The organism is Labrys sp. F242 (genome assembly GCF_057813875.1).
The window spans coordinates 562,204-617,226 of the sequence record NZ_JBVASG010000001.1 but is presented as its reverse complement, the minus strand read 5'-3'; the positions used below and the strand labels follow the sequence as shown (position 1 = coordinate 617,226).

At 64.1% G+C, this 55,023-nt stretch carries 56 protein-coding genes and 1 pseudogene (2 of these 57 cut by a window edge); 29 read left to right on the top strand and 28 right to left on the bottom strand.

What is annotated here, in order from left to right; translation table 11 throughout:
• On the bottom strand, positions 1–613 hold the 5' portion of the coding sequence (gene phnF / locus ACZYTC_RS02925) for a phosphonate metabolism transcriptional regulator PhnF (RefSeq protein ID WP_488988857.1). The gene continues 215 nt to the left of window position 1, outside the view; the window shows 613 of its 828 coding nt (coding positions 1–613); it begins with the start codon at positions 611–613; the stop codon falls past the left edge of the window.
• A 147-nt stretch (positions 614–760) separates the two neighbouring features.
• On the opposite strand from phnF, the gene phnG reads away from it, so the two are divergent.
• From phnG to phnN, 9 genes are read left to right on the top strand one after another with little or no spacing between them, the layout of a single operon-like run.
• Positions 761–1,219 carry a phosphonate C-P lyase system protein PhnG gene (phnG, locus tag ACZYTC_RS02920; protein WP_488989972.1) on the top strand — a complete coding sequence of 153 codons (459 nt, stop codon included), beginning with the start codon at positions 761–763 and terminating at the stop codon, positions 1,217–1,219.
• Positions 1,219–1,857, top strand: a complete 639-nt coding sequence (phnH, locus tag ACZYTC_RS02915) for a phosphonate C-P lyase system protein PhnH (RefSeq protein WP_488988856.1) — start codon at positions 1,219–1,221, stop codon at positions 1,855–1,857. Before phnG ends, phnH begins: the two co-directional genes overlap by 1 nt.
• Positions 1,857–2,969, top strand: coding sequence for a carbon-phosphorus lyase complex subunit (locus ACZYTC_RS02910; RefSeq protein WP_488988855.1), 1,113 nt, complete (start codon positions 1,857–1,859; stop codon positions 2,967–2,969). Before phnH ends, ACZYTC_RS02910 begins: the two co-directional genes overlap by 1 nt.
• Positions 2,966–3,937 carry an alpha-D-ribose 1-methylphosphonate 5-phosphate C-P-lyase PhnJ gene (locus ACZYTC_RS02905; RefSeq protein WP_454815156.1) on the top strand — a complete coding sequence of 324 codons (972 nt, stop codon included), beginning with the start codon at positions 2,966–2,968 and terminating at the stop codon, positions 3,935–3,937. The genes ACZYTC_RS02910 and ACZYTC_RS02905 overlap by 4 nt, the downstream gene beginning before the upstream one ends.
• Positions 3,934–4,404: a GNAT family N-acetyltransferase gene (locus ACZYTC_RS02900; protein WP_488988854.1), complete on the top strand. Its 471-nt coding sequence runs from the start codon at positions 3,934–3,936 to the stop codon at positions 4,402–4,404. Before ACZYTC_RS02905 ends, ACZYTC_RS02900 begins: the two co-directional genes overlap by 4 nt.
• Positions 4,401–5,183, top strand: coding sequence for a phosphonate C-P lyase system protein PhnK (gene phnK, locus ACZYTC_RS02895; RefSeq protein WP_434957510.1), 783 nt, complete (start codon positions 4,401–4,403; stop codon positions 5,181–5,183). Before ACZYTC_RS02900 ends, phnK begins: the two co-directional genes overlap by 4 nt.
• On the top strand, positions 5,180–5,890 hold the full coding sequence (gene phnL, locus ACZYTC_RS02890; protein ID WP_488988853.1) for a phosphonate C-P lyase system protein PhnL: 711 nt from the start codon (positions 5,180–5,182) through the stop codon (positions 5,888–5,890). Before phnK ends, phnL begins: the two co-directional genes overlap by 4 nt.
• 15 nt (positions 5,891–5,905) lie before the next feature.
• On the top strand, positions 5,906–7,069 hold the full coding sequence (locus ACZYTC_RS02885; RefSeq protein WP_434957512.1) for an alpha-D-ribose 1-methylphosphonate 5-triphosphate diphosphatase: 1,164 nt from the start codon (positions 5,906–5,908) through the stop codon (positions 7,067–7,069).
• On the top strand, positions 7,066–7,671 hold the full coding sequence (gene phnN, locus ACZYTC_RS02880; protein WP_488988852.1) for a phosphonate metabolism protein/1,5-bisphosphokinase (PRPP-forming) PhnN: 606 nt from the start codon (positions 7,066–7,068) through the stop codon (positions 7,669–7,671). Before ACZYTC_RS02885 ends, phnN begins: the two co-directional genes overlap by 4 nt.
• A gap of 22 nt (positions 7,672–7,693) precedes the next feature.
• Here phnN and ACZYTC_RS02875 read toward each other — a convergent pair whose 3' ends face one another.
• The 7 genes and pseudogenes from ACZYTC_RS02875 to petA all read right to left on the bottom strand — a co-directional run bounded on the left by ACZYTC_RS02875 (position 7,694) and on the right by petA (position 15,373).
• The gene (locus tag ACZYTC_RS02875; RefSeq protein WP_434957514.1) at positions 7,694–8,734 is read right to left on the bottom strand and encodes a LacI family DNA-binding transcriptional regulator; all 1,041 of its coding nucleotides are present in this window, start codon (positions 8,732–8,734) and stop codon (positions 7,694–7,696) included.
• A 183-nt stretch (positions 8,735–8,917) separates the two neighbouring features.
• On the bottom strand, positions 8,918–10,015 hold the full coding sequence (ychF, locus tag ACZYTC_RS02870; protein WP_434957515.1) for a redox-regulated ATPase YchF: 1,098 nt from the start codon (positions 10,013–10,015) through the stop codon (positions 8,918–8,920).
• 202 nt (positions 10,016–10,217) lie between these two features.
• Positions 10,218–10,838, bottom strand: coding sequence for an aminoacyl-tRNA hydrolase (gene pth / locus ACZYTC_RS02865; protein WP_434957516.1), 621 nt, complete (start codon positions 10,836–10,838; stop codon positions 10,218–10,220).
• A 189-nt stretch (positions 10,839–11,027) separates the two neighbouring features.
• The gene (locus ACZYTC_RS02860; RefSeq protein WP_441770460.1) at positions 11,028–11,648 is read right to left on the bottom strand and encodes a 50S ribosomal protein L25/general stress protein Ctc; all 621 of its coding nucleotides are present in this window, start codon (positions 11,646–11,648) and stop codon (positions 11,028–11,030) included.
• A 273-nt stretch (positions 11,649–11,921) separates the two neighbouring features.
• On the bottom strand, positions 11,922–12,485 hold the full coding sequence (locus ACZYTC_RS02855) for an adenine phosphoribosyltransferase (RefSeq protein WP_434957518.1): 564 nt from the start codon (positions 12,483–12,485) through the stop codon (positions 11,922–11,924).
• Positions 12,486–12,656: 171 nt separating this feature from the next.
• Positions 12,657–14,807, bottom strand: a pseudogene (locus tag ACZYTC_RS02850) (cytochrome c1).
• A gap of 11 nt (positions 14,808–14,818) precedes the next feature.
• The gene (gene petA / locus ACZYTC_RS02845) at positions 14,819–15,373 is read right to left on the bottom strand and encodes a ubiquinol-cytochrome c reductase iron-sulfur subunit (RefSeq protein WP_434957519.1); all 555 of its coding nucleotides are present in this window, start codon (positions 15,371–15,373) and stop codon (positions 14,819–14,821) included.
• 310 nt (positions 15,374–15,683) lie between these two features.
• Here petA and ACZYTC_RS02840 point away from each other — a divergent pair, with 310 nt between their 5' ends.
• From ACZYTC_RS02840 to blaOXA, 3 genes are all read left to right on the top strand, one after another.
• Complete coding sequence (locus ACZYTC_RS02840) at positions 15,684–16,163, top strand: tRNA (cytidine(34)-2'-O)-methyltransferase (RefSeq protein ID WP_488988851.1); 480 nt, start codon at positions 15,684–15,686, stop codon at positions 16,161–16,163.
• Between the two features lie 76 nt (positions 16,164–16,239).
• Entirely contained in the window at positions 16,240–17,151 is a 912-nt protein-coding gene (gene hemF / locus ACZYTC_RS02835; RefSeq protein ID WP_488988850.1) for an oxygen-dependent coproporphyrinogen oxidase, read from the top strand.
• Positions 17,152–17,384: 233 nt separating this feature from the next.
• On the top strand, positions 17,385–18,227 hold the full coding sequence (gene blaOXA / locus ACZYTC_RS02830) for a class D beta-lactamase (RefSeq protein WP_434957522.1): 843 nt from the start codon (positions 17,385–17,387) through the stop codon (positions 18,225–18,227).
• Between the two features lie 31 nt (positions 18,228–18,258).
• Here the strand turns inward: blaOXA and serS are convergent, their stop codons facing one another.
• From serS to ACZYTC_RS02800, 6 genes are all read right to left on the bottom strand, one after another.
• On the bottom strand, positions 18,259–19,521 hold the full coding sequence (serS, locus tag ACZYTC_RS02825; RefSeq protein ID WP_488988849.1) for a serine--tRNA ligase: 1,263 nt from the start codon (positions 19,519–19,521) through the stop codon (positions 18,259–18,261).
• 239 nt (positions 19,522–19,760) lie between these two features.
• The gene (locus ACZYTC_RS02820) at positions 19,761–20,003 is read right to left on the bottom strand and encodes a hypothetical protein (protein WP_434957524.1); all 243 of its coding nucleotides are present in this window, start codon (positions 20,001–20,003) and stop codon (positions 19,761–19,763) included.
• A 148-nt stretch (positions 20,004–20,151) separates the two neighbouring features.
• A complete protein-coding gene (locus tag ACZYTC_RS02815) occupies positions 20,152–22,227 on the bottom strand; it encodes a hypothetical protein (RefSeq protein ID WP_488988848.1) in 2,076 nt (691 codons plus the stop codon).
• Positions 22,227–25,010 (bottom strand): DUF4159 domain-containing protein, encoded by a 2,784-nt coding sequence (locus ACZYTC_RS02810; RefSeq protein ID WP_434957526.1) that lies wholly within the window; start codon positions 25,008–25,010, stop codon positions 22,227–22,229. Before ACZYTC_RS02810 ends, ACZYTC_RS02815 begins: the two co-directional genes overlap by 1 nt.
• 25 nt (positions 25,011–25,035) lie before the next feature.
• A complete protein-coding gene (locus tag ACZYTC_RS02805) occupies positions 25,036–25,956 on the bottom strand; it encodes a DUF58 domain-containing protein (RefSeq protein ID WP_441770532.1) in 921 nt (306 codons plus the stop codon).
• Positions 25,957–25,964: 8 nt separating this feature from the next.
• Positions 25,965–26,963, bottom strand: a complete 999-nt coding sequence (locus ACZYTC_RS02800) for an AAA family ATPase (RefSeq protein ID WP_434957527.1) — start codon at positions 26,961–26,963, stop codon at positions 25,965–25,967.
• A 153-nt stretch (positions 26,964–27,116) separates the two neighbouring features.
• Between ACZYTC_RS02800 and ACZYTC_RS02795 the strand changes: the two genes are divergently transcribed.
• The 4 genes from ACZYTC_RS02795 to ACZYTC_RS02780 all read left to right on the top strand — a co-directional run bounded on the left by ACZYTC_RS02795 (position 27,117) and on the right by ACZYTC_RS02780 (position 30,039).
• On the top strand, positions 27,117–27,698 hold the full coding sequence (locus ACZYTC_RS02795) for a DUF1285 domain-containing protein (RefSeq protein WP_441770454.1): 582 nt from the start codon (positions 27,117–27,119) through the stop codon (positions 27,696–27,698).
• A gap of 61 nt (positions 27,699–27,759) precedes the next feature.
• Positions 27,760–28,425 carry a CoA pyrophosphatase gene (locus ACZYTC_RS02790; protein WP_434957529.1) on the top strand — a complete coding sequence of 222 codons (666 nt, stop codon included), beginning with the start codon at positions 27,760–27,762 and terminating at the stop codon, positions 28,423–28,425.
• Positions 28,426–28,446: 21 nt separating this feature from the next.
• Positions 28,447–28,707 (top strand): DUF6111 family protein, encoded by a 261-nt coding sequence (locus ACZYTC_RS02785; RefSeq protein ID WP_434957530.1) that lies wholly within the window; start codon positions 28,447–28,449, stop codon positions 28,705–28,707.
• A 114-nt stretch (positions 28,708–28,821) separates the two neighbouring features.
• Complete coding sequence (locus ACZYTC_RS02780) at positions 28,822–30,039, top strand: CCA tRNA nucleotidyltransferase (RefSeq protein ID WP_488988847.1); 1,218 nt, start codon at positions 28,822–28,824, stop codon at positions 30,037–30,039.
• Between the two features lie 32 nt (positions 30,040–30,071).
• Here the strand turns inward: ACZYTC_RS02780 and ACZYTC_RS02775 are convergent, their stop codons facing one another.
• Together ACZYTC_RS02775 and ACZYTC_RS02770 are read right to left on the bottom strand one after the other, a co-directional pair.
• The gene (locus tag ACZYTC_RS02775; RefSeq protein WP_434957532.1) at positions 30,072–30,569 is read right to left on the bottom strand and encodes a GNAT family N-acetyltransferase; all 498 of its coding nucleotides are present in this window, start codon (positions 30,567–30,569) and stop codon (positions 30,072–30,074) included.
• Between the two features lie 240 nt (positions 30,570–30,809).
• Positions 30,810–31,211: an NUDIX domain-containing protein gene (locus ACZYTC_RS02770; protein ID WP_441770451.1), complete on the bottom strand. Its 402-nt coding sequence runs from the start codon at positions 31,209–31,211 to the stop codon at positions 30,810–30,812.
• A gap of 660 nt (positions 31,212–31,871) precedes the next feature.
• Between ACZYTC_RS02770 and ACZYTC_RS02765 the strand changes: the two genes are divergently transcribed.
• Positions 31,872–32,777, top strand: a complete 906-nt coding sequence (locus ACZYTC_RS02765) for a metallophosphoesterase family protein (protein ID WP_434957534.1) — start codon at positions 31,872–31,874, stop codon at positions 32,775–32,777.
• A 92-nt stretch (positions 32,778–32,869) separates the two neighbouring features.
• Here ACZYTC_RS02765 and ACZYTC_RS02760 read toward each other — a convergent pair whose 3' ends face one another.
• On the bottom strand, positions 32,870–34,045 hold the full coding sequence (locus ACZYTC_RS02760; RefSeq protein ID WP_441770450.1) for a fumarylacetoacetate hydrolase family protein: 1,176 nt from the start codon (positions 34,043–34,045) through the stop codon (positions 32,870–32,872).
• A 369-nt stretch (positions 34,046–34,414) separates the two neighbouring features.
• Positions 34,415–35,104, bottom strand: a complete 690-nt coding sequence (locus ACZYTC_RS02755; RefSeq protein ID WP_488988846.1) for a nucleotidyltransferase family protein — start codon at positions 35,102–35,104, stop codon at positions 34,415–34,417.
• 80 nt (positions 35,105–35,184) lie between these two features.
• Here ACZYTC_RS02755 and ACZYTC_RS02750 point away from each other — a divergent pair, with 80 nt between their 5' ends.
• The gene (locus ACZYTC_RS02750) at positions 35,185–36,216 is read left to right on the top strand and encodes an extensin-like domain-containing protein (RefSeq protein ID WP_488988845.1); all 1,032 of its coding nucleotides are present in this window, start codon (positions 35,185–35,187) and stop codon (positions 36,214–36,216) included.
• Between the two features lie 7 nt (positions 36,217–36,223).
• Here the strand turns inward: ACZYTC_RS02750 and ACZYTC_RS02745 are convergent, their stop codons facing one another.
• Positions 36,224–37,009, bottom strand: a complete 786-nt coding sequence (locus tag ACZYTC_RS02745) for a FadR/GntR family transcriptional regulator (RefSeq protein WP_434957538.1) — start codon at positions 37,007–37,009, stop codon at positions 36,224–36,226.
• A gap of 251 nt (positions 37,010–37,260) precedes the next feature.
• On the opposite strand from ACZYTC_RS02745, the gene ACZYTC_RS02740 reads away from it, so the two are divergent.
• From ACZYTC_RS02740 to ACZYTC_RS02725, 4 genes are all read left to right on the top strand, one after another.
• Positions 37,261–38,553, top strand: a complete 1,293-nt coding sequence (locus ACZYTC_RS02740) for a hydroxyacid-oxoacid transhydrogenase (RefSeq protein ID WP_488988844.1) — start codon at positions 37,261–37,263, stop codon at positions 38,551–38,553.
• Between the two features lie 33 nt (positions 38,554–38,586).
• Positions 38,587–39,378 (top strand): AttM family quorum-quenching N-acyl homoserine lactonase, encoded by a 792-nt coding sequence (gene attM, locus ACZYTC_RS02735; RefSeq protein WP_434957540.1) that lies wholly within the window; start codon positions 38,587–38,589, stop codon positions 39,376–39,378.
• Between the two features lie 121 nt (positions 39,379–39,499).
• The gene (locus ACZYTC_RS02730; RefSeq protein ID WP_434957541.1) at positions 39,500–39,772 is read left to right on the top strand and encodes a hypothetical protein; all 273 of its coding nucleotides are present in this window, start codon (positions 39,500–39,502) and stop codon (positions 39,770–39,772) included.
• The gene (locus ACZYTC_RS02725) at positions 39,769–40,410 is read left to right on the top strand and encodes an HD domain-containing protein (RefSeq protein WP_441770447.1); all 642 of its coding nucleotides are present in this window, start codon (positions 39,769–39,771) and stop codon (positions 40,408–40,410) included. Before ACZYTC_RS02730 ends, ACZYTC_RS02725 begins: the two co-directional genes overlap by 4 nt.
• Here ACZYTC_RS02725 and ACZYTC_RS02720 read toward each other — a convergent pair.
• Positions 40,395–41,840 (bottom strand): aldehyde dehydrogenase family protein, encoded by a 1,446-nt coding sequence (locus ACZYTC_RS02720; RefSeq protein WP_488988843.1) that lies wholly within the window; start codon positions 41,838–41,840, stop codon positions 40,395–40,397. The genes ACZYTC_RS02725 and ACZYTC_RS02720 overlap by 16 nt on opposite strands.
• 104 nt (positions 41,841–41,944) lie before the next feature.
• On the bottom strand, positions 41,945–43,219 hold the full coding sequence (locus ACZYTC_RS02715; RefSeq protein ID WP_488988842.1) for an MFS transporter: 1,275 nt from the start codon (positions 43,217–43,219) through the stop codon (positions 41,945–41,947).
• Between the two features lie 77 nt (positions 43,220–43,296).
• Between ACZYTC_RS02715 and ACZYTC_RS02710 the strand changes: the two genes are divergently transcribed.
• Complete coding sequence (locus ACZYTC_RS02710) at positions 43,297–43,893, top strand: TetR/AcrR family transcriptional regulator (RefSeq protein ID WP_434957545.1); 597 nt, start codon at positions 43,297–43,299, stop codon at positions 43,891–43,893.
• Between the two features lie 12 nt (positions 43,894–43,905).
• Here ACZYTC_RS02710 and ACZYTC_RS02705 read toward each other — a convergent pair whose 3' ends face one another.
• A complete protein-coding gene (locus tag ACZYTC_RS02705; protein ID WP_434957546.1) occupies positions 43,906–44,865 on the bottom strand; it encodes a GlxA family transcriptional regulator in 960 nt (319 codons plus the stop codon).
• Between the two features lie 104 nt (positions 44,866–44,969).
• Here ACZYTC_RS02705 and ACZYTC_RS02700 point away from each other — a divergent pair, with 104 nt between their 5' ends.
• Entirely contained in the window at positions 44,970–45,518 is a 549-nt protein-coding gene (locus tag ACZYTC_RS02700; protein ID WP_488988841.1) for a cysteine hydrolase family protein, read from the top strand.
• A 236-nt stretch (positions 45,519–45,754) separates the two neighbouring features.
• Here the strand turns inward: ACZYTC_RS02700 and dhaK are convergent, their stop codons facing one another.
• The 6 genes from dhaK to dhaL all read right to left on the bottom strand — a co-directional run bounded on the left by dhaK (position 45,755) and on the right by dhaL (position 50,193).
• Entirely contained in the window at positions 45,755–46,744 is a 990-nt protein-coding gene (gene dhaK / locus ACZYTC_RS02695; RefSeq protein ID WP_488988840.1) for a dihydroxyacetone kinase subunit DhaK, read from the bottom strand.
• Positions 46,745–46,805: 61 nt separating this feature from the next.
• Positions 46,806–47,285, bottom strand: coding sequence for a hypothetical protein (locus tag ACZYTC_RS02690; RefSeq protein WP_441770442.1), 480 nt, complete (start codon positions 47,283–47,285; stop codon positions 46,806–46,808).
• On the bottom strand, positions 47,278–48,867 hold the full coding sequence (locus ACZYTC_RS02685; RefSeq protein ID WP_434957550.1) for a putative PEP-binding protein: 1,590 nt from the start codon (positions 48,865–48,867) through the stop codon (positions 47,278–47,280). Before ACZYTC_RS02685 ends, ACZYTC_RS02690 begins: the two co-directional genes overlap by 8 nt.
• Before the next feature lie 36 nt (positions 48,868–48,903).
• Positions 48,904–49,194 (bottom strand): HPr family phosphocarrier protein, encoded by a 291-nt coding sequence (locus ACZYTC_RS02680; protein ID WP_434957551.1) that lies wholly within the window; start codon positions 49,192–49,194, stop codon positions 48,904–48,906.
• Between the two features lie 7 nt (positions 49,195–49,201).
• Positions 49,202–49,585, bottom strand: coding sequence for a dihydroxyacetone kinase phosphoryl donor subunit DhaM (gene dhaM, locus ACZYTC_RS02675; protein WP_434957552.1), 384 nt, complete (start codon positions 49,583–49,585; stop codon positions 49,202–49,204).
• Positions 49,582–50,193 carry a dihydroxyacetone kinase subunit DhaL gene (gene dhaL, locus ACZYTC_RS02670; protein ID WP_488988839.1) on the bottom strand — a complete coding sequence of 204 codons (612 nt, stop codon included), beginning with the start codon at positions 50,191–50,193 and terminating at the stop codon, positions 49,582–49,584. The genes dhaM and dhaL overlap by 4 nt, the downstream gene beginning before the upstream one ends.
• 471 nt (positions 50,194–50,664) lie before the next feature.
• Between dhaL and ACZYTC_RS02665 the strand changes: the two genes are divergently transcribed.
• The 5 genes from ACZYTC_RS02665 to ACZYTC_RS02645 all read left to right on the top strand — a co-directional run.
• A complete protein-coding gene (locus ACZYTC_RS02665; RefSeq protein ID WP_434957554.1) occupies positions 50,665–51,420 on the top strand; it encodes an ABC transporter ATP-binding protein in 756 nt (251 codons plus the stop codon).
• A complete protein-coding gene (locus ACZYTC_RS02660) occupies positions 51,413–52,135 on the top strand; it encodes an ABC transporter ATP-binding protein (RefSeq protein WP_434957555.1) in 723 nt (240 codons plus the stop codon). Before ACZYTC_RS02665 ends, ACZYTC_RS02660 begins: the two co-directional genes overlap by 8 nt.
• Before the next feature lie 31 nt (positions 52,136–52,166).
• Complete coding sequence (locus tag ACZYTC_RS02655) at positions 52,167–53,384, top strand: ABC transporter substrate-binding protein (RefSeq protein WP_434957556.1); 1,218 nt, start codon at positions 52,167–52,169, stop codon at positions 53,382–53,384.
• Positions 53,385–53,477: 93 nt separating this feature from the next.
• A complete protein-coding gene (locus ACZYTC_RS02650) occupies positions 53,478–54,365 on the top strand; it encodes a branched-chain amino acid ABC transporter permease (RefSeq protein WP_441770440.1) in 888 nt (295 codons plus the stop codon).
• Positions 54,365–55,023, top strand: the 5' portion of a protein-coding gene (locus ACZYTC_RS02645; RefSeq protein WP_454816815.1) for a branched-chain amino acid ABC transporter permease. Its footprint extends 307 nt past the window's final position; only the first 659 of its 966 coding nucleotides appear in the window; its start codon is at positions 54,365–54,367; its stop codon lies beyond the right edge, outside the window. The genes ACZYTC_RS02650 and ACZYTC_RS02645 overlap by 1 nt, the downstream gene beginning before the upstream one ends.

Here is a 55,023-nt window from a genome sequence, read left to right as displayed (position 1 = left end):
CCGGTGTCACGGCCCCGAAGCGACGATAGGCATCGGCAAAGCCGGCAAAGCGCGGCAGAGGCAAGAAAGTGCTGCCGAACGCGATCGGCACGCCATCCGCCGAACGCAGGGTCAGCAGCCTGAGTACGAGACTGCCGGGCGCGATCGCCAGAAGGCTCGCGAGACGCGGATCGGCCTGGACTTCGCTGGCTTCCAACATCGTGCCCCCCGCTTCGCGCCCCTCCTGGGCCATGTTCTGGCTGAAACGGGTGCGCGCGCCGATCGGATAGGCGAGACGGGAAAGTTCGACGAAAGTGCCCCTGCCCTGCGCCGTGCGCACGAGGCCTTTACCGGCCAACTCGCTCAGAGCGCGGCGTACCGTATGCCGGTTGACGCCGAAACGGGTGGCCAGCACGGCCTCCGTCGGCAATTGAGCGCCGGGCGCCAGCATGCCGCCGACAATCTCGGCCTCGACGAGATCGGTAATCTTGCGCCAGGCAGCGATACCATCGCCACGAAAGACCGCACCATCCATGGCGATGCCATCGCCCGGCAAAACCGTGCCTTCAGCGGCAGCGCGATCGTCTGCTGCGCCCAGCGGCGAAAAATTCTGGGTCGGGACTGGTTTTGTCATGGAAGCGTTGCAAGGTTTCTCATATAGTTGTCTATATCACTAGACAACTTGCTTCGCCAGCCCTGTTTCGAGCCCAGCCTGTTGTGACCGCAAGGCAACCCCCATGGTTCCGTCATGAATGAATCCTCTCCAGATCGTCATCGCCAGATGGCAGCCAATCCGGCTGCCGGAGTGAAGGCGCGCCAAGCCATCATGCGTCTGTGCGCCCATGCTACCGGCCCCGAACTCGATCATGTTCTTTCGGCCCTGGCCCCGCTTCCGGCCCATGTGGCGCTGCGACCAGCCGCAACAGGCCTCGTCATGCTGCAGGGCAGGGTCGGCGGCGACGGTGGCGCCTTCAACCTGGGGGAAGCGAGCACCTCGCGTGCCACCGTCCGGCTGGAGAACGGGCCGATCGGCTTTGCCTATCATCTCGGCCGAGATCGCACCAAGGCCAGCGCCGCCGCCCTGATCGACGCACTCTGGCAAGACGAGCCCCACCGCGATGCCGTGGAGCGGGCGCTGCGTCCTGTCGCAGCCCGCCTCGCGGCCGATGCGGAGGTTTCAGCCCGCCAAACAGCGGCAACCAGGGTCAATTTCTTCACCATGGTACGAGGAGAGGACTGATGACCAACCTTGCACTGGACCTCGCGCCCGGCTTCGCCAATGCCGCGCTCGAATCCCAGGCGGTCTTCCGGGCCTGCATGAATGCGCTGGCCCGTCCCGCCCGTCCCCTGCCCCTCCGAACAAACCTCGCACCGCCGGCGCCGCTGACGCCGGAACTGGCCGCCCTTGCCCTTGCCTTGGCCGATCACGAGGCCCCTCTCTGGCTCGATGCAAGGCTGCAGGCACCGGCGGTGCGCGCCTTTCTCACCTTCCATACCGGAGCCCGCCTGACGGAGGATCCGCAGGAGGCGGCCTTCGCCCTGATCACAGACGTGGCTGCCTGTCCGGATCTTGCCCATTTCGCCCAGGGCAGCGATGAATATCCCGACCGCTCGACCACGCTGCTGATCGCTCTCGAGCGGCTCGAACCCGGCCACGATCTCGTCTTCACCGGCCCCGGCATCAAGGCCGAGAGCAGCCGGGAAGAAGCCGGCCTGGTGCTTGCTCCGCTCCCCTCCGGCCTGCCCCGGCAGCTTGCCGCCAATCACGCGGCCTTCCCGCGTGGCGTCGACCTCGTCTTCACGGCGCCGGGCAAGATCGCCGCCCTGCCGCGCTCGTCAAAAATTCTTGGAGCAGACAAGAAAGTTGGAGCAGCCTGATGTATGTCGCCGTCAAGGGTGGCGAGGAAGCCATCGACAATGCCCATAGCCTGCTCGCCCATGTCAGGCGCGGCGACAAGGCGGTGCCCGATCTTGCCACCGACCAGATCCGCGAACAGCTCACGCTGGGCGTCGACCGTGTGATGGCGGAGGGCTCGCTCTATGATCGCGACCTCGCGGCGCTGGCGATCAAGCAGGCCCGCGGCGACCTGGTCGAAGCGATCTTCCTGGTGCGCGCCTATCGCACCACCCTGCCGCGCTTTGGCGTGGGGGTGCCTGTGGACACGGACGAGATGGCCATCCGCCGCCGTATCTCGGCGACCTTCAAGGATCTGCCCGGCGGCCAGGTGCTCGGTCCGACCTTCGACTACACCCACCGCCTGCTCGACTTCATGCTGGCGGCCGGTGCAGAAATCGAACTGCCACAGGAGAAACCCGCCACGGACGAGAAGACGCCACGCGTCAGCGACCTGCTCGGGGGGGAAGGCTTGATCGAACGCAACGCCGATCCCGATCCCGAACGCCCGGTGGGCGACCTCACCCGCGAGCCCCTGTCCTTCCCGGCCGAGCGCGACCTCAGGCTGCAGGCGCTGGCCCGAGGCGACGAGGGCTTTCTCCTCGCGCTCGCCTATTCCAGCCAGCGCGGCTTTGGCCGCACCCATCCCTTTGTCGGTGAGATCCGTCTGGGAGAAGTGGAGGTGGAATTCGTGCCCGAGGAGCTCGGTTTTGCCGTGCCGATGGGGTCGATCACCGTCACCGAGTGCCAGATGGTCAATCAATTCGCTGGTTCTACCGAGGCCCCACCGCAATTCACGCGCGGCTATGGCCTGGTCTTCGGGCAGGCCGAGCGCAAGGCGATGTCCATGGCGATGGTCGACCGTTCGCTCCGGGCGCGCGAATTCGGCGAGGAGATGACTGCGCCCGCCCAGGACGAAGAATTCGTGATGTCCCATTGCGACAACGTGCAGGCGACCGGCTTCGTCGAGCATCTGAAACTGCCCCATTACGTCGACTTCCAGGCCGAACTCGACCTGGTCCGGCGCCTGCGGGCCGAACATGCCGAACGCCGCAAGGCGGCACTGGCCGAAGTCGGACAGGAGGACGCAGCATGATCGAGACTCAGGCCCTGCCCACCGGCAGCGAGCGCATTCCCGCGGAGGCCGGCTACAATTTCGCCTATCTGGACGAACAGACCAAGCGCATGATCCGCCGGGCGATCCTCAAGGCCATCGCCATTCCCGGCTATCAGGTGCCGTTCGCTTCGCGCGAGATGCCGATGCCCTATGGCTGGGGCACCGGCGGTGTGCAGGTGACGGCCGCCATCATCGGCCCTGACGACGTGCTGAAGGTGATCGACCAAGGCGCCGACGACACCACCAATGCCGTCTCGATCCGCCGCTTCTTCGCCAAGACGGCCGGCGTTGCCACCACCACCGCGACGCAAGACGCCACCATCATCCAGACACGCCACCGCGTGCCTGAGGCTCCGCTCAAGCCCGACCAGGTTCTGGTCTACCAGGTACCGATCCCCGAGCCGCTGCGCTTCCTGGAGCCGCGAGAGACCGAGACCCGCAAGCTGCACGCCCTCGCCGATTACGGCCTGATGCATGTGAAGCTCTACGAGGACATCGCCCGCCACGGCCATATCGCCACCACTTACGCCTATCCGGTGGAAGTCGCCGGGCGCTATGTCATGGACCCCTCGCCGACGCCAAAATTCGACAATCCCAAGATCGACGATTGCGAGGCACTGCAGCTCTTCGGCGCCGGGCGCGAGAAGCGCATCTATGCTGTGCCGCCGCATACTCGGGTGAGGAGCCTCGATTTCGAGGATCATCCTTTCAGCGTGCAGCGCTTCAAGCAGCCCTGCGCCCTCTGCGCCGCGCAAGGCGTCTATCTCGACGAGGTCGTCCTCGACGATCGCGGCGGCCGCATGTTCGTCTGCTCGGACACCGACCATTGCGAGACCAGGCGGGCAGAAGGACACAAGGGCGCCATGCTGGGCACGGCGCCCGAAACACTGAGCGGCCAGGGTGCGAATTCGCCCTTGCCGGCCGAAGCCGGGAAGACCGCACCATGAGCGCCATCCCTTCCTTATCCGTGCGCATCGGCGACAAGGCTGACCTGCCCGCCGTGCTCACCCTTTACGGACAGCCCGATTTCAACGGCGACAACGTCCTGACGCTCGAGGAGGCCGAGGACAAGCTCCAGCGCCTCGGCCTCTATCCCGATTACACGCTCCATGTCGTCGAACAGGACGGCAGGATCATCGGCACCTTCTGCCTGATGGCGGTCGACAACCTCGCCCGGCGCGGCACCCCTTTCGCCGTGATCGAGAACGTCGTGATCGCTTCCGACAAGCAAGGCGAAGGCATTGGCCGCCTCATGCTGCAGGCCGCCTTCCGCCTGGCGCAGGAGAAGGGCTGCTACAAGGCCATTCTCGCCTCCAGCCTGCACAATACCGGCGCCCATGCCTTTTACGATTCACTCGGCTTCGAGCGTCACGGCGTGTCCTTCCGCCTATCCTTGCCGGAGAAAGTCGCATGACCTTCAACGATTCCCCGCTGCTCCAGGCACGCGGGTTGACCAAGCATTATGGCACGCGCCTGGGCTGTGCCGACGTCTCCTTCGACCTCTATGAGGGCGAGGTTCTCGCCGTGGTGGGCGAATCCGGATCGGGCAAATCGACCCTGCTCGGTCTCCTGTCCAGTGAAGTCGAACCGACCGCCGGTTCTGTGCATTATCGCATGCGCGACGGCGCCGCTCGCGACCTCTTCTCGCTGAGCGAGGCGGAGCGTCGCTTCTTGCTGCGCACTGACTGGGGCTTCGTGCGCCAGGATGCCCGCGACGGGCTGCGGATGGGCGTCTCGGCCGGCGCAAATGTCGGCGAGCGCCTGATGGCCGTCGGCGCCCGGCATTATGGACGCATTCGGGAATCGGCACTGGATTGGCTCGGCCGGGTGGAGATCGAGGCCGACCGCATCGATGACACGCCGGCCAGTTTCTCCGGCGGCATGCGTCAGCGCCTGCAGATCGCCCGCAACCTCGTCACCCGCCCCCGCCTCGTCTTCATGGACGAGCCGACCTCCGGCCTCGACGTTTCGGTGCAGGCTCGCCTGCTCGACCTCCTGCGCGGCCTCGTCGCCGAAACAGGTATCGCGGTCATCATCGTCACGCACGACCTTGCTGTCGCACGGTTGTTATCGCATCGCATCATGGTGATGCGGCAGGGCCGGGTGATCGAGACGGGCTTGACCGACCAGGTCCTCGACGACCCGCACGAGGCCTACACCCAACTCCTGGTTTCTTCGGTGCTGGCAGCATGACCTCCCCCATCCTTACCCTCGAAGGCGTTTCCAAGAGCTTCACCCTGCATCTCCAGGGTGGCCAGAGCATCGGCGTGATGCAGGATGTCAGCTTCACCGTCGCCCCCGGTGAATGCGTCGTGCTGGGCGGTCCGTCCGGAGCCGGCAAATCCTCGATCCTCAAGATGATTTACGGCAACTACCGCTGCGATAGCGGATCGATCCTGCTGCGCGAAGGCGAAGACGCCGTGGATATCGCCACGGCCGAACCTCGGCGTATCCTTGCTTTGCGCCGACGCACCATGGGCTATGTCAGCCAGTTCCTGCGTGTCATCCCGCGTGTCTCGGCCCTCGCCATCGTCACCGAGGCGGCGCGGGAAACCGGCATGGCCGAGGACGCGGCCATTGGGCGCGCCCAGGACCTGCTCCACCGGCTCAACGTGCCGGAACGACTGTGGCGCCTGCCGCCTGCAACCTTCTCGGGCGGTGAGCAGCAGCGTGTCAACATTGCGCGCGGCCTCGCATCCGACCGGCCCCTCCTGCTCCTCGACGAACCAACCGCCTCGCTCGATGCGGCCAACCGGACCGTCGTCGTCGAGCTCATCACCGCCAAGAAACAAAATGGCGTCGCAATTGTCGGCATCTTTCATGATGAGGATGTGCGCGAGCGAGTCGCAGACCGCGTGGTCGACGTCACCCAGTTTTCCGCAACCTCACTTGCCGCCTGAACGGACATTTCAATCATGCCTGATCTTGAGCAATTTGTTCTCTCAAACGCCCGCCTCGTCCTGGCGGATCATGTGATCGACAAGGGCTGGATCGCGGTCGACAAGGGCCGCATCGTGGACATGGGCGAGGGAGAGGCGCCGGAAAAAGGCCTGGACATGGCGGGAGACCATATCCTGCCCGGGCTGGTGGAACTTCATACCGACCATCTGGAAGCTCATTACTCGCCGCGCCCCTCGGTGCGCTGGCATGCCCTCAGCGCCGTGATGGCCTATGACGCCCAGATCGCCGCCGCCGGCATCACCACCGTGTTCGATTCCATCCGCCTCGGCTCCGAGACGGAGGAGGGCACGATCTCCAAGGAGGGCACGGCCCTGGCCGGGGCCCTGGAAGAGGCACGCCAGCACGGCCATCTGCGCGTAGAGCATCGCACTCATATTCGCTGCGAGCTCGCCACGCACGATGTCCTCACCGCCTTCCAGGCATTCCGGGAACTCTACCCCGTTCATCTGGCCTCGTTGATGGATCATACGCCCGGCCAGCGCCAGTTTCGCGATCTCGAAACCTGGATGAGCTTCTACTTTCCACGCCGTGCGCGCGGGGAGACCGATGTCGAGAGCTATATCAAGGCCAAGCTCGACAGGCATGCCCGCTTTGCTGCGCACAGCCGCACCAATCTGGTGGCATTGGCGCGCGAACATGGCATCGTGCTCGCCAGCCACGACGATGCGAGCGCGACCCATGTGGACGAAGCCGTGGCCGATGGCGTGGCCATTGCCGAATTCCCGACCACGCTCGAGGCCGCCCTCGCCTCCCACGCCGCCGGTATCAGCGTGATGATGGGTGCGCCGAACGTCGTGCGCGGTGGCTCCCATTCCGGCAACATCGCGGCGGCGGACCTTGCCGGCCAGGGTGTGCTCGACATCCTCTCCTCCGACTATGTGCCCGCCAGCCTGCTCCTGGCTGCCTTCCAGCTGCCCGAGCGGGTGCCCGCGATCGATCTGCCGGCCGCCGTGCGCATGGTCAGCGATACGCCGGCCCGCGCCACGGGCCTCGACGATCGCGGTCGGTTGGAAAAAGGACGGCGGGCCGATCTGGTGCGCGTGACCCAGGTTGCCTCGGGCTCCAGCACCACGCCGATCATCCGCCGCGTCTGGAACGAGGGCAAGATCGCGGCATGACCGACGAACCCGCTTTGATCCAGCCCAAACCTCGGTTCGGCAAACTGATCGCCATCGTCGGACCGAGCGGCGCGGGCAAGGATACGCTGATCGATGCGGCCCGTGCCCATTTCGCCGGCCATTCCGGCCTGATCTTTCCGCGGCGCGTCATCACGCGGGAAAGCAATTCGGCGGAAGATCACGAGACCCTGACCGAGCAGCATTTTGCCGAGTTGGAGGCCGAGGGTGGTTTTTCGCTCTCTTGGCGCGCCCACGGCCTCAGCTACGCCCTGCCCCTCGAGGTGCGGCTGGCAACCGAAGAGGGCCGCCACGCCGTCTGCAATCTCTCCCGTTCCAGCCTGCCGGAGGCGCGCCAGCGCTTCGCCGGCCTCAGCGTGGTGCTGATCACCGCACCGGCCGAGATCATCGCCCAGCGTCTGGCTGCCCGCGGCCGCGAAAGCGAAGAGATGATCCGGGCGCGCCTGGCTCGCAAGATCGATCGCGAGGACACCCTCGCCCCCGATCTCATCATCAGCAATGACGGACCGGTGGAAGCGGCGATCGACAGGCTGATCGCCCATCTGCAGGCCGAACTTTCGGGGCAAGCTCAGGCGGTGGAGTAGGCTGGATCGGCCTATTGGGCGTTCAGGCTCGCGGGCCGGCAACCGATCCCCGCAAATCGAGCTGACAGGGCACTTCGACGGCCCGAGGCGCCTCGCCCGGTTCCGCCAGGCGCTGCATGAGCTGGGCCCAGGCAACTTCGGCGATCGCCTCCACCGGCTGTATCACCGCGGCGATCGGCGGGTGGGTCACCTGCATCCATTCGATGTCGTCGAAGCCCACAACCGACAGATCCCTGGGCATGACGAGGCCGCGTCGCTCCACTTCCCGCAGGGCCGCGAGCGTAGCAGGGCTATAGAGCGCGAAGACGGCCGTCGGCAGCTCTCCCCTGTCGAAACGTGCAGCCATGGCCTCCATGGCCGATGCGACATCGGGACCACACAGTAGAACTTCGACATTATCGGCGACGCCCGCCTGGTGTGCCGCTGCCATCGCGCCGTTGACGCGATCGCGCATATTGGTGAGGTCGAGAGAGGAGGGCCCGAGCAGGATGCGCCGGTGTCCCAGGGCCACGAGCTCGCGGATGACCGCAGCACTGGCCTCGATATTGTTGACGCTGACGCGATCGAATCCGGTCTCGTCCGGGACGCGATCGAGCAGGACCGTGGCGACCTTCTGATCGAGCAGCGAGCCTTCCGCCGCCGGGCGCCCATCCGTCGGCACGACGATCATGCCGGCGACGCGCCAGTCGAGCAGCGCCTCGGTCTGGGCGGCCTCCCGCTCGGCCTTCTCGGCGCTGGAAACGGTCACCAGACGATAGCCGCTGCCCTCCGCCAGACGCTCGAAATGGGCAACCATGGAACCGAAGAACGGATTGCGGAAGTCCGGGACGATCAGCCCGACGATCGAACGGCGCGACCGGCGCAGATTGGCAGCCAGCGGGTCCACCCGAAAGCCAAGTTCCCGAACGGCGGCATGAATACGCGCGACACTCTCGGCCTTCACTGCGCCGAGGCCGCGCAGCACTTTGGAAACGGTGGCAGGCGAGACATTCGCAAGCCGGGCAACATCATGAATAGTTGCCCGCTCACCCGGTATCTTGCGCGGCGGTTCGTTGGATTGCATGGCCCCCGCCCCTGTCACGAACGAACACTCACGCGATGATAACACAGATAAATCGATTTTCTTCTGTCAATTGGCTCCCTTCATTGAAGGCTGCCAATTGACGTATTGATATTAAATTACGCCGGATCGACCAGGTGTCAAAGGTCTTTCAAGATCTTCGAACCGAGCGCAATCCATTTGCGCTCAAGTCGCAAAGCGGAAATGCAGCACATCGCCGTCGACGACCACATAATCCTTGCCTTCCAGCCGGAACTTGCCGGCTTCCTTGGCGCCCGCCTCACCGTTGAGAGCGACATAGTCGGCATAGGCGATGGTTTCGGAACGGATGAAACCCTTCTCGAAATCGGAATGGATCACGCCGGCGGCTTGCGGGGCGCGCATGCCCTTGGTGATGGTCCAGGCCCGTGCCTCCTTCGGCCCCACCGTGAAATAGGTGACGAGGTCGAGCAGTTCATAGCCGGTGCGGATGACGCGGTTGAGACCCGGTTCGCTCAAGCCGATGGCGTCGAGATAATCCTTCTGCTCCTCGGGTGGCAGGATGGCGATCTCACTCTCGATCTTGGCTGATACCACCACAGCCTTGGCGCCTTCCTCGGCAGCACGCTCCTTCACCTTTTCAGACAGGCCATTGCCCTTGTCGGCAGAGGCCTCCTCGACATTGCAGACATAGAGGACCGGCTTGGCGGTAAGAAGCTGCAGCATGTCGAAGGCCCGGCGTTCCTCCGGCTTGACGTCGACCAGGCGAGCCGGCTTGCCCTCACGCAGCAACACCAGCGCCCGGTTGATCAGGTCGAGGCTTTCCTTGGCCTCCTTGTCGCCGCTGCGCGCCTTCTTCTCCAGCGCCACCATGCGACGCTCCAGGCTGTCGAGGTCGGCGATCATCAGTTCGGTCTCGATGGTCTCGATATCGGCCACCGGATCGATCTTGCCTTCGACATGGGTGACGTCGCCGTCCTCGAAGCAGCGCACCACGTGGGCGATGGCATCGCATTCGCGGATATTGCCGAGGAATTGGTTGCCCAGCCCTTCACCCTTGGAGGCGCCTCGCACCAGGCCGGCAATGTCCACGAAGGTCAGCCGAGTCGGAATGATGGTGCCGGACTTGGCAATGGCCGCGAGCTTTTCCAGGCGCTCGTCCGGCACCGCCACGTCACCGACATTGGGTTCGATGGTGCAGAAGGGATAGTTGGCCGCCTGTGCCGCCGCCGTCTGCGTCAGCGCGTTGAACAGGGTCGACTTGCCGACATTGGGCAGGCCGACAATTCCGCATTTGAAACCCATGGTGATCGCTCGTTCATCTTGTAGCCGGCGCGCTTTTGCCGCCGACGAAATCCGTTAAGGCGCTGGGTAGATAGGAAGCAGCGCAACGTCAATGGCTCGGCCGAGCCGGACGGCTCGTCCAGCCGATTCTTCAAGCCCCTGCGAGCCAATGCAGACCGCGTTTGATCTGCAAGACTTCAAACACTTGCCGGCTTCATCTGCTTCACCCCTTCGTGGATGATGCAGATGAAGCCGGTTTGGTCGCACCGTGTCCCCTTGCCTCCATGAACAGGTGGACCTTGTTCTGGAAGCTCGCCTCCTCCCCGCTCGCCAGCAGCGGTGCCGCGTCTGCGCAGGCGGAGCACAGATCCTCGACCCAGGGCCACTCCGCCTTGGCGAAGTCACTGAGCACGAAATGATGCACCAGCGCCTTGTCACCGGGATGACCGATGCCGAGCCGAGCGCGGCGATAGTCGTTGCCGCAATGGGCGGTGATTGATCTCAAGCCATTATGACCGGCATTGCCGCCGCCGACCTTCACGCGTAGCTTGGCGGGCGCCAGATCGAGTTCGTCGTGAAAGACGGTGAGATCGGTAAGACCGATCTTGAAGAAGCGCATGGCCTCGCCAACCGACTGCCCGCTTTCGTTCATATAGGTCTGTGGCTTGAGCAGCATGACACGCTCGCCGCCAATGCTGCCTTCGCTGATCTGGCCCTGGAAGCGGGCGCGCCAGGGCGCGAAACGGTGGCGCCGCGCCATCTCGTCGATGACAAGGAAACCGATATTGTGACGATTGCCGGCATATTTGGCGCCCGGATTACCGAGCCCGACAAAAAGACGCATGATAGCCCCCACTAGAGCAAAGCGCGTTTAAGCGGATACGCTCTCTTGCTCTAGCTCCTTGTTTCCAAGCCAATCCAACGGATTGGCTAGAGCGTCTTTGCGGTTCTGGGTGACTCCGTCGAATCGCCAAACGCTCTTGTGCGAATGGCCGGGACGAGCCCGGCCATCGCAGCAATATTCGAAGCCGGATTACTTCTTGGCGGCGTCGGCAGGCTCGGCAGCCACTTCGGCTTCGGGAGCAGCCTCTTCACCGGCCGGCGGCAGGATCGAAACCAGCGTCGCATCGTCCTGGCCGGCGTAGGAAACGCCTTCCGGCAGCTTGATCTGCGAGAGGTGGATCGAATCGTTGATGTCGAGAGCGGCAACGTCGACATCGATCGAATCGGGGATCTTGTCGGCCGGGGCCAGAACCGAGAGCGAATGCGTCACGATATTGACGGAACCGCCACGCTTCACACCCACCGAGGTGGCGGCGTTGACGGCATGGACGGGAACGTCGACGCGCAGACGCGAGCCGGCATCGATGCGCAGGAAGTCGACATGCTCGACGGTGTCCTTCACCGGGTCGAGAGCATAGTCGCGCGGAATAGCGCGGGTCTTGCTGCCATCCACCTCGATCTCGAACACGGTGGTGAGGAAGTGGCCGGCATAAACCAGCCGGTTGGTTTCCTTGGCATCGAGCGCGATGGAAACGGGGGGCTTGCCGGAGCCGTAGATCACGGCCGGCACCTTGCCTTCACGACGAACGGCACGCGCGGCCCCCTTGCCCACTTGCGTGCGAGCCGTGGCGGAAATCTGCTTCACGGACATTGTGTATTCCTAGGTTGTTCAAAGAAAAAGGCCGCTGGCGCGGCCGGTTCGGTCGTCCCGCATTGCCTCCAGGGGTGTCTGGTCGCGGAACGGCGTTCTCATAGACGTATCGGGGGCGAAATGCAAGAAGCGCGATATGCCTTGTGCCAGCTGTGCCTGGAGCGCGGACTTCCAGTCCGCTCTTGGAAACACGGCGTTCATGGAAAGAAGAGCGGATATCGCCCCATGACTTCATGGGGCTGTGATGTCCGCGCTCCAAGAGACGCCCCCCGTTCAATGCCCCTCGAAAGATACCAGTGTGTGGACCGGCACGCCGAGCGCCCGGATCTTGTCGGCCCCCTTCAGGTCCGGCAGGTCGATGATGAAGACCGCCGCCAGGACATCGGCACCGATTTCACGCAACAGCTTGACCGCCGCTTCCGCTGTACCGCCGGTGGCAATGAGATCGTCCACGACAAGGACCCGTTCGCCCGGCTTCACCGCATCCTTGTGGACCTCCATTTCGTCGAGGCCGTATTCCAGGGAATAGGCGATGCGCACGGTTTCGTGCGGCAGCTTGCCTTTCTTACGCACAGGCACGAAGCCGGACGAAAGCTGATGGGCCAGAGCCCCTCCCAGGATGAAGCCACGCGCCTCGATCCCGGCAACCTTGTCGATCTTGGCACCCGCCCAAGGCTGGACCAGTTCGTCGACCGCACGCCGGAAGGCCCAGGCGTCCCCCAGCAAGGTGGTGATATCGCGGAACGCCACTCCCGGCTTGGGATAGTCCGGAATGGTGCGGATTGCGTCCTTGAGGATGCGGGCCGTCGAGCCCGAGAGTTCTGTCTTGGCGGTCATAGTCTGCCTTCCGCGGATTCGATGCCGAAAAAGACCACGCCCTTACCCAAGAGTCGAGGCCGGGCTGGCGCAGAAAGGCCCGCCTTCCCCTTCACAGACAGCCGATTAAAATAATGAAGGCCGGGGATCGACGATCCCCGGCCTTCGTCAATCAAGTCTCGATCGAAGCCCTCAATGAGCGTCGGCCCAAATCTTCTTCTTGGTGTAATAGAGCAGGCCGGCCAGCACGATCAGGAAGATGATGACCACGAAACCGGTCTGCTTGCGCTTTTCAAGCGAGGGATCGGCGGCCCAGGCCAGGAAGGCCGCGACATCGTGGGTATACTGATCCACCGTCTGCGGCGTGCCGTCCGTATATTCCACCTGCCCATCGGCCAACGGCTTGGCCATGCCGATCGAAGCACCGAAGATCTTGTTGTAATGCCCGTTCGGCGGAACGGTGACACCCTCGGGTGGCTTCTCATCGTCCTTCAGATAGCCGTCGGTAATCAGGGCATGGATATAGTCCGGCCCCTGCTCCTGGTACTGGGTGAAGATGTCGAAGACGAAGCCGGGGAAGCCGGACTTCACGCCACGCGCCTTGGCGAGCAGCGACATGTCCGGTGGCACCGCGCCATTGTTGGCGACGGCGGCAGCCTGATCGTTCGGATAGACCAGCGGGAAATAATCCGCCGGACGGCCTTTGCGCTCGAGCACCTCGCCCTTGTCGTTGGGCGCGTCCATGACGGTGTATTCGGCAGCAAGCGCCTTCACCTGCCCCTCGGTGAAGCCGGGGCCGCCGGGATCGGACAGGGTGCGGAAGGCAACGCGATGCAGGCTGTGGCAGGCCGAGCAGACTTCGCGATAGACCTTGAAACCACGCTGCAGCTGGCCCTGATCATAGCGACCGAACGGGCCCGCGAAGCTCCACTGCTGGCGGGTCGGCTGCTCGCCGCCCTCCGCCCAGGCGGGCTGGGACAGACCGGCAGCGCCGAACAGGGTGGCCAGGGCGACAGCCAGGCCGGCCACACGTGAAGGTTTGAACATCTCAATCATCTCGTTCGCCCCTCAGCCCTTGCTTTGCGATTCGGCGGTGTTTGCGGCCGGCAGGGGGATGCCGCCCGTTTTCGCCAGAATGGCATCGGCGATCGAAGCGGGAACCGGCTTGGTCTGCTCAAACAACCCCAGCAACGGCAGGGCGATGAGGAAGTAGGCGAAGTACAGCGCGGTCAGAATCTGGCCGATCAGTACCTTCGAGCCTTCCGGCGGCTGCGAGCCGATCCAGCCGAGGCCGATGCAAATAGCCACGAAGATGAAGAACACCCAGCGGAACACCGGACGATAGACCGCTGAGCGCACCTTCGATGTGTCGAGCCAGGGCAGCAGCGCCAGCATGACGATCGCGGCGAACATCATGATGACGCCCAGCAGCTTGTCCGGGATGGAACGCAGGATCGCGTAGAAGGGCAGGAAGTACCATTCGGGCACGATATGCGCGGGCGTCTTGCCGGGATCGAAAGTGATGTAGTTCTCCGGATCACCCAGATAGTCCGGCATGTAGAACACGAAATACATGAAGAAGACGAGGAAGCAGGCGATGCCGAAGGCATCCTTCAGCGTCGCATACGGCGTGAAGGGTACCGAGTCCTTGTCTGACTTGATGTCGACGCCGGTCGGATTGTTCTGGCCGACCACATGCAGCGCCCAGATATGCAGCACGACGACGCCGGCGATCATGAACGGCAGCAGATAATGCAGCGAGAAGAAACGATTCAGGGTCGGATTGCCCACCGAATACCCGCCCCACAGCCAGGTCACGATCGACTTGCCGAACACGGGAATGGCGGAGAACAGGTTGGTGATGACGGTAGCACCCCAGCCCGACATCTGGCCCCAGGGCAGCACATAGCCCATGAAGCCGGTCGCCATCATCAAGAGGAAGATGACGACACCGAGCAGCCACAGCACCTCGCGGGGGCCCTTATAGGAGCCATAATACATGCCGCGGGCAATGTGGAGATAGACGGCGATGAAGAACATCGAGGCGCCGTTGGCGTGCAGCTTCTGGATTAGCCAACCCCAGTTCACGTCACGACGGATCAGGTCCACCGAGGTGAAGGCCAGGCTCGAATCGGAGACGTAGTGCATCGCCAGCACCACGCCCGTGAGGATCTGCGCACCCAGCATGAAGGAGAGGATGGCGCCGAAGGTCCACATATAATTGAGGTTACGCGGCGTGGGATAGGCGATGAACGAGGAGTGGACGAGCCCGCCGATCGGCAGGCGGCTCTCGAACCACCGTCCAAGGCCGGATTTCGGAGTCCAGGTCGAGGTTCCGCTCATGAATTGTGACCTTAAGCTTGTGCGTTCGATTCGGCGCCGATCATAATCTTGGTCGGGCTCTCGAAATTATAGGGCGGAACTTCCAGGTTGAGCGGAGCCGGACCCTGACGGATGCGTCCCGAGGTATCGTAGACCGAACCATGGCAGGGGCAGAACCAGCCATGATAGGCCCCCTCGTTGACCAACGGGATGCAGCCCAGATGCGTGCAGATGCCGACCACGACGAGCCATTGCGCCTGATCTTTCTTGACCCGGTCCGCATCGGCCTGAGGGTCCTTCAGATCCCCCAGCTTGACGTCCTCGGCCGCAGCAATTTCAGCCTTGGTGCGGTGACGAACGAAGATCGGCTTGCCGCGCCAGAAGATCTTCACCGATTGCCCCTCGGGAATCGGGGTCAGGTCAACCTCGACCGGCACGCCCGCCGCGATGGTTGCCTTGTCCGGATTCATCTGGCTGATGAAAGGCCAAGCTGCGCCAGCGACACCCACAGCACCGACCGCGCCGGTGGCAATGTAAATGAAATCGCGACGAGTGGGCTCTGCGGCGTGTTCGTTCGTGACTGACACGGATCGATCCTTCTCATACGTCGCATCCCGGCCACCGCCGGGATGATGGAGGAACCGGACGCATCAGTCCCGCACCATCCAACTCTGCCAAATCTCGGCCACCCCAGCCGCGCAAAACCGGATCGCGGCGAAACTGGGGCAAACCTTATCAAGGGGCTCATGCCACTCTGTTGCGAAGTTGTCTAGATCGTGCAGCCCGCAAATGGCGCTATGTCGCATGACATCAACGCCAATCATGCAGATTCTCCATGCCCGATGCCGGGCAGGTGTCCTATGAAGACACTCTTCGCTTTCCGCCACGAAAACCCGAATGCCGCTCACTCTCGCCCTCTTCCAGCCCGACATCCCCCAGAACGCCGGCACCATGCTGCGCCTATGCGCCTGCCTCGGGGTAAAGGCGGCCATCATCGAGCCGGCGGCCTTTCCCGTCTCGGACCGGGCCTTCCGCCGGGCCGGCATGGACTATCTCGACCGCCTCGCCATCGACCGCCACATTTCCTTTCCGGCCTTCGAGGCATGGCGAGCCGCGAACAAACAAAGGCTGGTGTTGCTGACGACCAGGGGCGCGGTGCCTCATACCAACCATGTCTTTCAACCGGACGACATCCTGATGGTCGGCAGGGAATCGGCGGGCGTGCCCGATATGGTTCATGCTGCAGCCGACGCGCGGGTGATCGTGCCGATGCGTCCGGGGTTTCGTTCGCTGAACGTGGCTGTCGCCGCCGCCATGGTGCTCGGCGAGGCCCTGCGCCAGACCGATGGCTTCCCTTCCCCGGCAGATTCTGCTTGATCGAACACCGGCCTTCTTCCGGCCGTCATTGATCCTGCGCAATTGCCTGCTGGTAGAAACGGACTATAGAGGCAGCATGACAAAGCCCGCTTCAGCCCCACTTTACGCCGAGATCGCCGCCCATCAAGCCGAGGCCCGTGTCTGGTTCGAATCGCTGCGCGATCAGATCTGCACCGCCTTCGAGGCCATCGAGGAAGCCTTGCCGCAGGCCCGAGCGCCGGCCGGCACCACAGCGGGACACTTCAAACGCACGCCCTGGCAACGCACCGACCACACGGGCCGCCCCGGCGGCGGCGGCGTGATGGCGATGATGCATGGCAGGGTGTTCGAGAAGGTGGGCGTGCATTGCTCGACCGTCCATGGCGAATTCTCGCCCGAATTCCGCACCGAGATCCCCGGTGCCGCCGAAGATCCGCGGTTTTGGGCCTCCGGCATCTCCCTGATCGCCCATCCCTGGAATCCTCATGTGCCGACGGTGCACATGAACACCCGCTTCGTGGTGACTACCAAGGCCTGGTTTGGAGGCGGCGCGGACCTGACGCCGATGCTCGACAGGCGCCGCACGCAGGAAGACCCGGACACCCAGGATTTTCACGCCGCCCTGCGCCGGACTTGCGAGGCCCATCCCGTGGCGGACTATGCCCGATACAAGAAATGGTGCGACGACTATTTCTTCCTCAAGCATCGCAATGAGTCGCGCGGCATCGGCGGCATTTTCTATGATGGGCTGGCCAGCGGCGACTGGCAGGCCGATTTCGCCTTCACCCAGGCGGTGGGCACCGCCTTCGCCGCCATCTATCCGGAGATCGTCACGCGCAATTTCGACAAGCCCTGGACAGAGGCGGAACGCGACGAGCAACTGGTGCGCCGCGGGCGTTACGTCGAATTCAACCTGCTCTATGACCGCGGTACGCTGTTCGGCCTCAAGACCGGCGGCAATGTTTCCTCGATCCTGTCCTCGATGCCACCCACGGTGAAATGGCCTTGACCCGCTAAGCGGAATTTCCCGGAAAGGTCCGCAGCCTGCTTCTAAACCAAAGCGTTTTGCGATTTGACGGAATCGCCTCAAATCGCAAAGTCGCGTCGAAATGGTGAGTTAGAGCAAAGTGGGTTCGGAGAAACCGCACTTTGCTCTCGTGCAGCGCAGCCTGTTGCTGCCATCGACAAGATCGGGCCACAATGTCTCTGACAGATGCGCGTCGATCCCGGAGACCCTGCTGCATGCCCCGCCCGACGACCGCTCTGGAGGCTTTTGCCGCCGCCGTCTTTTTGACGATCTCGACCGGAACGGGCAACGCCCTGGCTCAGCCCTCGGGAGCTGCGGTCGCGAGCGCCTGCACGCTGCTGGCCGATGTGGCAACCGGCAAGCTGCTCACTCAGGAAGGCAGTTGCGACCAGCCGATTACGCCAGCCTCGACCTTCAAGATTGCCATCAGCCTGATGGGCTATGATTCGGGCCTGTTGAAGAACGAGCATGTGCCGGCCCTGCCCTTTCGCGAAGGCTATGCCGATTGGGTGCCGGAATGGCGTACCAGCACCGACCCCACGAGCTGGATGAAGAATTCGGTGGTCTGGTACTCGCAACAGGTCACGCGCAGCCTCGGCAAGCTGCGATTCAAGCGCTACGTCGCCGAATTCGATTATGGCAACCAGGACGTCGCGGGCGATCCGGGCAAGCAGAACGGCCTCACCCATGCCTGGTTGAGCTCGTCCCTGAAGATCACGCCGCTCCAGCAGCTCCGGTTCCTGGAGCGGATGGTGCGCCACCAACTGCCGGTCTCGAACCGAGCCTATGACATGACCACCCGCATCCTGGAACTGGCGCCACTGCCCAATGGCTGGGAAGTTCATGGCAAGACCGGTTCCGGCGCGCCCCGGCGCTCCGACGGCAAGCTCGACCTCGATCATGCCTATGGCTGGTTCGTCGGCTGGGCCAACAGGAACGGACGCAACGTAGCCTTCGTGCGCCAGGTGCAACTGGCCGGCAAAGGCGATATCCGAGCCGGCCTCCAGGCGCGCGATGCCTTCCTGGCGGAACTGCCTGGCCTGCTGGACCGGCTGTAATCCGGTCCGTGTCGATCACGCTGTCCCTCCATCACAGAAATTCCTCCCCGCCTAGGTAATTTCGCAGGAATGGGGGGACGCGAACCTGCCCCTGTGGCGTCTGGTGGTTCTCGATCAAGGGCACCAGGATGCGCGGTGTCGCAATCGCGGTGTTGTTCAGCGTGTGGCAGAAGCGAACCCGTCCCTTCCGGTCGCACCAGCGGATATTGGCACGCCGCGCCTGCCATTCATGCAGGCTGGAGCAGCTATGGGTTTCCCGGTAGCATGTGAGGCTCGGCACCCAGGTTTCGATGTCGTTCATTCGCACCTTGCCGGGGCCCATGTCTCCAGTGGAGCATTCGACGACCCGATAGGGCAGACCCAGATCCCGCAGGATGTTCTCGGCATTGGCGAGCAGCCGGGCGTGCCAATAGGCGGACTCCTCGGGATCGTCGCGGCAGATCACATATTGCTCCACCTTGTAGAACTGGTGGACCCTGAGCAGGCCGCGCACGTCGCGTCCTCCGCTGCCGGCTTCGCGGCGGAAGCAGGGAGAAAAACCCGCATAGAGCAGGGGTAAATCGCGCTCCTCGATGATCTCGCCGCCATGCAGGCCGGTCAGGGCGATCTCGGCCGTGCCGGCGAGATAGGCTCCGTCGCGCGGGAGTTCGAACGTATCCTCCCTGGCGAAGGGGAAATGGCCGGTATTGACGAAGGCGTCCCCACGAACCAAAGCCGGGACGGAGATGGGTTGGAACCCCTCTTGGGCGAGCCGGCGGGAGGTGTCGAACAGCAGAGCCTGCTCCAGCAGGGCAAGGCGCCCCTTCAGCACATAGCTTCGAGCCCCCGCAACCTTGGCGATCCGAGGCGGATCGATCCAGCCACGCCTGTCGGCAATGGCAACATGATCGAGCGGCGTGAAGGCAAAATCGGGCCGATCGCCAACGACACGCACCACCTGACTGCTCTTTTCATCCGGCCCTATCGGCGCCCCCTGCCACGGCAGGTTGGGAACCGTCAGCAAGAGCTCGCGCAGAGCCTGCTCCATCTCCGTCACACGGCCCTGGAGGGCGGAAAGCTCGCCGGCGATCGCCCGGGAATGTTCGGCACTGGCGGCACGCAAGGGCTCGGCAGCCGTGAGGAACTCGGCCGCGATCCGATTTCGTTCCGCCCGCAGGGTTTCAAGCCGTGTCTTGTCGCGACGCAGCGCAGCGTCGAGGGCCAGAATCTGATCCAGATCCACGGTCATGCCCTTGGCGTGGGCCGCCGCCGCGACGGCGGCGGCGTTGTTACGAATGAAAGCGATATCCAGCAATGTTGCCTCCTGATGCTGGCGGCGCGCAGCGGCAGGCGCAAACGAAAAGGCCCTGCCGGATGGCGGGGCCCTGGTTGAAACGCGATGGCGGAGAGAGTTCAGCGCATGCGACTGCAACCCGGCCCCGGGGGGTCGGACGAGATCAGCAGCGAGTTCGATCGATAGAACCTGAACATGATGTCACTCTGCCAGCGACGTCGACGAAAATCAATTGGCCCCTGCCGCGAAAGCCGCCCTTCTCAATCGGCGGTCGGCAAATGGCGCATGGTGACGAAGATCTGCCCGTCTGGCAGTTCTTCCCAGTATTCGATCTCGGTCATATAGGCTGCCTTGGGGTAGCGAGTGAACAGATCACGCGCCTTGGCGCGTGCTTCCTCGCGCGGCAAAGTAAAACTTTCGCGCCGGAACCCCAGCGACATCTGCGACCGTCGGTCTGCATGGCGCTTGGCCAGCGTCCCTGGCCGGATCTCGTCGCTACGCATTCTCGTATCCTCGGCCCATTCCGTTGAGGCAGGCCCGATCGGAAACCTGCATCTGCAATTTAGGGCCTCACGGCTCAAGAGTCGAATCGCAACGTCGCGTGCGGCAGGCGCTAAATCCTGCCCATCGAGCAGCATCAGCGCTTTGGAATCACCGGCCTTCCCGGGCCCAGAGCAGCGTGACGCCGCCGAGCAGCAAGGCGAGGCCCAGCAGCCCTGCGAAGAGTGGGATGGTGTCGATACCCTGCACCACCGATGCTTCGCTGCGCTTGAGGCCGATCCAGCCACTGCCACCGTAGGCGGAGCCGGCACCGACTGCGCGGACCGCCGGGATCGACAGGCCGGACGCGGTGGCGAGACGTTCCACGCTGCCGCCGGTCTCGCCAACCAGGCCCTTCAGCCTGTCAGGCGTGGAGAGCAGATCCTGGAATTCGCGTGGATTGGCGGGGCCGACATTGGTGATCGCCTGCAAGGCGCCGTCCTGGGCTCGCCACAGCCCCATCACGTCGGTGGAATAGACCGCGCTCCACAGGCCGGGCTTCTCCGCTTTGAGGGCGAGCCGGACCTTTTCGCCGTTCGGGCCAGTCAGTTCGACAGGCGCCGCCGTCTCCGCCATGGTCTGGCGTTCGATGGTGATATCGCGGCCAACAGCCCGTGCACGCAACGCTTCCTCGTCGAGATCCGGCTCCTTCAAGAGCCAGTGCGACAGGCGCCGCAGCAGATCGACATGGGGACCGCCGCCCTCATAGCCGCGCGCCCACAGCCAGGCATGGTCCGACAGCAGCAAGGCCACCCTCCCCTTGCCCTGATGAGCCAGCACGAGTAGCGGATCGCCCTGTGCGCCGGTCATCACAGCGCTGCCCTCGCGCAGCTTGGTCTCCACCGTGGTGAACCATTGGCCCCAGGCCGGCGGATTGGCACTGCCGCCCGGCAGGTCCCGCGTCACCGGATGGCGTTTGCCGAGCGGGCTGATCTCGGGCCGATAAGGCTGATAGAGCACATTGCCTGAAGGCGCGGCCGGCAGGATCTCTGCCAGGCCGGTGCCCCACAGACTGTTCTCTGAGGCGTAATCGGCGCCCGACGCGAGCAGAATGGCGCCGCCATTGCGCACGAATTCCGTCATGTTGTCGAAATAGGCGGCCGGCAGCAGGCCCTCCTGAGCATAACGGTCGAAGATGATCAGGTCGAAGCGGCTGATCTCCTCGTCGAACAGACGATGGGTCGGGAACTGGATCAGGGAGAGCTCGTTGATCGGGGTGCCATCACCCTTTTGCGGTGGCCGGAGAATGGTGAAGTGCACGAGTTCGACATTAGCGTCGGCCTTAAGCAGGTTGCGCCAGGTGCGCTCGCCTGCATTGGGTTCCCCCGACACCAGCAGGACGCGCATCTTCTCGCGGATGCCCTCGATCTGCAGCACGGCCCGGTTGTTCACGGGCGAGAGCTCGCCCGGCACGGTTTCGGCCTCGAGCTCGACCACGTTCACGCCAGCATGCTCGATCGGCACCTGCAGCGAGGACAATTCGCCGGCCGGTACGGTGGTGCGCGCGATCTCCTCGCCATCACGGCGCAGGATCACTGCCGCCGTCGACGGCATGTTCGGGCCGCGATCGATGACCCGGAAGCGGATGGTGGTGGCCTGCTTCACCAGGCCGAAACGTGGCGCCTCGACCAGGGTGATCTGGCGGTCGCGTTCATCCTCGCGGCCCGTGATCAAGGCATGGAGCGGCGCCTTGAAGCCGAGGGCTGCCGCCCGTGCCGGCACGTCGTGGACCACGCCGTCCGTCAGCAGGATGGCGCCGCCGACCCGGTCGGGCGGCACGTCGGACAAGGCGGTGGCCAAGGGAGCGAAAAGCTGGGTGCCGTCAGCGCCGGAGTTGACGCCGCCGCCCGCTTCGACCACGCGCAGCTCGGTATTGCCCAACGCCTTGATCTGCCGGCTCAGCGCGTCGCGCGCCTCGTCCGTCTGCCGCGTCCTTTCGTCCAGCGACTGGGACGCGGAGCGGTCGACCACCAGCGCCACCACATTGGGCAGCACGGCGCGCTGCTCGCGCGTCAGAATGGGCCCGGTCAGAGCAAGGACGAACAGGCCCAGCACCAGCGTGCGCAGCCAGGCCCCGCGCAACCGCGCCAGCAGGCACAGCCCCGCGACGGCAGCAGCCAGCACGGCCAGTCCGATGACGACAGGCCAGGGCAGCAGAGGCAGGAATTGGAGGGAGAAATCGCTCATCAGCGTCCGAGCCTCTCCAGCAGATCCTGCACATGCACCTGATCCGCCTTGTAATTGCCGGTCAGCGCATACATCACCATGTTCACGCCGGCGCGATAGGCCAGCTCACGCTGGCGCTCCAGCCCGGTGGAAACAGGAAAGAGCGGGTTCATCTGGGCATCCACGGCCCAGGCCCCAGCCAGATCGTTGGAGGTGATGATCAGGGGCGATACGCCGTCTCCCCCCAGCACCGGCTTGTCGCTGTCCTCCGACGTCGGCGCGGTGGCCTGCACCCAGGTCTCGCCATTGTCATAGCGCCCGACGAATTTATCGAGCAGGTAGAAGGTCTTGGTCAGCACGTGCTTGGCCGGGATGGGCTCGAGTTCGGGAATGTCGAGCCCCGAGAGCAGGCGCTTGAGCGTTTCGCCGGCCGGCGTCGCTGCCCCGCCGGCATCCTGTTGTACCGCGTCGCGCGTATCGAAAATGACGGTGCCGCCCGATTTCATGAACGCGTCGATACGCGCCATCACCGCCGGCGGCGGAGGTTCCTTGCCCGGCACGATCGGCCAGTAGATCAGAGGATAGAAGGCAAGTTCGTCCTTGGCTGGATCGATACCATCGGGCGGCCCCGGCTCCAACGCCGTGCGCTCGGCGATATAGGCGGTCAGGCCCTTGAGGCCGGCGAGGCTGGTTTCATCCGTCTCCTTGTCGCCGGTCACGATATAGGCAAGGCGCGTCTTCAGTGCCGCGTCGAAGGGACGGCTCTGCGCCTGGGCGTCCGGCGGCGCGAGCAAGGTCAGAGCCAACACAACCAAAGCCGCCGAACCAGCGCCGGCGCGGGCAAGGCGCGTCCAGCCGCCCGCCATGAAGAAGACGATCAATGCATCGGCCAGCAGCAGCGCCAAGGCGACCAGCAGCAGGACGGGCCCAAGGGCGACCGGCTTGGCAACCGTATAATCGGCCAGGGAGGCATTCAGCGCCTTGTAGTCCAGGGGTTTCAACACGGCATTGGCTGCCAATGCATTGACGGCCACCAGACCATCGGGCGGCCCATAGAAACCGGGCGGATGATCGGGTCGGCCGATGCCGGGCTGGTCCACCCGCACGGGCTGGGCGGTCGCCGGCGGGACCTGGAAGGCCCCCAGCCCGTCGAGCGTCCGGCTCGGCGCCGCATAGACCGGTGCCGCAGCGCCCGCCGGCGTTGCGGATGCGCCCGCAACCGGCGCAGATTTGGCCAGCCCCACCACCTTGCGCAGCATCTCCACGAAGGTCCCCGACAAGACAAGATTGGACCAGGTAGTGTCCGCCGTCACGTGAAAGAGCACAACGACGCCATTGCCCCGTTTCTCGGCAGTGACCAACGGCGTGCCGTCGGCCAAGGCGGCCCAGGTCCGGCCGGGCAGATCGATATCGGGCTCGGCCAGCAATTGGCGCTTGACGCTGACGTCATCCGGCAAGGCCAGGCCGGCGAAGGGAGAGTTGGCGTCGAAACTGCCGAGCTTTTGCGGCTTCTCCCAGGAGAGCGTCCCGCCCAGCGTGCGCCCGCCCTGGCGCAACTTCACCGGCAGCAGCGTATTTTCGGCGGCGGCAAGACGCGAACCGGCGAAGCGTACCAGAACACCGCCATTCTCGATCCAGGCGGAAAGCTTGGCTTCCGCATCGCCGAGATTGCCGACATCGGCCAGCATCAACACCGGCAGCTTGTCGTCGAGAAAGCGGCCGATCGCCTCGGCCGGAGACGTTCCCTCGGCGGTCCTCACATCGGCATAGGGTTCGAGCGCTCGCGTGAGGTAGTAGTTCGCCGAGAGCAGGGGCTGGCTGACATCCTTGTCCTGCCCCGAGACGATGCCGACCATGCGGCGGCGCCAGGTGCGGTCGAGCAGTTGCGCCGCGCCGGCCGAGGCATCGCCGACGATTTCGAGCCGCGCCACATCGTTGCGGATGTCCACAGGCAAGTCGAGCTGGGCCGTCGTCTCGGCCGCGCCCGCCGGGAAGTTGAAATCGGCCTGGCCGACCGGCAGGTTCTTGAGGTCGAGTGCCCTGACCGTGCCGGACAAGGTGCGGTCGAGCTTGCTCATGCGCAGGACGCGCACCGAGATGCCGCTTGGCGAATTGGACGCGCCGGCGAGCGCCAGGGAGCTGCGGGCATCGTCACGATAGACCGTCACGCGCCCCTGCTTGCCGGCTTCCGACAGAGTGGCGAGAAAGACGTCGTCGCCGTCATCAGCCAGACCATCGGAGAACCAGACGATCTCGGTCTCTGGCGCGGCGCGCAGGAAGGAAGCGATGGCGGGCGCATAGGCACCGCGACTGGCCTGCCAGGGCTGGGGAGCCAGCGCCGCAAGGCGAGGACCGAGGCTCGCGGCGGGGCTGAGCGAGAGATCCGTGAGCGGTTCGGCCAGGGCCGCGATCGCCACCGGGCGGCGATCCTGATCGGCTGCTGCAAGCGTGGCCTGGATCACTTCCTGGCGCTTTGCCCAGGTCGCTGCGGAACCCCAGCCATTGTCGATAAGGAACAAGAGCGGCGCCGCACGCGTCGGCCCGGCCTGATTGAAAGGCCGAAGCGTCGGCACGGCCAGCATGGCAATTACCAAGGCGGCGAGCGCCAGACGCAGAGCCGTCAGCCACCAGGGGGAGCGTGCTGCCACGCGTCCGCGTGGCAACAGGCCGTAGAGCAGGCGCAACGGTGGAAAGTCGATGCGCTGCGGCCGCGGCGGCACCAGGCGCAGCAGAAGCCAGATCGCCGGCAGCAGGGCCAGCGCCGCCAGCATCCAGGGTGATGCGAGAGCCAGCGAACCTAGCATCGATCAAGCCTCTCGATCGCCACCATCACACACCCTCTCCCTGCTGCAGCAGCGGATGCAGGGCGAGCACGGCTTGGGAAGCCGGCTTGTCGGTGCGGTGCAGAGTCATGCTCCAGCCATAGCGGTGCGTGATCGCCCGCAGGGCATCGCGATGGGCCGAAAGCCGATCCTCATAGGCCTGGCGGATATCCTGCGCACGCGGGGCCTGGAACTTGGCTCCGGTTTCGGGATCGATGAGCTCGGTGCGGCCGGCGAAGGGGAAGGTCTCCTCGATGGGGTCGGCGATGACCAGGAGATGGCCGCGCGCACCGCGCGCCGCCAAGGCGGCGATGGTGCCGGCCGTCACCTCCGGCTCGTCGAGAAAATCGCCGATCAGGATGGCTTCGCTGCGGGGGCCGAGCGCGATACGCTCGGGCAGGCCGCTGCGCTCCGCCCTAGCGGGCAGAGCCGCCGTCATCAAGGCGAGGGCAAATTTTTCGATGATCGCCCGCTGCGAGGTCGGCCGGGCCAGGCCGATCAGGCCGACGCGCTCCCCCCCCTGCACCAAGAGGTCGGCAAAAGCCAGACACAGCACCAAGGCCCGTTCGAGCTTGGAGGTCTGCGCCAGGCTGGAAGCGAGATTCATCGAGATCGAACGATCGACCCACAGCCACAGGGTCTGGGCCGCGTCCCATTCATGTTCGCGCACATAGAGTTCGTCGCCGCGCGCCGAACGGCGCCAGTCGACATTGGCGGCGGCCTCTCCCGGAGCAAAGTGGCGGAACTGCCAGAAATTCTCGCCCTGCCCGGCACGGCGGCGGCCATGCAGGCCGTGCAGCGCCGTCGCCGCCACGCGGCGTGCCTCCAAGGCAAGTCTGGGCATGGCTTCGGCCAGATCGAGCGCAGCCTGCTGCAGGCCAGCGGATCTGACCGCCTTGTGCTCGTCGATCAGCCGCGTGGAAACCACCATCCGGCTCAGCCCAATTTGCGCGCGAGGCGCCCGATCACGCCCTCAATGCTTTCACCATCGGCCCGGGCAGCGAAGCTGAGGGCCATGCGGTGCTTGAGCACCGGTTCGGCGAGGGCAACCACATCGTCGATCGAGGGCGAGAACCGGCCCTGCACCAGAGCCCGCGCCCGCACCGCGAGCATCAGGGCCTGGCTGGCGCGCGGCCCCGGTCCCCAGGCGATCTTGCCGGCAAGGTCGGGGGTCTCGCCAGGACGGGCCGAGCGCACCAGCGTGAGGATCGCTTCCACCACCGATTCGCCAACCGGCAGCCTCCGGACCAGGCGTTGCGCGCTCAGAAGATCCTCGAAACTCATGGCAGGCCGTGCGGGGCTCTCCTCGACGCCAGTGGTGAAGAGCAGAATGCGCTTCTCATCCTCGCGATCGGGATAGGGCACGTCGATCTGCATCAGGAAACGGTCGAGCTGGGCTTCCGGCAGGGGATAGGTGCCTTCCTGCTCAAGCGGGTTCTGGGTTGCCAGGACATGGAAGGGCTTGGGCAGGTCATGGCGCTCGCCCGCCACGGTGATGTGATATTCCTGCATGGCCTGCAACAGGGCCGACTGCGTGCGCGGTGAGGCGCGGTTGATTTCGTCCGCCATCAGCAATTGCGCGAAAACCGGCCCGCGCACGAAACGAAAGCTGCGCTTGCCGGTCTCGTTGGCATCGAGCACTTCGGTGCCGAGGATGTCGGAAGGCATCAGGTCAGGCGTGAATTGCACGCGCTTGGCATCGAGCCCGAGCACCACGCCGAGCGTCTCGACCAGCTTGGTCTTGGCAAGGCCGGGCACGCCGACGAGCAGACCGTGGCCACCGGACAGCAAGGTGATCAGGGCGCCATCGACCACGGCCTCCTGGCCGAAGATCACGCCATGCACCGCTTCGCGGGCCTGCCTGATGAGATCAGCGGTGGTTTCCGCCGAACGGATGATGGCTTCGTCGAGATTGGTGGCAGTATCGGCCGTCATCATGCCTCGCAGGAAGGGCGCCGGGCGGCGGCGCTTAAGAATGGGAAGCTTGCACGATTCCCTTGTATCGCAGGATACTAGAGAGCAACTAAGGCAGGAGCGAGAGTTTCTCTGCCGTTTTCACGTCCGTTTTATCACCGAGTGATTTCGAATATGGCCCAGACCGATCTGGCCGGATTGACCAAAGCCATCAAGGAGGCCGGCAAGCAAGCTGGCGCCCGTCCCGTGCATCTGTGGAATCCTCCCTTCTGCGGGGATATCGACATGCGCATCGCAGCCGATGGCAGCTGGCACTACATGAAGAGCCCGATCGGACGGATCGAGCTCGTCAAGCTGTTTGCCTCGATCCTGCGCCGCGACGAGGATCGCTATGTCTTGGTGACACCCGTGGAGCGCGTCGGCATCGTGGTTGATGACGTGCCCTTCGTCGCCGTGGAGATGCGCGTGGAAGAGGGTGCAAGCGGGCGAACTCTGGCCTTCCGCACCAATGTCGACGACTGGACCGAAGCCGGCCCGGATCATCCGATGCGGTTCGAGATCGGGGCTTCCGAAGGGCTCAAGCCCTATGTGCATGTGCGTGCCGGCCTTTGGGCCCGGGTCAACCGTGCTTTGTATTACGACCTTGCCGATCTCGGCGAAGTTCGCGAGATAGACGGTGTCGCCATGTTCGGCGTCACCTCAGGCGGCAGCTTCTTTGCCATGGCGCCCGCGGATGAAATCGGCGCCGAGGCATGATGTGTGAAGTCATGATGTGCCAAGCCCTGATGTGCCAAGCCCTGATGTGTCAGGTCCCGACATGCTGACCGCCCTTCCCCCGTCGACCCACCATCCCGAGCTCGAAGCCTTTCTCGAACGGGCCCGGCACCGGCTTGCCGCGGAGCCGCCAGTCGGGCTCCATCTCGACAGCGTGCCCGATCATGGCGATCACCGCTTCTCCCCCGGCCTGCTCGCCGAATTGCCCGCGACGCCCTCCAAGCCGGCCGCCGTGCTGATCGCGCTCATCGACCGGCCCGACGGGCCGACGGTGCTGCTCACCCACCGCTCGAGCGCGCTGCGCAACCATTCGGGCCAGATCGCCTTTCCGGGCGGTCGCATCGATCCCGACGACGGCAGCGTGCTCGCGGCCGCCTTGCGCGAGGCCGAGGAGGAGGTCGGCCTGTCTGCCAGCCTGATCAGGCCGATCGGCTATCTCGATCTCTATCTCACCGGCTCCGGCTATCGTATTGCGCCGGTGGTGGCTCTGGCCGATCCGGGCATGGTGCTGCGTCTCAATCCCGCCGAGGTCGACAGCGTGTTCGAATGCCCGCTGGCCTTCCTGATGAATCCGGTCAATCACATTGCCGAGAGCCGCGAATGGCGCGGCGCCATGCGCCAATATTATGCAATTCCCTGGCAGGACCACTATATTTGGGGTGTGACGGCGGGGATCATCCATACCCTCTATGAGCGGCTCTATGGCTGAGACGATGAAAGTCGCACGCTGATGTTCCGGCCTTTCCTGTTCGAGGCAGTACTGTTCATTCTGCCTTTCCTGATTTACGGGATCTGGCTGCTGCTGCGCGGCGAGCGGCCCGACGCCCCCGCACCGACGGGGATCCCGCTGCTGCGGCTGATCGCGCTTGGTGTGATGTGCATGGCGGCCGGCCTCGCTCTCTTTGCCCATTATGGCGGAGCTCCTGCCGGGAGTGCCTACGTCCCTGCGCATATGGAAAATGGCAAGCTGGTCGAGCCTGAGACGCGATAGCGCAAAGTGCGATTTCTCCGAATCGAGCCTTGCTCTAACCTATTGTTTTGACGCATTTTCTTAGTCGAAAGGCCTGTCAGCTTTTCCAGAAAATGCTTTTGGATGCATGATCGGATGGATGAGCGTTTTCCCTGGCTCGACCAGCCTCCCTTGTCGATGCTGCTTGCGGCTCTGAACCGCGACGGGGAAGAAGCACGGGTGGTGGGAGGAGCCGTGCGCAATGCCCTGCTGGGCGAGGCCGTCGCCGACTGGGACATCGCCACCACCGCCCTGCCCACCGAGACCCAGGCCCGGGCCAGGGCCCGGGGTTGGAAAGTCATACCAACAGGCATCGAGCACGGCACGGTGACCGTGGTCATCGACGGCCAACCCCTCGAAGTCACGACGCTGCGGGAGGACATCGAGACGGATGGTCGCCGCGCCATCGTGCATTTCGGCCGCGACTTTCGGGCCGACGCCTTCCGGCGCGACTTTACCATCAACGCCCTCTCGCTCTCCCCCGATGGCCGGTTGCATGACTATGCCAGTGGCCTCACCGACATTGCCGACCGGCGCGTGCGCTTTCTCGGCGATGCCGATCAGCGCATCGCCGAGGATTACCTAAGGATCCTGCGCCTGTTTCGCTTCCATGCCCGTTTCGGCACGGGACCGCTCGACGGGGCGAGTTTTGCGGCGGCGATACGCGGGCGCGCGGGCCTGCGCCAGCTCTCGGCCGAACGCATAAGGGCCGAACTCCTCAAATTACTCACAGCCCCCCAGGCGGCGGGGGTCCTCGCCGAGATCGACGATGCCGGCTTTCTCGGCATTCTGCTGGGGGGTGTGGCACGTGTCGAGGCGTTCCGGCGCATCGCAGGGCTGGAGGCCAGGGGCCTGGTGGAACCAGACGCTATCAGGCGGCTGGCCGCCCTCAGCCTGTTCACGCGCCTCGATGCCGAGCGTCTGGCGGCACGGCTGCGCCTTTCCAACGCCGAAGCCAAGCGCCTCGCGGCGATTGCCATGGTGCTGGAGCGCGTCAGGCGCGCTCCGACGCTTCCCAAGGCCCGGGAGTGGCTCTATCGCCTGGGTCCCGAGCTTTATCGCGACGCCATGCCGGTCGCGGCCGCGCATCACGCCGACGAGGATTTTACCGAGGTTCTCATTTTGCCGGATCGCTGGGTCGTTCCCGATGCGCCCTTCAGCGGCAGGGATCTGGCGCGCCTCGGCATCGAGCCCGGCCCGCGCATCGGTCGCATTCTTGCCCGCGCAGAAAGAGCTTGGATCGACGGCGGCTTTGCCGAGGATGGCGCGCAGCGCCAAGCTATCCTGGAAGAAGCCGTGCGTAAGACCGCATAACCGGCTGCTCCGTGGGGATCAGGCGGCCGTGATCAGCCGCCGCGGGCAGCGCCCGTGACCCCCTCGAAGGCCCCCTCGACGAGCTCTTTCACCAGGAAACGCATCGGATCGACCGGTCCGGGCAGCAGTACTCTTCCCGGCGCGATACGCTTGAAGCCGACACGGCTGTAATAGGGCTCGTCGCCCACCAGAATGACCAGCCGATGCCCGATCTTCGCGGCTTCGGTCAGGCTGGCCTGCATCAGCGTGAGACCGATGCCGAGCGAGCGGAACGCAGGCTCCACCGTCAAAGGTCCGAGCAGCAGGGCCGAGGTTTCGCCGACATGGATGGGCGTCAGCCGGATCGAACCCACGATCATCGAACCGATGCGTGCCACGAAGGACAATTTGGGATGGGGCGGCACTCCCTCGCGCAAGCGAAAGGCCGTGCGGGCGAAGCGTCCGGGACCAAAAGCCCGTTCGTGCAACTTGTCGATGACGGCGCCGTCGTCAGGCGTCTCCAGGGTGAGGTCGATGGCGATTTCAGGCATTTGCGATGGTTCCGACAGGCAGAGGCGCCCGCCGGCTCAACGGTTCAGGCGCGCGAAAGGGAGTGGAGCGAAACCACGGTTCGTCGTCGCAGCTGAAGGCTCTTCGTCATCATGGCCGGCGCGTACAACAAAAGCGGTCGCCTTACAACCGGATTTAGCGATCGAGCGATATTTTGGCGCGCCGATCGTGCCATTTCGAGAATCGACCTGCTCCAGATGCGGCCGAAGTGGGTCACCGTGTCACCACAGGCCATCCGGCCGGCGCCGTCCCGCCACTTCATCGAGCCGGCGGCGGGTCGCCTTGGTGGTATCTTCCGGCAGGGCATTGAGGGCGAAGAAGCCTGCCTCGGCGATCTCGTGATCCGCCAGGCGGGGTTGCGCCTGGGCGTAGTGCCGGACCACGAAGAAGGCGACATGATCGCGACGGCTGACCTCCCGGTTCCAATAGAGGCCCTGCAGCTCAGGCGGCCCCTTGAGACGGATATGCCCCTCCTCCTCCAACTCCCGGGCCAAGGCTTCCAGCGCAGTTTCTCCGGTCTCGACGCCACCGCCCGGCAGATACCAGCCCGGCACATAGGTATGTCGCACCAGAAAGACCCTGTCCTCTCCGTCGAGCACGGCGGCACGCACCCCCAAAGTCATACCGCGCTGCATTCGAAAAAAGATCATGAAAAGCGGAGTCACCAGACGTCCGATCTTCTGTCGTAATGTAATTGAAGAAGAAATCATCCGTCGATGCTCAGTGATTGAAAGAGAACGGCTAAGGCTTGTTCGAGATAGCAGCGGCAAAAAACTTCCAGCACCCTGCCATCCCGCCCATGCATGGCTGTCCAGCGTGCCAAGCAGCCTTTATCGGATGGTAAAATACCTAATCTTACGTTATAGAAGCGTCACCCTAATAGAGGAGACCCAGGGGCCTTCGCCCCGGTAGAGATCAATGTTGACCTATTTCCGGCTGCTTGCCAGCGCCGTTCGTATTCATGCCAAGACCCAGGCTACCCGCGACACTGTCGCATTGTTGACCTTCAGCAAAGCTTAACGATCGTCCCGCCCCACAACGGTGGTCGATGATCCCCGGCCGAAACGACGCCTGCCGTTCACGAGAACGCGCAGGCGTTTTGCGTTGACACAGACAGGTCCTATGGCCACGCTAGAGCAAAGCACGTTCACGACTGAACGCACTTTGCTCTAGCCTCTTGTTTCAACGCCTTTTTGCGGTCCTCGGTGGCTCCGTCGAATCGCAAAACGCCATAGCATCATCGGTTGTCGCTTCGTGATACCTGCCTCCCCGATTGTCTCCTGATGTTCAAGCTCGCGCATCTTTCAGACCCCCATATTGGGCCTTTGCCGCGAGCCAGGGCCAAGGAACTGGCGGGAAAGCGGGTTCTGGGCTGGATCAACTGGAATCGAGGGCGCCGCGACGTCCATCGCATGGACGTGCTGCAGCAGCTTCTCGCAGACCTGCATGCACAATCGCCCGACCACATCGCCCTGACCGGCGACGTGGTCAATCTCGCTCTGCCCGGCGAGTACCCGGCGGCGCGCGCCTTTCTTGAAACGGTCGGCGCGCCCGACTTCGTCTCGCTGGTGCCCGGCAATCATGACGCCTACACCAAGGGCGGCGCCCTCCACTTGCTCTCGGCCTTCGATCCCTGGATGCGTGGCGACAACACCGGTGCCCATCCGCTCGACGAAGACGAACGCTTTCCCTATGTACGCATCCGCGGAAAGGTGGCTCTCGTCGGCCTGTCCAGCGCCATTCCGACAGCGCCTTTCATGGCGACCGGCAAGCTCGGCCCACGACAGATCGCCAAGCTCGGTCCCATTCTCGAACATCTGGAGCATGAGGGCTATTGCCGGGTGGTCATGCTGCACCACCCTGTGCGCCGCCAAGATGCCGGGCCGACCGCGATGCTGATCGATTGCGACCGGCTGAACGCCGTGCTGCGCCGGACGGGCGCGGAGCTCGTCCTGCACGGGCATATCCATACCGGACTGGTGCATCGTCTCAAGGGCCCGAAGGGAACGATCCCGGTGGTCTGCACGCCCTCGGCCTCGGCTGCGCCGGAGCGTGCCCGCTGGCCGGCCTCCTACAATCTCTTCTCGATCACCGGCAAGCAGAAGAACTGGAAAATCGGACTGACCGTCCGTGGCTTCGTAGCCGCCGGCCACCCGCCTGAAGAGCTGCGCTCGCAAGAGCTGGCCTGAAAAGCAGCGGAGACGCTAGGGGCGGACGAAGCCGCCCCTTTCAGACCTTCAGCCAGGATCAGCCGCTACGTGATTAATTCACCGACAGGCGATCACAGCAAACCGCGCTTGGCGAGATTACGCAGGAGGTGGCTGGCGCCGAAAGTCCAGGGCGGTGCATCCGAGCTGCGCACCATGCGATTGGTAAGCGAGCCGAGTTCCGGGGCCGCGATGGTGACGACGTCGCCGATCTTGTGGGTGAAGCCCTTGCCCTTCTCGTCGCGGTCGTCGATAGGCGCGAACATGGTACCCAGGAAGAGAACTGCACCATCGGGATATTGATGGTTCACGCCGATCATCTGGGAAACGAGGTCGCCGGGATCGCGGCTGATCTTGGAGATCGAACTGACACCCGTTAGCCGGTAGCCCTCGGGCCCGCGCACCTCGAGCGTCACATCGGCACGCCTGACATGATCGAGCGAGAAGGTGGAATCGAACAGGCGCACGAACGGACCGATCGCCGCCGAGGCATTGTTGTCCTTGGCTTTGGAAAGCAGAAGGGCCGAACGCCCCTCGAAATCGCGCAGATTGACGTCATTGCCCAGCGTTGCTCCGACGATCTTGCCGGCCGAAGACACCACCAAGACCACTTCGGGTTCGGGATTGTTCCAGGTGGAGTTCGGATGAAGGCCGGCATCGGCGCCGGTGCCGACGGCTGCCATGGGCTGGGCCTTGCTGAAGATCTCGGCATCCGGTCCGATACCGACCTCCAGATATTGCGACCAGGCACCTTGGGCGATCAGCACCTCCTTCAACCGCGCCGCCTCGGCCGAGCCGGGACGCAGGCGCGCAAGGTCGTCACCGACCAGCTTGACGATCTCGGCCCTGAGGGATGCCGCCGCAGCCGAGTTCCCTCGCGCCTTTTCCTCGATCACCCGCTCGAGCATCGAAACCACGAAGGTGACACCCGCCGCCTTGATAGCCTGCAGATCGATCGGCGCCAGCAACCAGGGCTTGCGCAGGTCGCGGTTGGCCGGCGGCGTATTGGCGAGGATTTCGGCGAGGGGGCCGATCTCGGTCGAGGGGGCCGCCTTGGCGGCCTGGGCCGGATTTCGGGCCTCGCAGAGATCCCTGACCGTGGGGAAGCTGGAGGTGATGTCATGCAGACCATCCTCCTTGGCAACCACGACGGCCGGCCCTTCGACATCCGGCAGCCAGACACGCCCGATCAATGTCCCGGCGACACCGTCGACCGGGAGGGTATTTTCGGGGGTGAGCGTGAACGACATTGCGGGCCTCGCGAGTGGTGAGAACTCTATCAACCTGCCCTTAGCGTCAACCGTGCGGAGGGGCAAGACTTGCATAAGCGGTATACAAAGATATGCGCCCTATGAATGTGGACTAACTCAACAGCCATAAAGCGGTAGCCAAAATTGACTATCATCGTATTCTCATGATTTTTAGCGATCATCTAATATACAACGAGATGGATACAAAATATTTCAAAAAATGAAACGTTAATATTTTCGTATTAGGCTTTGTTTTAAAAGTTTAACACACAAAACTTAGCGTTTACGTCCCAGTTCGGCCATCTCCCACATGCGACTAGTCGGACGAATTCACCAGGATAGGGCACATCTTAGGTATTAAAGTACGTGCTATGGAAGTTTCGAGATTGCAAAAAAGCTCCGAAAATCTTCCGGCGTGTCCAAGCTGGAATCATAAACAGGATTGCGTGTAGGAAAAGCCGCGATTTGGTCGGGATAATCGGCAATCAGACTTTCACTCGAAAGATCAATGCCCCCTACGTCGAAATCCGGCGGTACCATCACAGGGTAACCCCGCCTGTCACCACGCACCGGAACCAGCGCCTTGCGCCGGTCGCCGGCGCGGTACTGGTCGATCAACCCGGCAATTTCACGTTCCGTCAGGCGCGGCTGGTCGCCGACACATAACATGATACCGTCGCAGCCCCTTTTGGCCGCCAACAGGCCTGCCCGCTCAAAAGCACGCCGGATCGCCGCCGCCGGACCATCGGCCGAGGGCGAGTCCACGAATTCAACCGGCGTACGAACGAGCACCTCCTCGATGCGTTCCCGCTGGTGACCGGTCACGACAATGACATCGGCGATGACGCCGCGGATGGTCTCGACGACATGGCGGATCATCGGGCGGGCGGAAATGTCGAGCAACAGCTTGTTGCGCCCCATGCGTCGCCCCTCGCCGCCGGCAAGAACGATCGCAATGTAATTCGCCAAAGGCTGATCATCGTCCGAGGGCATGGATGACACTTCGCTCTTTGGGAAAGGCAAAGCCGAATACACGGTTTTACCATGCTTGGCCATCATGGAAGCGTCTCGCGTCGACGAAATCAATCACGGCCGCGCGGTTAACGCTTCTTTTTGAAAATGGCCGTTAAGCTGTGGCCATGTTGCGTCGCGTTGTGTGTTCTCTCGTGCTGGGTACGGTTCTCGGTAGCCTGGCTGGTTGCGGGTCGTTCTTCAATCTCGAAGAGCGTGAGCCCTGGCGTGCCCTGGCGGAGTCGCAGTGCCTGGCCTCGGGCGCGGTCCGGGAAAGCGCCGGCATTCGCATCGCCCAGGCGATCGAGGGGCCTGGGGTATGCGGTGTCGACCATCCCTTCCGTGTCACAGCCCTCAATACCAATGGCGGACAGTCCGCCCCGGTCTACGCGACCCTTCAGCCTCGGGCGCCAGAAACCGTGGCCCCGCAGCCCAATTACGCACCTCAGCCTCAGCCACAATATGCGCCTCCGGCTTCGGGGACACCAGACGGCTTGCTGCCACCGGCAGCCGTCGGCGACCAGACCGGCGCACTCGGCGATAGCGGCGCTTCCGCGCCGATGTCCTACCGGGCAGCCCCGTCGCCTGGTCCCGTCCGTATTGCCGATGGCGGCCCCTTCGCGGTTTCGATGGACCGCAGCCTGGTGCTGTCCTGCTCCATGATCCCGGCCCTGACCCGCTGGCTGGTTCAGGACGTGCAGCCAGCGGCGATGGCGAATTTCGGCTCACCCATCGTGGAGATGACGACGTTCGGCAGCTATTCCTGCCGCCGGCGCAACAACGGCCATTTCGGCCGCATGTCCGAACATGCTTTTGCCAATGCTGTCGACGTCAAGGGCTTCAAACTGGCCGACGGACGCGAGACGCGCATCCTGACCGGCTGGCGCGGCTCGGCCCAGGAGCGCAGCTTCTGGCGTGACATCGCCTTTGGCGCCTGCCCTAAATTCACCACCGTGCTCGGGCCCGGCGCCCCCTTGCACGACAATCATCTGCATCTCGATCTTGCACGTCATGGCGCGCGCAGCAAGAGCATCTGCCGTCCGCGCGCTCCCGCCGGCTGGGTGGCCGCCGCGCAACGTGGTGCCGGCGGTGCGCCGCCGCCTTCCGATGACTATACCGGCTCGATCCAGGAGGTTCCGGCCGGCGGCTACGACGAATAACGGCGCTCTAAGCCAGAAGCGCTGCCTCTTCCACCCCAATCACACCCAACCGCGTCGCCGCCAGCAGAAGATGGCGGCGCATGGCGTTGCGCGCATTGGCAGCCGAACACGCCTCGACCGCGCGGTAGATGTCGCCATGTTCCTCGATGACGCTGTCGACGTGGGCCGGGCCTTTCTGCAGGGTATTGTTGCGGGCGACGGTCACGCTCTGGTGCAGCAGCAAGGATAGATAGCGCTGGAAATCGGCAACCTTGCCATTGCCGCTCGCCGCCGCCACGGCCCGGTGAAACTCGATATCGGCGCCAACACCGAGATCCTGGCCGAGCTTGGTGCGGTCCATCTCCTCCAGCCAATGCCGGAGTGCGGCCAGGTCGTCCTGCGAACGACGGATCGCCGCAAGCCCGGCCCCCTCCACTTCGAGACACAGGCGCAGTTCGAAGATCTCGCGCAGGGCCACGCCGCTGCCGACTTCTGCGTCTCGGATCCGGAAGGAACGCTGCAGCGGGGCGGCGCTGACGAAGACCCCAGCTCCCTGCCGGCTGACCACGATGCCGTCGGCCTTAAGGCGGGACACCGCCTCGCGGATGACCGTGCGGCTGACGCCGAAGCTGGCGGCAAGTTCGGGTTCGGTGGGCAGGCGGGCCCCAGCTTCGAAGCGCCCCTTCTCGATGTCCTCCTGCAGTGCGGCGACCACCCGATCGGCCAGAGGAAGCGGGCGCCCCAGACGCCTGTCCGCCTCACCATCTTGCCCGGCAGGTTCCGGGGCCGGGCGCACTCGCTCTTTGAGGGCCAAACACCCCTCCTCTTCGGCTTTCGGACAGAGCCCTGCCCGGTTTCAGGATGTTATGCGGATCGATTGCTCGTTTCAAAACACACAGAAACAGAATTCATCATATGACCATGTCACCATGTGATATTGACATGTTCTTACCATTGTGGAAGCCTTCCGCCAACTTCGCAAGTCAGGACACACGACCCGATCGCGAGCATGGTTGCGCAGCCTGGCTGCCTCGCCTGGTCGAATGATCGTCGGCGCAGGAGGACATGACGATGGCACCCACCGATCGGGGCGCGAACGAGACCATCTTCACCCTGGAGGCAACGCAGCTCAAATTCGGCAACGGGGCGGTCGAGGAACTCGACTGGGAGCTCAAGCGCCTTGGGCTTCGCAAGATATTGCTGGTCGCCGACCCAAGGTTGCGCCGGCTAGGAATTACCGAACGTGTCACCGAAATCATCGCGCGCGCCGGCGTCGAGATCAGCGTCTTCGAAAGCATTCTCGTCGAACCAACCATCGAGTCGCTGGGGGAGGCTGCCGCCTTCGCTTCATCCCAGGACGTCGATGGCTTCGTCGCCCTGGGCGGCGGCTCCACCATCGACACCGCCAAGGTCGCCAACCTCATCCACAGCCATGGCGGCGCCATTATCGACTATGTCAATGCGCCCGTCGGAGGGGGCCGCAAGCCACCTTCACCCCTGCGTCCCCTGATCGCCATCCCGACCACCTCCGGCTCGGGCTCGGAGGCGACCACGGTCGCCGTCCTCGATATTCCCGAATTCAAGATGAAGACCGGTATCTCGCACCGCTATATGCGGCCGACGCTGGCCATCGTCGATCCCGAACTGGCGCGCACCACGCCGGGAGCCGTCACGGCCTCATGCGGCCTCGACGTGGTCTGCCACGCGGTGGAATCCTTCATTTCCCGCCCCTTCGACGCCCGACCGCGCCCTGCCACGCCGGATGACCGTCCGCCCTATCAGGGCAGCAACCCGGTGGCCGACATCTGGTCCCTCAAGGCGATCGAATTCGGCGGGCATTTTCTCGAGCGCGCCGTACGCGACGGCAACGACCTGGAAGCGCGCGGCACCATGATGCTCGGCGCCACCATGGCAGGCATCGGCTTCGGCACGGCGGGCGTGCACATCCCCCATGCCTGTGCCTATCCCCTCGCCGGCCTCAAGCACAGCTACAGCGCCCCCGGCTACGAGACGAGCCACAATTTCGTGCCACATGGCTTCTCGGTGATCGTCACCTCCCCGGCGGTATTCCGCTTCACCTATGATGCTGCACCGGACAAGCACATCCAGGCTGCCGAGTTGCTCAATGCCGGACCGATCGCCAATCCAGGCCCGGACTCGCTGCCGGACACCCTGATCAGGCTGATGAAGGCGGTCGGCGCGCCATCGGGCATCGCCGAACTCGGCTATGGCGAGGAAGACATTCCAGCCTTGGTGCAGGGCGCGCTCAAGCAGCAGCGCCTCCTGGTCGGTGCCCCCAAACCCATCGACGCCGCCGGGATCGAGGCCGTCATGCGCCAATCCCTGCGCAACTGGTAGGCGTGCTGACGGAAGAAAGACCAGGAGGAAACCATGGGTGAGATCGAACTGCACATGTTCCAGTGCGGCACGCTGAAGTGCAAGCTGCACAACATCAAGATGAACCAGGGCGCCAACACCGACTACGAAATTCCGGTCCCCTGGTATCTGCTCAAGCATCCCAAGGGGCTGGTGGTGATCGATGGCGGCAATGCCGTCGAGTGTGCCAGCGATCCGCGCGGCTATTGGGGCGGCATTTCCAGGACCTATTGGCCGGTGATGCAGGAAAGCGATGGCTGCGTGCAGAAGCTGCAAGCCATGGGCATCCGGCCCGATGACGTCACCCATGTCGTGCAGTCGCATCTGCATCTCGACCATACAGGCGCGATCGGCCGCTTCCCCAATGCCGTGCATGTCGTCCAGCGCCGCGAATACGAATATGCCTACGCACCCGACTGGTTCGCGGCCGGCGGCTATATCCGCAAGGATTTCGACCGGCCTGGCCTGAAATGGCAGTTCCTGGAGGCCGAGGCCACCGATGGCTATGATTTGTTCGGCGACGGTACGCTCAAGATGATCTTCACACCCGGCCATGCCCCGGGCCATCAATCCTTCCTGGTCACCCTGCCCAACAGCGGCGCCATCCTGCTGGCGGTCGATGCCGCCTACACGCTCGACCATTGGAATGAGAAGGCCCTGCCCGGCTTCCTTGCCTCGACCGTGGACACGGTGCGCTCGGTGCAGAAGCTGCGGTCCCTCGCTGCCAAGACCGAGGCCAAGGTGGTCACCGGCCACGACCCGGACGCCTGGCCGGCCTTCAAGCAATCACCGGGCTTCTACGACTAAAGCCCCGACGGGCGCCTGGATAGTCCAGGCGCCAACGGCAGACCTCGTCGAAAAGCATGACAGTTGATAGACCTGGAGATCTGGCGGCGTCGACAATCCGCCGAACTCCGAAAGCTGCTGCATGAAAACGCCCATTACAGCCCGCCAGCGTCTCGTCGATCATCTCGGGGGCATCGCCGGCTATAATGACAAGGGCTATCTGTGGAGCGGGCATACACCTGCCGAGGTACAGGCCAATCAGGACGAGGCGCAGGCCGTCATTCTCAGACTGATCGGTGAGGTCGGAGAGGCGGCCTTCAGCCGGAGCCTGCTCGCCAAACTTCAATCCGGTGCTGGAGCCCGCGATGATTCCGGCGATCTGGCCGAATGGGCACGCCGGGAGTTGCTGCCATGAGCGTTGGCGATCACCTTTCCAGGCCGCCGGCCATTTCCGAGCCGGCTTTCGCCGAATTGCTTACGGCCTATCGGGATCCGCGCCGACATTATCACGATATCGGCCATATCGAGGCCATGCTGGCGGGCTTTCAGGACTGTCGCCCCCTCCTCCATGATGCCGGAGCCATCGAACTCGCAATCTGGTTCCACGATGCCGTGTACGATGCAGCGGCCCCGGACAATGAGGAGCGCAGCGCCGATCTCGCCCGACAGGTTCTCGATAGGCGGCTCGAACCGGAAAGACTGGAACGGGTGGCAGCGCTGATCCTGGCCACCAAAAAGCATGAATTCACTGACGGCACAGGAGCTGAGGAGCGATCCGACCTGGCCTATTTCCTCGATCTCGACCTGCAGATCCTCGGCGCAGAAGCGGAACGCTTCGATGCCTATGAGGCCGCGGTGCGCCGAGAATATGCGCATGTGCCTGAAACGGCCTGGCGCATCGGGCGGACTGCCGTGCTGCAGCGCTTCATGGTCCGGCCAAGGCTCTATTTCAGCAATCTCTTCGCCGAAAAGCTGGAGGAAAGAGCGCGCGCCAATCTCGCGCGCTCCCTCGCAAACCTGTCAGGCGACCAGCCTCCTCAGGCCAGCGTGTAGCTGGTCTTCACCGTGGTGTAGAACTCCGCGGCGTAGCGGCCCTGCTCGCGCGAGCCGTAGCTCGAGCCCTTCCGACCGCCGAACGGTACGTGATAGTCGACGCCCGCCGTCGGCAGGTTGACCATCACCATGCCGGCCTGGACATTGCGCTTGAAATGCGTGGCGTATTTCAGGCTGGTGGTGGCAATGCCGGCGGAGAGGCCGAATTCGGTGTCGTTGGCGGCGGAGAGTGCCTCGTCGTAATCCTTGACGCGCACCACGGCGGCAACCGGCCCAAAAATCTCCTCGCGGGCGATACGCATGTCGTTGCTGGCGCCGGTGAACAGGGCCGGCGTCAGATAGAAGCCGGGCGCCTCGCGCTTCACCAGATCGCCGCCGAAGGCCAGGTTGGCGCCCTCCTCCTTGCCGATCTTGATGTAGTTGAGATCCTGGTCAAGCTGGCTCTGGTCGACCACCGGGCCAATATGGGTGCCCGCCTTCATGGCATCGTCGACGCTGAGGCCCTTGAGACGCTCGACGAGCGCGGCAACGAAGGCATCGTGGATACCGTCAGTGACGATCAGGCGCGAAGAGGCGGTGCAGCGCTGGCCGGTGGAGAAGAATGCACCGTTGACGGCGGCCTCCACGGCCACCTTGACGTCGGCATCGTCGAGCACGACGAAGGGGTTCTTGCCGCCCATTTCGAGCTGCACCTTCTTCATCGGCGAAGAAGCGACGCAGGTCGCGGCAATCTTGCGACCGGTACCGACCGAGCCGGTGAAGGAGATGGCATCGACGTCAGGCGAGGACAAGAGCGCCTCGCCGACCACCGAGCCGCGGCCCATCACCAGATTGAACACGCCGGCGGGCAGGCCGGAACGCGCGATGATCTCACCCAATGCATGGGCGGTGGCCGGCACGAGATCGGCCGGCTTCAACACCACGGTGTTGCCGTAGCACAGCGCCGGCGCGATCTTCCAGGCCGGAATGGCGGCAGGGAAATTCCAGGGCGTGATCAGGCCGACAACGCCGATGCCTTCGCGTGTGACCTCGACGCCGACGCCGGGGCGAACCGAACCGATGATCTCGCCGGCCAAACGCAGGGCTTCACCGGCGAAGAATCCGAAGATCTGGCCGGCCCGCGCCACCTCGCCGATGCCTTCGGGCAGGGTCTTGCCTTCCTCGCGCGAAAGGATGGCGCCGAGTTCTTCCTTGCGCGCCAGGATCTCGTCGCTGATGCGCTTGAGCACATCATGGCGCTCCTGCAGGGTCGAGCGGCTCCAGCCCGGGAACGCAGCCTTGGCGGCAGCGATGGCTTTTTCGGCCTCGGCCTTGGTCGCCCGCGGGAAATGCCCGACGATCTCGGCGGTGTTGGAGGGATTCACGTCCGGCGCGAGATCGGACGAGGCGACCCATTCGCCGGCGATGAAGTTACGGGCGTGCAGTGTCATCGATGCAATCCTGAAGATAGAGAAACTGGCCGGACATTAGTCTAACCAATGCCCGGCGCAAACCGGCAGCTTGACGCGGCCAGCCATTTTCCAGCGCCACCTGTTCAGGCAGCCGCAACGGCCGTCACGCGCCGGCGCACGATCAGGAGGGCGATCAGCGCGGCGACGATGCCGGTGAGGCCGGAGAAGAGGAAGGCCTCGACATAGCTTCCCTGCAGCACCCGCATATAGCCGGCCAGGGCCGCGGCGCTGGCCGCGCCGATCTGGTGCCCTGCCGCGATCCATCCGAATACGACGGGGGCATCGCGATCGCCGAAGGCCTCGTTGGTCAGGCGCACGGTCGGCGGCACTGTGGCGATCCAGTCGAGGCCGTAGAACACGCCGAAGACGGTGAGCGTATAGATGTTGAAGCCGCTGAAGGGCAGATAGATCAGGGCAATGCCACGCAGGCCGTAATAGACGAAGAGCAGCTTGCGCGGATCGTAGCGATCGGTCAGCCAGCCCGAGAAAGTGGTACCGAAGAGGTCGAAGATCCCCATCATCGCCATCAGGCTGGCAGCCTGCACCTCGGGGATGCCCATGTCGCCGCAAAAGGAGATCAGATGCATGCCCACCAGGCCGTTGGTGGTGAAACCGCAAATGAAGAAGGTGGCGAAGAGATACCAGAAGGTGCGCGTGCGGGCCGCCCGCACCAGCGCGCCGAGCGAAGCATCGATGAGACCGGTCTGGGCCTGCGGCGGCTCAACCGGGGCCGAGGGATCGGAGCCATAGGGGCGCTGACCGATGTCGCTGGGGTGGTTGGGCACCAGGAAGAAGGCAAGCGGAATCAAGACGGCGCAAGCGATCGCCACCGCCGCCACCACCAATTGCCAGCCACCGATCTCGGAGAGCTTGGCGAGCCCGGGCTGGAAGATCAGCGTGCCCGTTGCCGCGCTGGCCGCCATCAGCCCCATGATCAGGCCGCGATTGGTCTTGAACCAGCGATTGGCGATCGTGGCGCCGAGCACCATGGCGACGCATCCGGACCCGAGACCTGAGAGCACGCCCCAGGTCGCGATCAACTGCCAGGATTCCGTCATCAGCAGGCTGAGGCCGATGGAGCCCGCCATCAGCGTCAGGGCGATGACCAGCACCTGACGTATGCCGAAGCGGTTCATCAGGGCCGCGGCAAACGGGCCGACCAGGCCGTAGAGGAGGATGCCGATCGAACCGGAGAGCGAAATCGTGTCGATACCCCAGCCGAACGCCTTGTGCAGAGGCTGAAGCAGCAGCCCGGGAGAGGCTCGCACGCCGGCCGCCACCAGCAGGCAAAGAAAGATGACGGCGACCACGACGAAGGCATATTTCTGGCCGAAAGGCCGACGGCTCACGGGCTGCATCGGAAGACCTGCACTGTCGAGATTGACTTGATACGTACCGGTCTGTAACATCGTTGTTGGAAATTGGAAAGAGGCAAATGACCGGATCTGCAAACGTCGCTTCGCCGCCGCAGCCACGCGCGGCAGATCGCATCCTCAAGACCGCCCGCGAGCTCTTCTACAAGGAGGGAATCCGGGCTGTCGGCGTCGACACCATCGCCTCGGAAGCTGGCGTGACCAAACCCACGCTCTATCGCTGTTTCAACTCGAAGGACGAATTGGCCGCCGCCTATGTCCGGGTCTACGATGCCGAGTTCTGGGCCCGCTTCGAGGGTGCAGGCGTCGGCTTCGAGAACGACCCGCGCACCCATCTGCGCAACTACCTGACAGGCCTTGGCGAAAGGGCGACCCTGGCGGGCTATCGCGGCTGCGGGCTGAGCAATGCCGCGGTGGAATATCCGGAAGAGGACAATCCCGCCCGCATGGTCGCCGAGGGCGGCAAGGTATTGCTGCGCGAGCGCCTGGAAGGCATGGCCGAGCGCATGGGCGCAAGGAAGCCGGGCTTGCTTGCAGACGGGCTGCTGCTGCTGATCGAAGGCGCTTTCATCAGCGGCCAGATCTTTCACGAAGGCGGACCGGCCAGCTCCGTCGCCGTGATCGCCGACATGCTGATCGATGCAAGCCTGAAGGAATAGCGTCAAAAACGCTCACGCCGCCCCGAAGCGGCGGCGATAATCGCCCGGGGTGAGCCCCATCGTCCGCACGAAGATCTTGCGGAAGGAGACCGGGTCGCCATAGCCGACATTCCAGGCGATGCGATCGAAGGAAAGCCGCGTCGTCTCCAGCATGTCGCGGGCCTTGGCAACGCGAAGCTGCTGGCAGTATTCGACAGGCCTCAGACCCGTGGCCTTGCCGAAGCGGCGCAGGAACGTCCGTCTCTCCAGCCCTGCCTTGGTTGCCATAGCCGATACGTCGATCTCACCGGCATAGGCCTGCTGGAGCCAGTGCTGAACCACGAGAATGGGTTCGTCGCCATGATTGAGCCGGGGCGAGAACACACTGTAATGGCGCTGTTCGCGCCCCAGGGGATCCACCAGCATGGCACGCCCGGTCTCCACCATGACGCTGGTGCCGAGCAGCCTTTCCACCAGCTTCAGGCCGAGATCGGTCCAGGACATCAGCCCCGCTGCGGTAACGATATCGCCATCATCGATCACGATCTTGGCCGAATCCACCCGGACCTTGCCGAAACGCTCGGCGAGAAGCTCGGCATAGCTCCAATGGGTGGTCGCCTGACGCCCGTCCAGCAAGCCGGTTTCAGCGAGCAGGAAAGCACCGACGCAGACCGAGGCCAGCACGCTGCCGCGGCCATGGCAGCGACGAAGGAAGTCGGCCAGATCAGCGGTCCAGGCCTCGCTCGGCGGCTTTGCCAAGCTCGGCGGCAGAATGATCATGCTCGGGATTGCGCTGTCGTCGCCGTCACGATTGCGGACCTGGCCGCTGTCGTCACACTCCCAGCGGCTCACCCGCAGCAGCGGACCACTGCCTTCCCTGCGCTCCCTGGCGATCCTGTCGGCGATGGCGAAGAGATCGGCCAGACCATAGAGCGCTGCCAGCTGTACGTCGGGATAGGCCAACAGGCCGATCTCGGAGGGAGGCATGGTCATTTGTCACTTTCGCCCTGATTTTTGTCACATGTGCCAATCGGCATTCTGCCCGGGGCGTCCTATTTCAGCAATCACAACGTCTGTTGAAACTGGAGAAATACCCCATGTCCAAGCGTGCCTTGATCCTCGTTGATATTCAGAACGACTATTTCCCGGGCGGCAAATGGACCCTGTCCGGCATCGAGGCAGCCGCCGCCAACGCCGCGCGCCTGCTGGAGGCGGCCCGGGCGAAGGATGAAGTCGTGGTGCATGTGCGCCATGAAGCAGCCAAGCCGGATGCTCCCTTCTTCGTGGCCGGTACGCCGGGCGCCGAGATCAACCCGGGCGTAGCCAACCGCGCTGGCGAGCAGGTCGTCGTCAAGAACTTCCCCAATTCCTTCAGGGATACCGGCCTCAAGAAACTGCTCGACGATGCCGGCGTCACCGACGTCCTGATCGCCGGCGCAATGAGCCATATGTGCATCGAGGCGACGACCCGGGCAGCGGCCGATTTCGGCTATGCGGTCACCGTCGCCCATGACGCCGCGGCCACGCGGGACCTGGAATTCGGCGGCGTCACCGTGCCGGCTGCGCAGGTCCATGCCGCCGCCATGGCATCGCTCGCCTTCGGCTATGCCGAGCTCGTCTCGACCGACGAACTGCTGGCGGGGTAAGGGGGAGTAGAAAGAGGCGCGGCTTACCTTCTCCCCTTGCGGGACCTGGCACTTCCTTTGGAAGTGCCTTGGGTGGCATTGCGGTGCAATGACGGATGAGGGGTGTCGGCGAACGTTTGGATGGGGCATGTTTCACCCCTCATGCGCCCCTTCGGGGCACCTTCTCCCCCTGCGGGAGAAGGGCCTCGCGCTTCATTCGTCTCGGTCAGAACCGACGAATGCCGTAGTTTCGCCCCTCACACCCCCCAGCGCAGGGCTGGCGTATGCACCGGCGCATCCCACAGCGCCTTGGCCTGGTCGTCCAGCACCGACGCTGTCAGCGAGCAGCCGGCCATGTCGAGCGAAGTGACATAGGAGCCCGTCAGAGAGCGGGCTACCTTGATGCCCTTGGCGTCAAGCCATTTACGCGCCCGATCCTGCATCAGATAGAGCTCCATCAACGGCGTACCGCCGAAGCCGTTGACAAAGAGCAGGATTTCGGTGGCAGAGGTCAGCGACAGGTCGCCCACGATGGCGCCCAGCATCTCGTCGACGATGGCATCGGCAGAAGCCAGCTTGACGCGGCGCCGGCCGGGCTCGCCATGGATGCCGACACCCATCTCCATCTCGTCCTCGCCGAGGTTGAAGGTCGGCTTGCCGGCCGCCGGCACCGTGCAGGAGGTGAGCGCCACACCCATCGAGCGCGTATGGCTGTTGACGCGCGCGCCCAGCGCCTTGAGGCTGGCGAGGTCGTCGCCGCGCTCGGCCGCGGCGCCAAGCATCTTCTCGACGATCAGCGTGCCGGCGACACCGCGCCGGCCGGTGGTCCAGGTCGAGTTCTCCACGGCGACGTCGTCGTCGAGGATCAGGCTTTCGACAGGGCCCGACGCCATCTCCGCCGCCATGGCGAAGTTCATCACGTCGCCCTCGTAGTTCTTGACGATATAGAGCGTGCCGGCGCCGCCATCGACGGCTTCGGCCGCCGCCATCATCTGGTCGGGCGTGGGCGAGGTGAAGACCTGGCCGGGGCAGGCTGCGTCGAGCATGCCGAAGCCGACGAAGCCGGCATGCAGCGGCTCATGACCGGAACCACCGCCCGAAATCAGGGCCACCTTGCCCGGCTTGACCTGGCGGCGGCGCACAAATTTTCGCTCTTCGCCCAGGGTGACGAGATCGGCGTGAGCCGCCGCGAATCCGTCCAGGCTCTGCGCCAGCACGTCGTCGACTGCGTTGATGAGCTTTTTCATTCCATGGGCCTCCCTTTGTTCTTGGTTAGGACGTGTCGCAGCAGGAACCGATCTCCGGCTGTCAATTCTGAACCTGGCTGTCTCCAGATTCATCGGATGCCGGTTCCTCCTCCCCCTTGCTCTTGCGATCGAGTGCACGCGTGTAGTGGACCAGGCTTGTGACGAAATCGAGAATGGCCTTATCCATCGCCTGATTGCGCCTGACATCGCCGAGATCCGGCAGGGTCAGCGTCAGGCTACGCCCTTGTGCCGGCCTGCCCTGAGCCTGCGTCCGCCCTGGATGGGCGGCCTGATAGGCCTTGAGGAATTCCGCCTTCTCGGCCGGCGCGAGGTGGCAGACTTCGAAAATGACGTCGAGGTGCTGGGCCGGGATCGGAATGGGGTAGCCGGGATTGGTGATCTGCGAAATGAAGGATCTGTTGGTGCCGAGCGCGGCAGCCAGTTTCAGCCTCGTGCCCGAGGGACGATTGTCCAGCGCGCGCCGCAGCAGAGCCTTGTAGGCGGCTATCGAGCGCGTGCTGGCATCGCGGGCGTCAGACATGCTTGAGATCCGCAATCGCCGCCTTGACGGCTCCCACCAGAGCAGGCGGCACGGACAGGCAGGTCAGGCCGACGCCGAGCAGTTTCGGCACCAGGCGCACCTCGCCGGCGGCATCGCCACAGATCGAGACCGGAACCTTGCGGGCCTTGCCGGCCCCAACCGCGCGGGCCATCAATTCCAGCACGGCCGGATCGCCGGCATCGTTGAGGCCGGCGACATCGGCAATGTCGCGGGCTGCGGCCATGGTGTATTGCGTGAGATCGTTGGAGCCGATCGAATAGAAATCCGCCGGGAAACGCAGCGCCCCGAGGGCGGCAGCGGGAACCTCGACCATGATGCCGAGCGGCGGCCGGCGGCAGGGCGTGCCTTCGGCGATGAGGGAAGCCACCACCTCGTCGAGCAGGGCGGAGGCCTCGGCCAGTTCTCCCGGCACCGTCACCATCGGCAGCATGATGCGGATCTCGTGATGCAGGCTGGCCCGCGCCAAGGCCCTGAGCTGGACGCGGAAAGTTTCCGGACGAGCCAGCGATAGCCGCAATCCACGCAGACCCAGGAAAGGATTGGACTCGCCATCGCTGGTGACCCCGGCGATCGGCTTGTCGCCACCGGCGTCGAGGGTGCGTATCGTCACCGGCCGCCCGGCCGCCCAGGCGGCGATGGCGACATAGGCGGCATATTGGGCTTCCTCGTCCGGCAGGGGGCGGCCAGGCTCGAACAGGAACTCGGTGCGCACCAGGCCGATGCCATCGCAAATCTGAGGCGAAATGCCCTTGAGATCATCCGGCGAGGCGACGTTGATCATGATGTCGACGCGAGTGCCATTGGGAAGAAACACCGGCTCGCTTTTCATTGTCTCCGCCCGGGCATCGGCTTCGTGCCGGCGCGCGAGGGCCGGGCCGAAATCGGCGAGCGAGGCACTGTCGGGATCGAAGGTCACCGTTCCCGCCGCCCCGTCGACGATGGCCTGGCTTGCCTCCCCGAGCACGCCTAGCCCGGTCACCATCGGCACGCGGCGGCTGCGCGCGAGCATGGCGACATGGGAGGATGGCGAACCGGCACCCAGGGCGATCGCGCCGCCCTTGCTCCAGTCGACCGACAGGAACAGGGATGGCGGCAGGTCCTCGCCCACCAGGACCGAACCGGGCGGCACCTTCTCGCTTTCGGCTGCTCCGGTGAGATGGGCGAGCACGCGGTCGCGGATATCGGCGAGGTCGGTGCCACGCGCGCGAAAATAGGCATCCTCGCTGCGTTCGTAATCGGCAATTTCCGCGTCGAGGGCCGAACGCCAGGCGTGGACGGGCCCCACCCCGGCTGCGATCGCATCGAAGGCGCCCTCCGACAGGGCCTCGTCCTCAAGCATGGCGATCTGGAAGCCGATGATGTCGGCTCCTTCTTCATCGACGGCCTCGACCAGGGACACCAGATCGACCAGCGCCGCATCGATGGCGGTCCGCAAGGCGGCGTCGCCATCTTCCTGCACTGGTGCTTTCGCGGTCCGTGGCCTCGGCTTGCCGATCATGAAGACGGGTCCGGAGGCAAGCCCAGGCGATGCAGGACGTCCCGCCATCCGCCGTTCAGTCATGACACCCTCCTTGGCAGCCCCCCGGATGCAGCATCGTCACTCTTCTCCGAACTTGTCCTCGATCAGTCCCAGAATAGCCGATAGCGCTGTCTCGGCATCCGGTCCGTTCGCTGCAAAATGCAGCACCGTGCCCTTGGGCGCCTTCACCCGCATCACCTTGACCGGGCTCTTGGCATCGACCCAGGGTCCCGCTGCATCGGTGGCCAGCTCGATGCTCGACTGGAAGCTCTTGGCGAGCTGGGTCAGCTTCACGCTCGGCCTGGCATGCAGCCCGATCGCGTTGGTCAGCTCGGCCTTGCCCGTCAATGCTCCGTTGATATCCGGCATATCGATCCTATCCATAGAGATCTTCGGCGGCGGAGCGAACCGCCGCCAGGGAGGAATTTCCGGAGGCCTCCGTTGCGGCGATGACCGCCCCTTCCACCACCGGCGCATTGCAGATGACCACGAGGTCGCGCTTGTGCTCGTCGAGCATCTCGACGGCCATCTCGGCGTTGGTCTCGGCACCGCCGAGGTCGACGACGACGGCGACGCCTTCCTGCGACCAGACGCTGTCGATGGCGGCGATGATCTTGGCGACATCGGTACCGAGTCCGCCGCCGGGGTCGCCGCCCGTCCAGGCGACACGCACGCTATCGCCTACCATCTGCCTCACCATGTCGGCCGCGCCTTCGGCGACCTTGGGCGAGTGCGATACGATCACCAGGCTCACGGTCATGGCATCAGCCCTTGCTTGTTGAGTTCGTCCGCCACGGTGGCGATGAGCAACGAGGAAGATCGGGCGCCCGGATCCATATGGCCGACCGAGCGCTCGCCGAGGAAGGAAGCGCGCCCACGGATCGCCTGCATCGGCACCGTCTTGTCGGCGGCGGCGATGGCTTCCGCCTTGAGCGCGGCTGCGTCGGCACCGGCAGCCAAGGCCGCTTGCACCGGGACGAGGACATCGAGCAGCGTCTTCTGCCCGGCTTCGGAGCGGCCACGCGCCTTCACGCCCTCGACCGCCTTGGCGAAGGCGGCGACCAGCGCAGCTCGATCGGGCTCGGTGCCGACAGCCTTGCCAAATTCCATGAAGAAGGTACCGAAAAGCGGGCCGGACGCACCGCCAACCTTCATCACCATGGCCATGCCCGCCGCCTTGAGCAGGTCCGGCCAGGATTTTTCGGCAAGGCCCGGCAATTCGGCGGCAACGGCCTCGAAGCCCCGCTTGAGATTCAGGCCGTGATCACCATCGCCGATCGCCTGATCGAGCGCCGTGAGTTCTTCGGAATGTTGGAATATGGTTGCTGCAACCGCACGAATGAGCTGCTCTCTTGCTTGGCTGTCCATAGTCCGGCCTCCGCCCCGCAGTCTTATGATGGCCGGTCATTGCCGGCTCGTGGTTTGCTTATTTGTTTAGTTGATCATCGAACCCTAAACATTGCAAGCGAAACTATCGCCTTGCGGCACCGGACTGAGGAACTCCTGCGGGCCACCCTGTACTGAACATTCCCGCGACGGCTGCGCGGTGCGTCCTCGACCACTCCCGCGCGAGCGTATCCCCTTCTGCCGTCACATTCCTGTATCCCCAGCCACCTAAGCAGGTGCCTATCTTAACGTCAGTATTGGTGCCATATCGCCATTGACGAAGCTTGCCCGGATGGCCAAGACTAGCGCCAAGCAAGATTTAGAAGCGCTAAGCAGATTCCTCCTGCTCGAGCAGGAGGAATCTGCAGAATATCAAACGCTTGCAAAGTTTCCCGATATTACCCATTCGTGGGCAATATCGGGAAACTTTGCTTAGGGGAAACGCTCCGCTTGATGGCAAAAGATACAGTCCTGAAAGCCGAAGGCCTGACCAAGGACTTCAGGGGATTCCGGGCAGTCGACGGTGTCGATCTCTCGGTCATGCGCGGAACGGTCCATGCTCTCATCGGTCCGAACGGCGCCGGCAAGACGACCTGTTTCAATCTCTTGACCAAGTTCCTGTCCCCGTCGGCCGGACGCATTACCTATAAGGGCCAGGACATTACCGGCATGAAGCCGGCCGCCGTAGCCCGGCTCGGCCTGGTCCGCTCCTTCCAGATCTCGGCTGTGTTCGGCGAGATGAGCGTGAGCGACAATATCCGCATCGCCCTGCAGCGCCGGCGCGGGCATTCCTATGATTTCTGGCGCTCGCAGCGTGTCCTCGCCGATATGAACCAGGAGGCGGCCGAACTCGCCGAGAGCGTCGGCCTGTCGTCCTTCCTGGCTACGCCGGCCAAGGAACTCTCCTACGGCCGCAAGCGCGCCCTGGAACTCGCAACGACCCTGGCGCTCGATCCGGAAATGCTGCTGCTCGACGAACCGATGGCCGGCATGGGCCATGAGGATGTCGAGCGCACCACCGAGCTCATCCGCAAGATCGCGGCAAGCCGCACCATCCTGATGGTCGAGCACAATCTCTCGGTGGTCGCCACCCTGTCCAATACCATCACGGTGCTGGCGCGCGGCAAGGTGCTGGCGCAGGGCGACTACAAATCCGTCTCCGGCGATCCGCGGGTGGTCGAGGCCTATATCGGGAGTGGCCATGCCTGATTCGGCGAACATCCCTGCCCCCCTGCTCCGGGTACGCGGCCTCGAGGCCTGGTATGGCGAGTCCCATGTGCTGCACGGCATCGATTTCGACGTTAACCCCGGCGAGGTGGTGACGCTGCTCGGTCGCAACGGCGCCGGCAAGACCACCACGATGAAATCGATCATCGGCGTTATGGCCAAGCGAAAGGGCTCGATCCATTTCGGCGGGCAGGAAACCATTGGCCTCGGCTCTCGCCATATCGCCCGTATGGGCATCGGCTATTGCCCGGAAGAGCGCGGCATCTTCGCCAGCCTCTCGGTGAAGGAAAATCTCGAACTGCCGCCGGTGGTGAAGCCCGGCGGCCTGACGGTGGACGAGATCTTCACCCTGTTCCCCAACCTCAAGCAGCGCCTCGCCAGCCAGGGCACCAAGCTCTCGGGCGGCGAGCAGCAGATGCTGGCCATCGGCCGCATCCTGCGCACCGGCGCCAATCTCCTGCTGCTCGACGAGCCGACCGAGGGCCTCGCACCGGTGATCGTCGAGCAGATCGGGCACACCATCGCCAGCCTCAAGCAGCGCGGCTTCACCATCATCCTGGTCGAACAGAATTTCCGCTTCGCCTCGACCGTGGCGGATCGCCACTATGTCGTCGAGCAGGGCAAGGTGATCGACATGATCCCCAATGCCGAGCTGGAAGCCAGCAGCGACAAATTGCACGCCTATCTGGGCGTGTGACGCCAATCAAAAAGCTGAACGGGAGACGCTCATGATTTCAAAACGGACCCTGCTCGCAGCAGCAGCCCTCGCCACCATGTTCATGGGTTCGGCGCTCGGGCCGGCAAGCGCGGAGGACATCGCGGTCAAGCTCGGCATCCTCAACGATCGGTCCGGCGTCTATGCCGACCTCTCCGGCGAGGGCTCGGTGATCGCCGCCAAGATGGCGGTGGAGGACTTCAAGGCCGCCGAGAAGGGCCTTAAGGTCGAGATCGTCTCGGCCGATCACCAGAACAAGCCCGATATCGGCGCCGGCATTGCCCGCCAATGGTACGACCAGGATGGCGTCGACGCCATCTTCGACGTGCCGACCTCCTCGGTGGCACTCGCCGTCAGCCAGGTGACCAAGGAAAAGAACAAGATCTTCATCGACTCCGGCGCCGGCTCCACCGAGATCACCGGAAAGCAGTGTACGCCCAATACGCTTTTGTGGACCTACGACACCTATGCTCTGGCCAAGGGTACGGGCGGGGCCATGGTCAAGCAGGGCGGCGACAGCTGGTTCTTCATCACGGCCGACTATGCCTTCGGCAAGTCACTGGAGGAAAATGCCTCTGCCATCGTGAAGGCTGCGGGCGGCAAGGTGGTCGGCTCGATCAAGGCGCCCTTCCCGACCTCCGATTTCTCCTCCTTCCTGCTGCAGGCCCAGTCCTCCGGCGCCAAGGTGATCGGGCTCGCCAATGCCGGCGGTGACACCGTCAACGCCATCAAGCAGGCCGCCGAATTCGGCATCACCCAGGGCGGCCAGAGCCTGGCGGGCCTGTTGATCTTTATCTCCGACGTGCATGCGCTCGGCCTGCAGGCGGCCCAGGGCCTGGTGCTGACGGAAGCCTTCTACTGGGATCTCAACGACGGCACCCGCGCCTGGTCGAAGCGCTTTGCCGAACAGAGCGGCGGCAAGATGCCGACCATGGTGCATGCCGGCGTCTATGCCGGTGTCCTGCACTATCTCAAGGGCATCGAGGCCGCCAAGTCCAAGGACGCCGCGGCAGTGATGGCCAAGATGAAGGCAACGCCGACCGACGATCCCCTGTTCGGCAAGGGCGAAGTGCGCAAGGATGGCCGCGTGACCCACGACATGTATCTGTTCCAGGTCAAGAAGCCCGACGAATCCAAGGGGCCGTGGGACTACTACAAGCTGCTCGCCACCATTCCGGCGGCCGAGGCCTTCCAACCCATGGCCGAGGCCGGCTGTCCGCTGGTGAAGTAGTAATAGGGCCGTTCGGCGCATTGCGGATCATGCTATGCGCCTTTCGTTCCCTCTCGCCGATGACGAAGCAGACGACGGTGAAGGACCCATAAGGTGACGACGATATTCGGCATTCCCCTGCAGGGCATCATGGCCCAGCTCGCGCTGGGCCTGATCAATGGCTCCTTCTACGCATTGCTCAGCCTGGGCCTCGCCATCATCTTCGGCCTGCTCAACGTCATCAACTTCGCCCATGGCGCCCTTTACATGATGGGGGCCTTCGCGGCTTGGATGCTGTTCAACTATGCCGGCATCGGTTTCTGGCCGGCGCTCATCCTGGCGCCGCTCGGCGTCGGCCTGGTCGGCATCGCGATCGAACGGGTCTTCATCTCCAGGCTCTACCAGCTCGATCATCTCTACGGCCTGCTGCTCACCTTCGGCCTGGCGCTGATCATCCAGGGCCTGTTCCGCAACTACTACGGCGTTTCCGGCGTGCCCTACACCCTGCCGGCGGCCCTGACGGGGCCCGTCAATCTCGGCTTTATGGTGCTGCCGAAAAGCCGCGTCTTCGTGATCGCCTTCTCGCTGGCCATCTGCCTCGCGACCTGGCTGGTGATCGAGAAGACGCGCCTGGGCGCCTATCTGCGCGCCGCGACCGAGAATCCCAAGCTGGTCGAGGCCTTCGGCATCAACGTGCCCTTGCTGAGGATGCTGACCTACGGCTTCGGGGTCGGCCTCGCCGGACTTGCCGGTGTGCTGGCGGCGACCACCAGCAACGTCAATCCCAATATGGGCTCCGATCTCATCATCGTGGTCTTCGCGGTGGTGGTGATCGGCGGCATGGGCTCGATCCTCGGCTCGGTGGTGACGGGCTTCGGCCTTGGGCTGATCGAGGGCATCGTCAAGAATTTCTACCAGCAGGGATCGGCCACCGTAGTCTTCGTGGTGATGGTCATCGTGCTGCTCGTGCGGCCCGCCGGCCTGTTCGGGAGGGCCTCATGATGGCCTCCTCCAGCCAGCCGGCTGCCGCGACCCGCACAATGCCCCTGATCGGGGATCGCGGCGTCATGCTGCTCATCGTCGCACTGATCGCCGTCGCGCCCTTCGTCGCCTATCCGGTCTTCGTGATGAAGGTGCTGTGCTTCGGCCTGTTCGCCTGCGCCTTCAACCTTCTGCTCGGCTATGGCGGCCTGCTCTCCTTCGGCCACGCCGCCTTTTTCGGCATGGCGAGCTATGCCAGCGCCCATGCCGCCAAGGTCTGGGGCCTGACGCCGGAACTGGCGATCCTCAGCGGAGGTGCCGTGGCCGCCATCCTCGGCCTCGCGGTCGGCTCGCTCGCCATCCGGCGCCAGGGCATCTATTTCGCCATGATCACCCTGGCCCTGGCCCAGATGGTGTATTTCTTCGCCCTGCAGGCGCCCTTCACCGGCGGCGAGGACGGCATCCAGGCGGTACCACGCGGCAAGCTGTTCGGTCTCATCGACCTTTCCGACGACAAGGCCCTCTATGTCCTGGTTGCTGTGATCGTGCTCCTGGGCCTGTTCGCCATCCACCGCATCGTGCATTCGCCCTTCGGGCAGGTGATGAAGGCGATCCGCGACAACGAGCCCCGTGCCCTCTCGCTGGGCTATGACGCTGAGCGCTTCAAGCTGATGATGTT

What these genes read in the sequence shown, in the direction of transcription:
- ACZYTC_RS02755 (WP_488988846.1), bottom strand. Translation starts at nt 35,104, where the DNA reads ATGATGGCCAAGCATGGTAAAACCGTGTATTCGGCTTTGCCTTTCCCA.
- attM (WP_434957540.1), top strand. Translation starts at nt 38,587, where the DNA reads ATGGGTGAGATCGAACTGCACATGTTCCAGTGCGGCACGCTGAAGTGC.
- ACZYTC_RS02705 (WP_434957546.1), bottom strand. Translation starts at nt 44,865, where the DNA reads ATGACCATGCCTCCCTCCGAGATCGGCCTGTTGGCCTATCCCGACGTA.
- dhaL (WP_488988839.1), bottom strand. Translation starts at nt 50,193, where the DNA reads ATGGACAGCCAAGCAAGAGAGCAGCTCATTCGTGCGGTTGCAGCAACC.
- ACZYTC_RS02665 (WP_434957554.1), top strand. Translation starts at nt 50,665, where the DNA reads ATGGCAAAAGATACAGTCCTGAAAGCCGAAGGCCTGACCAAGGACTTC.
- ACZYTC_RS02660 (WP_434957555.1), top strand. Translation starts at nt 51,413, where the DNA reads ATGCCTGATTCGGCGAACATCCCTGCCCCCCTGCTCCGGGTACGCGGC.
- ACZYTC_RS02730 (WP_434957541.1), top strand. Translation starts at nt 39,500, where the DNA reads ATGAAAACGCCCATTACAGCCCGCCAGCGTCTCGTCGATCATCTCGGG.
- ACZYTC_RS02700 (WP_488988841.1), top strand. Translation starts at nt 44,970, where the DNA reads ATGTCCAAGCGTGCCTTGATCCTCGTTGATATTCAGAACGACTATTTC.
- dhaK (WP_488988840.1), bottom strand. Translation starts at nt 46,744, where the DNA reads ATGAAAAAGCTCATCAACGCAGTCGACGACGTGCTGGCGCAGAGCCTG.
- phnN (WP_488988852.1), top strand. Translation starts at nt 7,066, where the DNA reads ATGACCGACGAACCCGCTTTGATCCAGCCCAAACCTCGGTTCGGCAAA.
- hemF (WP_488988850.1), top strand. Translation starts at nt 16,240, where the DNA reads ATGACAAAGCCCGCTTCAGCCCCACTTTACGCCGAGATCGCCGCCCAT.
- ACZYTC_RS02655 (WP_434957556.1), top strand. Translation starts at nt 52,167, where the DNA reads ATGATTTCAAAACGGACCCTGCTCGCAGCAGCAGCCCTCGCCACCATG.
- ACZYTC_RS02725 (WP_441770447.1), top strand. Translation starts at nt 39,769, where the DNA reads ATGAGCGTTGGCGATCACCTTTCCAGGCCGCCGGCCATTTCCGAGCCG.
- ACZYTC_RS02780 (WP_488988847.1), top strand. Translation starts at nt 28,822, where the DNA reads ATGGATGAGCGTTTTCCCTGGCTCGACCAGCCTCCCTTGTCGATGCTG.
- phnK (WP_434957510.1), top strand. Translation starts at nt 4,401, where the DNA reads ATGACCTTCAACGATTCCCCGCTGCTCCAGGCACGCGGGTTGACCAAG.
- ychF (WP_434957515.1), bottom strand. Translation starts at nt 10,015, where the DNA reads ATGGGTTTCAAATGCGGAATTGTCGGCCTGCCCAATGTCGGCAAGTCG.
- ACZYTC_RS02855 (WP_434957518.1), bottom strand. Translation starts at nt 12,485, where the DNA reads ATGACCGCCAAGACAGAACTCTCGGGCTCGACGGCCCGCATCCTCAAG.
- pth (WP_434957516.1), bottom strand. Translation starts at nt 10,838, where the DNA reads ATGCGTCTTTTTGTCGGGCTCGGTAATCCGGGCGCCAAATATGCCGGC.
- ACZYTC_RS02785 (WP_434957530.1), top strand. Translation starts at nt 28,447, where the DNA reads ATGTTCCGGCCTTTCCTGTTCGAGGCAGTACTGTTCATTCTGCCTTTC.
- ACZYTC_RS02860 (WP_441770460.1), bottom strand. Translation starts at nt 11,648, where the DNA reads ATGTCCGTGAAGCAGATTTCCGCCACGGCTCGCACGCAAGTGGGCAAG.
- ACZYTC_RS02750 (WP_488988845.1), top strand. Translation starts at nt 35,185, where the DNA reads ATGTTGCGTCGCGTTGTGTGTTCTCTCGTGCTGGGTACGGTTCTCGGT.
- ACZYTC_RS02685 (WP_434957550.1), bottom strand. Translation starts at nt 48,867, where the DNA reads ATGACTGAACGGCGGATGGCGGGACGTCCTGCATCGCCTGGGCTTGCC.
- ACZYTC_RS02715 (WP_488988842.1), bottom strand. Translation starts at nt 43,219, where the DNA reads ATGCAGCCCGTGAGCCGTCGGCCTTTCGGCCAGAAATATGCCTTCGTC.
- ACZYTC_RS02680 (WP_434957551.1), bottom strand. Translation starts at nt 49,194, where the DNA reads ATGCCGGATATCAACGGAGCATTGACGGGCAAGGCCGAGCTGACCAAC.
- ACZYTC_RS02790 (WP_434957529.1), top strand. Translation starts at nt 27,760, where the DNA reads ATGCTGACCGCCCTTCCCCCGTCGACCCACCATCCCGAGCTCGAAGCC.
- ACZYTC_RS02900 (WP_488988854.1), top strand. Translation starts at nt 3,934, where the DNA reads ATGAGCGCCATCCCTTCCTTATCCGTGCGCATCGGCGACAAGGCTGAC.
- ACZYTC_RS02760 (WP_441770450.1), bottom strand. Translation starts at nt 34,045, where the DNA reads ATGTCGTTCACGCTCACCCCCGAAAATACCCTCCCGGTCGACGGTGTC.
- ACZYTC_RS02795 (WP_441770454.1), top strand. Translation starts at nt 27,117, where the DNA reads ATGGCCCAGACCGATCTGGCCGGATTGACCAAAGCCATCAAGGAGGCC.
- ACZYTC_RS02905 (WP_454815156.1), top strand. Translation starts at nt 2,966, where the DNA reads ATGATCGAGACTCAGGCCCTGCCCACCGGCAGCGAGCGCATTCCCGCG.
- ACZYTC_RS02800 (WP_434957527.1), bottom strand. Translation starts at nt 26,963, where the DNA reads ATGACGGCCGATACTGCCACCAATCTCGACGAAGCCATCATCCGTTCG.
- blaOXA (WP_434957522.1), top strand. Translation starts at nt 17,385, where the DNA reads ATGCCCCGCCCGACGACCGCTCTGGAGGCTTTTGCCGCCGCCGTCTTT.
- ACZYTC_RS02810 (WP_434957526.1), bottom strand. Translation starts at nt 25,010, where the DNA reads ATGCTAGGTTCGCTGGCTCTCGCATCACCCTGGATGCTGGCGGCGCTG.
- ACZYTC_RS02875 (WP_434957514.1), bottom strand. Translation starts at nt 8,734, where the DNA reads ATGCAATCCAACGAACCGCCGCGCAAGATACCGGGTGAGCGGGCAACT.
- ACZYTC_RS02815 (WP_488988848.1), bottom strand. Translation starts at nt 22,227, where the DNA reads ATGAGCGATTTCTCCCTCCAATTCCTGCCTCTGCTGCCCTGGCCTGTC.
- ACZYTC_RS02710 (WP_434957545.1), top strand. Translation starts at nt 43,297, where the DNA reads ATGACCGGATCTGCAAACGTCGCTTCGCCGCCGCAGCCACGCGCGGCA.
- ACZYTC_RS02910 (WP_488988855.1), top strand. Translation starts at nt 1,857, where the DNA reads ATGTATGTCGCCGTCAAGGGTGGCGAGGAAGCCATCGACAATGCCCAT.
- ACZYTC_RS02720 (WP_488988843.1), bottom strand. Translation starts at nt 41,840, where the DNA reads ATGACACTGCACGCCCGTAACTTCATCGCCGGCGAATGGGTCGCCTCG.
- dhaM (WP_434957552.1), bottom strand. Translation starts at nt 49,585, where the DNA reads ATGACCGTGAGCCTGGTGATCGTATCGCACTCGCCCAAGGTCGCCGAA.
- phnG (WP_488989972.1), top strand. Translation starts at nt 761, where the DNA reads ATGGCAGCCAATCCGGCTGCCGGAGTGAAGGCGCGCCAAGCCATCATG.
- ACZYTC_RS02885 (WP_434957512.1), top strand. Translation starts at nt 5,906, where the DNA reads ATGCCTGATCTTGAGCAATTTGTTCTCTCAAACGCCCGCCTCGTCCTG.
- phnL (WP_488988853.1), top strand. Translation starts at nt 5,180, where the DNA reads ATGACCTCCCCCATCCTTACCCTCGAAGGCGTTTCCAAGAGCTTCACC.
- ACZYTC_RS02770 (WP_441770451.1), bottom strand. Translation starts at nt 31,211, where the DNA reads ATGACTTTGGGGGTGCGTGCCGCCGTGCTCGACGGAGAGGACAGGGTC.
- ACZYTC_RS02690 (WP_441770442.1), bottom strand. Translation starts at nt 47,285, where the DNA reads ATGTCTGACGCCCGCGATGCCAGCACGCGCTCGATAGCCGCCTACAAG.
- ACZYTC_RS02765 (WP_434957534.1), top strand. Translation starts at nt 31,872, where the DNA reads ATGTTCAAGCTCGCGCATCTTTCAGACCCCCATATTGGGCCTTTGCCG.
- ACZYTC_RS02775 (WP_434957532.1), bottom strand. Translation starts at nt 30,569, where the DNA reads ATGCCTGAAATCGCCATCGACCTCACCCTGGAGACGCCTGACGACGGC.
- phnH (WP_488988856.1), top strand. Translation starts at nt 1,219, where the DNA reads ATGACCAACCTTGCACTGGACCTCGCGCCCGGCTTCGCCAATGCCGCG.
- ACZYTC_RS02820 (WP_434957524.1), bottom strand. Translation starts at nt 20,003, where the DNA reads ATGCGTAGCGACGAGATCCGGCCAGGGACGCTGGCCAAGCGCCATGCA.
- ACZYTC_RS02840 (WP_488988851.1), top strand. Translation starts at nt 15,684, where the DNA reads ATGCCGCTCACTCTCGCCCTCTTCCAGCCCGACATCCCCCAGAACGCC.
- ACZYTC_RS02740 (WP_488988844.1), top strand. Translation starts at nt 37,261, where the DNA reads ATGACGATGGCACCCACCGATCGGGGCGCGAACGAGACCATCTTCACC.